We start from the raw sequence: 56,389 nt of genomic DNA on the forward strand, positions 1-56,389 counted from the left end.
CGCCCTACGCGCCCTCGCCAACCGTCTCGTCGGCATCCTCCACGGCTGCCTCAAACACCAAACCCACTACGACGAACACACCGCCTGGGCACACCGCCACGAACTCGCCGCTTGACACCTACGACCCGTGGGATGTCTAGGTCGTCGGTCGGGCGGTGAGCGATCGCCTGCCCTCGCTCGACCGGGCCGGTGATCAGTTGGGGCGGTGCCAGGCGGCGATGACCTGGCCTCGGTCCTGACGCAGCGCGGCGATGATCCGACCGACGTCCAGTCGGAACGCGTCGGTCTGCGAGACGAACTCGAGTCCGAGAATCTGGCTGCCCGCTTCGGCCGACCGCGCGGTGTACGCGACCCGACAGGCCGCGGTGGAGTCGCCGTCGCCGATGGTGACGGTGGCGCCGCAGTGGACCCGCAGCGTGCCCGTCACTGCGAGGCTGATGCCGGTGATCGAGACGTTGACGACATCGGCGGGGACCGGCCGATTCCGGGGGTTGGGGGTACCGCCCGGAAGAATCGGGGTGGCGCCCAGACGAAGATGCACCCGGAGTCGTATCCCGGCGGTGAAGCGGGGCACGAGGCGATCGTTCCGATCGGCACGACCGCGTGCGTCCTGCCGCTCGAGATCGGATGGGTACGGGTAGAAGGACATGGCAGCTCCGGTGCCGGATGGGCACCTGCCAGTCCTATCGGTGGAAAATCCGTCGAGCTGAGCGAACGACGGCGCTCAGCCGGCCACCGGTGGTTGACGTCGAGCCGTCGCCAACGCCTGAGCACGACGAGCTTCGTGCTCGCGCTCGCGAGCGGCGGCGAGCAGCGCGGCGATCCGGGTGGTGCCCGTCGCGGGGTACTGCGGGTCGGTGATCGACGCCGCTCGTTCGGCCTGGCGGCGCTCGCTGCTCATGACGCTGGTGGGGAGGCTGGTGTTGCGGCGTTCGGACATGTGGGGATCGTTCGGTGAGGGTCGAAGGTCGGCGGATCTTGCCGTGTATGGGTACAACGACCCAGGCGGCTCGAAGTCGCGAGATTTGTTCAGAAATCCGTTGCCCCGGTGTCGTCCCCGACTTCGAAGGCGTCCCGCGGTGCGCGCCCGGGCTTGCGCTCGAAGCGAGCGCCGTCGACCTCTGCCCCGATCAGGGCGGCGAGGGCCGAGAGGTAGAGCCACGCCATCAGGGCGGCCACGGCGCCGAGGGACCCGAACGTCGACTCGATCCGGCCGACGTAGCCGTAGACGACGCTGAGGCCGAACGTGCTCGCCACCCAGATGACCGTGGCGATGATGGCGCCCCACGAGATGAAGTGGAACCGGCCGGTGCGATGCCCGACGACGGAGCGGTAGAACAGCGAGAGGGCGGTCATCGACACGACGAGCGTGAGCGGCCAACGGCCGATCGAGACGACCCAGCGGTAGACCCCGCCGATGTTGGCGTCGTCCATCACCGGCGGGAGCACGACGATGAGCCAGATCATCGCCGCCACCGTGATGACGGCGACCACACTCAGGCGGAGCGCGAAGATCCGACCCTGGATCCAGTTGTGCGGGCTCGGCATCTCGTGGGCGATGCGGACGGCCATCACCATGGCGTTGATGGCGTTGGAGATGGCCCAGGCGACGCCGATGAGGGCGATGACGAGGCCGAGCGTGATCTCCCTGCCGTCGACCTGGGTGACGTTCTGGAGCTGTTCGATGAGCAGTTGGCCGGCCTCTTCGGGAAGGACGTCGACCAGCGGCCGCACGTGGGACTCGACGTCGGACGGTGAGGCCACGAGCCCGTAGACGGCGACGACCGCGACCATCGCAGGGATCAGGCCGAACACACAGCTGAAGGCCACGCCGCTGGCCACGAGCATCGTGTGGTGAGCCGTGACGTTGCGCACGATCGTGCGCAGCTCGGGGCGCGCGGCGCGAACGCCCGGCGTCGGGACGCGCTCAGAGATGGTCGCGGCTCCACGTCGGCATGAGAGGAAACGCTAATGGCCAAGGGGGAGGGAACCGATGACCGCCCGTCGAGACGCCGCCCGCCGAGATGAGCGACCATGGAGTCCATGACCGTCGCCGCGTTGCTGGGTGCCTCCGACGCGCTGACCCCGGCGCGCAACCAGATGGCCCTGTCGCTCGGTTGGCACATCATCATCGCCTGCTTCGGCATGGTGCTGCCGGCGATGATCTTCGTGTTGCACCGACGCGGTCTGCGCGGTGACGCCGACGCCCTCGAGATCGCGAAACGCTGGTCGAAGGTGGGCGCCGTCCTGTTCGCCATCGGCGCGGTGAGCGGCACGATCCTGTCGTTCGAACTCGGACTGCTCTGGCCGGGGTTGATGGAGCAGTTCGGCGACGTCGTCGGGCTCGCCTTCGCACTCGAGGGCATCGCGTTCTTCACCGAGGCGATCTTCCTGGGAATCTACGTCTACGGCTGGGGACGCCTTCCCGGTCGGATCCACTCGCTGATGTTGCTGCCGATCATGGCGGCCGGCGTGATCGGCTCCTTCATGGTCGTGTCGGTCAATGCCTGGATGAACGCGCCGACGGGGTTTCGCGTCGACGAGACCGGTGCCGTCGTCGACATCGATCCGGTGGCCGCGATCTTCAACGACCATGTCTGGTACCAGTCCGCCCACATGTACCTGGCCGCGGTGATGGTCGTGGGATTCACCCTCAGTGCGGTCTATGCGTTCCGGATGCTGCAGGGCCACACGGACCGACTGCACCGTCTCGGCGCGGCGGTGCCGTTCGCGTTCGCCGCGTTCGTCACGCCGCTCCAGCCGGTGGTCGGTCATTTCGCCGGTCAGCGGATCGCCGACGACCAACCGATCAAGCTCGCAGCGATAGAGGCGCTCGACGAGACCGAATCGTCGGTCCCGTTGAAGCTCGGGGGTCTCGTGATCGACGGAGAACTCCGGGGCGCGATCGAGATCCCCATCCCGGGCCTGCTGAGCTTCCTCGCCCAGAACGACTTCGACGCCGAGGTGATCGGTCTCGACGCGGTGCCCGAGGACGAGCAGCCCCCGGTCGGCATCGTCCACCTCGCCTACACGATCATGATCGGGATCGGCACCGCGCTCGTCGGGCTCGCGCTGTGGGGTGGCTGGCGCCTGATGCGGGCAAGACGGCGCGGGAGGGAGGGGGCCTGGGCCGAGATGTTCGCCAACCGATGGTTCCTCCGGGCGATCGTGGTGGCGGGGCCGGCGGCGATCATCGCCCTGGAGACGGGGTGGATCACCACCGAGGTCGGTCGCCAGCCCTGGATCGTCCACCGGGTGATGCGCACCGAGGACGCGGTCACGGACGCGGGATACATCTGGGTGACCCTGGCGGTCCTAGTGGTCGTCTACGCGGGAATGACGGTCGGCGCACTGGCCACCATCGCCTCGATGTCGCGGCGTTGGGCGGCCGGGGAGAAGGACCTGGCCACGCCCTACGGGCCCGCGCCCGAGACCGGTATCGCCGACCCCGGGGGCACCGACGGCGGGAGCACCGAGTCGTGAGCCTCGTCGACGTCGTCGCCGCGATCATGTTCCTGGCGGTGGTGCTCTACGCCGTCTTCGCCGGCGCCGACTTCGGCAGCGGGGTGTGGGACCTCGCTGCGGGCGGGGCCGACAAGGGCGGCCGGGCCCGACGTCTCATCGATCACGCGATCGGCCCGGTGTGGGAAGCGAACCACGTGTGGCTCATCTTCGTGCTCGTCTTCCTCTGGACCGGTTTCCCCGACGCGTTCGCCCAGCTGATGCGCACGCTCGCCATCCCGTTCTGGCTGGCCGGTCTCGGCATCGTCCTGCGAGGCGCAGGCTTCGCGTTCCGCAAGTTCTCCGCCTCGTTGCGCTGGGCCCGGGTGGCCGGCGCGATGTTCGCCGGCTCCTCGCTGATCACTCCGTTCTTCCTGGGTGCCATCGCCGGCGGTGTCGCCTCCGGCCGGGTGCCGGCCGCGGGCACCGGCGACCTGTGGACGTCGTGGCTCAACCCCACCTCCATTCTCGGCGGCGTGCTCGCCATGCTGACGTGCACGTTCCTGGCCGGTGTGTTCCTCGCTGCCGACGCCGAGGGACTCGGCGCCGACGACCTCGCCGAGTCGTTCCGTCGCCGTTCGATCGGGGTCGGGCTCGTCACCGGCGCAGTGGCGCTGATGGGCGTGGTTCCCCTGGCGATCGACGCCGAGACGCTCTTCGACCGTCTCATCTCCCGCGGCGCCCCGGTCGTGGCCGTGTCGGCGGTCGGCGGCCTGACCACCTTGGCCCTGCTGCGCGCGCACCGGCTGCGGGCGGCGCGGGCGGCGGCGGTGGTGGCGGTCGGCAGCATCGTGGTCGGGTGGGGGGTCGCCCAGTACCCGTGGGTGCTCGTCGACGAGATGCGCATCGACGACATGGTCACCGAGTCGGCGACGTTGTGGGGTCTCGTGATCGCGTTCGGTCTCGCTGCGGTGCTGGTGGTGCCCCCGCTCGTGTACCTGCTCGTACTCGCCGATCGCAACGAAGTCGGCACCGAGTAGGCAGCACCTACACTCCGAAGCGATGACTGCCACCGAGACCAACGAAGCCGCGACGGGCGCCGAGGGCGTCGCCTGGAACATCGAGACCCTCGTGGCGACGAGCGGCACGACCGGCCCCGAGGGTGCGCTCGCACTCCTCGACCGGGCCGACGAGCTGGCGGCCGCCCTCACCGCCGAGGCCAAGGGCGGGCTCGCCACCGCCGATGCGCCCACGATCGCACGCTGGCTCGCCACCCAGGCCGAGCTGCTCGACGCCGCCCACCGGGCCGCGAACTATGCGTCCCTTCGCTTCTCGACCGACGTGGCCGACCCGGCCAATGGTGCGTTCATGGCCGAGATCCAGGAGCGCACCGCACAGCTCGGTGCCGAGCTCGTGTGGTTCGACCTCGAATGGGTGGCGCTCGACGACGACCGGGCCGCGGCGATGATGGATGCACCGGAGCTGGCCGGGCATCGTCACCATCTCGAGACCGCCCGCCTGCGTCGGCCCCACGTGCTGAGCGAGGCCGAGGAGAAGCTGTTGGCCCACAAGGCGCCCACCGGCCGTTCGGCCTGGGTGCGGCTGTTCACCGAACTCACGTCTGCCATCCGGGTCGAGATCGACGGCACCGAGATGCCGCTCGACGCCGGACTCTCGCGACTGATGCATCCCGACCGCGAGGTGCGCCGGGCCGCGGCCGAGGCCGTCACGGTCGGGCTCGAGCCGGGCCTGCGCAACCGGGCGTTCGTGTTCAACACGCTCCTGGCGGACAAGAGCACCGATGACCGCCTCCGGCAGTACCCCACGTGGATCTCGGCGTGGAACCAGGGCAACGAGGCCAGCGATGCCTCCGTCGACGCACTGATCGAGGCCGTGGTCGGCCGCTACGACCTGCCGCAGCGCTGGTATGCGTTGAAGGCCCGGGTTCTCGGGGTCGATCGGCTCGCCGACTACGACCGCGGCTCGTCGGTGGCCGAGACCAACGTCGAGGTGTCGTGGGACGACGCCACCGCCACGGTGCGCGACGCCTACGCGAGCTTCAGCCCCGAACTGGCGGAGATCGTCGACCGCTTCTACGACGAGGGCTGGATCGACGCGCCGGTGAGGGAGAACAAGCGGGGCGGTGCCTTCTGCGCCTACACGGTGCCCGATCACCATCCCTACGTCTTCCTGAACTACACGGCCACCCCCGGCGACGTGCTGACGCTGGCCCACGAGTTGGGTCATGCCCTCCACGGGTATCTGTCGCGTCCGCAGGGCATCTTCCACCAGTCGACCCCGCTCACCCTGGCCGAGACGGCGTCGGTGTTCGGCGAGACGGTGACGTTCGAGCGCCTGCTCGGCCGGACGGACGACCCCGGCGACCGCTTCGCGCTGCTCGCCCAACAGGTCGAGGGCAACATCGCCACGGTGTTCCGTCAGGTGGCGATGAATCGATTCGAGGACGCGGTCCACACCCACCGCCGGTCGAAGGGCGAGCTGTCCACCGACGATTTCGCCGAGCACTGGGCTCGCACGCAGGGCGAGTTGTTCGGTGACACCGTGGAGGTGACCGAGGGCTATCGCAGCTGGTGGTCCTACATTCCGCACTTCATCGGCACGCCGGGCTACGTCTACGCCTACGCCTACGGGCAACTGCTGGCCCTGTCGGTCTATGCCCAATACGAGGAGCAGGGCGCGGCGTTCGTGCCCAGCTATCTCGAGCTGCTCGGAGCGGGCGGGTCGTGCTGGCCCGAGGAACTCGCATCAATCGTCGGCTGCGATCTGACCGACCCGACGTTCTGGTCCTCGGGACTCGACATCGTCGATGCGCAGATCGCCCGAGCCGAAGCCGCAGCCGAGGCCGCCGGCCGGGTCTGAGCGGGTCTGGTCCGGCCGGGTCAGGCGGAATCGTCGTCGGCAGGCTCGTCCCCGGACCGGGGGTCCGTCGCCGATGTCGTGTGGCCACGACGGCGGACGCCGGTGACGGTGCGCAGCGGGGTGATCGAGATCTCGAACGCGGCGCTCACGAGCTCGATCGGTGCCCGGGCGCCCTCGATCAGGCCTCGGCCCACCAGGGCGCTGGCGTCGCGCCCCGACGGCCGACGGATCCAGCCCAGGGCGACGAACATGCCGAGCGAGAGCGCGGTGAGCACGGCCATGGCGATGGTGACGACGAGCCAGCCGTCGTCGGTCCCGGTGCCCGGGAGGTTCTCGAAGTTCATGCCGAAGTAGCCGACGATCAGGCTCAGCGGCAGCAGGATCGCCGCATAGATCGTGAGCACCTTGCTGACCTCCGTGGCCTGCTTGGCCTCGGCTCCCCGGTAGGCGTCGAGTGTCTCGGTGAGCGCAGTGCGGGCCGCGTCGATCCCCGAGGTGACCCGGGTGGCGACGTCGAACACGTCGGAGAATCGACGCCGGCCGCCGTGGCTCAGCAGTGACGAAGTGGAGACGCGGAGTTCGTCGAGGATCTCGCGTTGTGGGTGGATCGCTCGGCGAAGGGCGGCGAGGTCCTTGCGAACGGTGGTGACCTCGCGGATCAGGGAGCCGTCGGCCGCCAACGCGAGCTCGACGAGGGTTTCGTTGTGATCGTCGAACACGTCGAGCACGGGGATGAGTCGCCGAGTGAGCACGTCGGCGAGACGGGCGAGGAGTTCGTCGGCGTCGCCGCTGGTGAGCTCGACCCGGCGTTGCACGCCCTCCCACAGCGCCTCGACGGCCGGCGACCGTTCGCGGCGCACCGTGATGAGCGTCTGGGCGACCAGGAAGCAGTCGAGTTCGTAGGTGGCGATGCGGTCCTCGGCCAGTCCGTGGAGCACGACGAGGAGGGAATCGCCGAAGTCGTCGAGTTTGGGCAGGTCGTGATCGCCGATGGCATCGCGCACCGCCAGGGAGTCGAGACCGAACGGCGAGGTGAACGACACGAGGGCCGCGGTCTCGGTGGGATCCGTGGCGTCGACCTCGATGTCGACCCATCGCCATCGGGTGGCCGGGGGACGGGGCGTGTCGGCGTCGACGGGGACGGCGGTCGCCGCCGCGGCACAGTCGAGCGCTCGGATCTGCATGCCTGCATGATCCCGCGGGTCGCGTGGGATGCGGGTGACCCCGCTCGTCGTCGTAGGGTCGACCCATGCAGATCGGCATCTTCACCCAGACGGACGACATCGACGACCTGGTGCGCCAGGCCCGCCAGATCGCCGAGGAGGGCTTCGAGACCATGTCGGTGCCCCAGATCTTCGGCGTCGATGCGATCACGGCGCTCGCCGTCGTGGCGAGGGAGGTCCCGACGTTGAAGTTCGCCACCGCGGTGATCCCGACCTATCCGCGCCACCCCGCGATGCTGGCCGCGCAGGCGAAGACGCTCAGCCGCATCAGCGACGGTCGGTTCACCCTCGGGATCGGCCTGTCACACCAGATCGTGATCGAGGGGATGTTCGGGATGTCCTACGAGAAGCCCGTGCGGCACATGCGCGAGTACCTCGACGTGCTCCTCCCGTTGCTGGCCGACGAGCCGGTAACGGCGGCCGGCGACACCTCGACCTTCCGGGGCGGCCTGTCGTTCGACTCACCGCCGACGCCCGTCCTGATCGCCGCGCTCGGCCCGGCGATGCTGCGGCTGTGCGGCTCGAGGGCCGACGGTACGTCGACCTGGATGACCGGGCCCAAGACCATCCGCGACCATGTCGTGCCGACGCTGCACGACGCTGCGGCGGCGGCGGGTCGTCCGGCGCCACAGGTCGTCGCCTCGGTGCCCGTGTGCGTCACGACCGATCCGGCACCGGCGCTCGAACGCGCCGCCGCGCAGTTCGAGATGTACGGCGGGTTGCCGTCGTATCGGGCGATGATGGATCGCGAGGGTGTCGACGGGCCCGCCGGCATCGCCATCGTGGGATCGGCGGACGAGGTGGTCGAGCGGATCCAGTCCTTCTTCGACGCCGGCGCGACCCAGTTCAACGCGGTCACGTTCGGTACCTCCGACGAGCAGGCCACCGCGCGAGAGGTGCTGGCGCTCGCCAATCGCGGCTGACTGTCACAGGCGGCGAGCAGACTGTGGTTCTGCTCGCCGGTGGCATCCGCCGGCCTCCACAGTGCAAGAGGCAAGAGGGAGGCCACGCATGTGCATGCGTTGCGACGGCTACAGCTGGGAAGAAATCGAGCGTCACACCGACCTGGTGATCCGGGTCCACGGATTCACCACCGTCCATGTCGAGGGGCCCTCGCCGTGGACCTACACGATCGGTGCCTACGAGAGTTGGGATCAACCCGAGCTGCTCGTGGTCGACATCGAGGCGTCGATCCAGAAGGCCCTGGTCCACGCCATCGCCGAGGACTACGCCGATTTCGGTGAGGTCGGGCACGACACGCTCGACCTACTCGACGTCGAGCTGGCGCCGGTCGACGAATCGCATTTCGACGACGGCCTCGTGGCGGCCTGGGAGGGGCGCTACTCGTTGTCGGCCGCGGCAGGCGATTTCGTGCAGGTGGTTCCGGGGCGATCGTGGTTCGGCGGTGGCGCCGGCCGGGTCCGACGACTCGATCGACCCCGGAGTCGACCCGGGGCCCGGTGAATGTCACACCCCGTCGTCAGGATGGGTGACATGTTGACCGAACTCGCGGCCACACCCTCGTCGACCGTCGCGGCATCCGTTGCCGCGGCCGAGGAGATCCGTCGACGCCGATGCGATGCAACGGCGATGGTCGAGCGACTGGCCGGGCGCGCCCACACGGCCGGGCTCGACCATCCGGTGGCGGCTGCTCTCGCGCTCGCCGCTCGCATGAGTCGTCTCTGCGGGCCCGAGGAGTTCGCGGCCGCGGCCGGCCTGTCGTCGGCGGAGGTGGTGGCGGCCGAGGCCGGAGCGGTCCCGTTCGGGTCACTGCCGAGGGCCTACGACGCGTTGTTCGCGGCGATGGGCGTCGACCTCCTGAGCCTCGCCGACCTTGCCCGAACCTTGCACTAGCGGCCGACCCATGGCTACCCGCCGGTCACTTCCGGCCACTTTGCGTGGCGTGACACAGGTGTCTCACCGAACTGTGCAAACTTGCGTTACCGGTCCCGGTTGGTGGATCGGTCATCGGAGGCTCGGCAATGTTGAGGATCGAAAGGCCGCTGACAGAAAGCCAGGAACGCGAAGAGACCCGCGACGGCGAGGGCGACGGGCTCCTGCTGCTCGGGCTGCTCGCCGCCTCATGGGTGGTCGCGTTGGGTGTGGGTTGGGTCGTGTGGAGGCTTGCGCCCTTCTGAACCGGTCGTTCAGACGGCGTTCGGGTCGCCCGGCCCGGCGGTTCGTGCGAAGCTCGTCGGCCATGAGACGACGAATGCGATTCCTCCTGGTGAGCGTGGTGGCCGCGAGCCTGATGGCGACATCGTGCGGCAGTGACGGTGACGACGGTACGGATGCGCCCGAGTCCACGAGCACGGTCGCCGATTCGACCGACGGCGATGTCGAGTCCCCGACGGATGGCAATGCCGAGACCTCGGCGGATGGCGAGAGCGCCGCCTTCGAGTTCGCCGGTTCCCTCGACCTCAGCCTCGACCAGGACCCGGGCTGTGAGCTCGTGGGCAACGAGTGTCTCCTCCCATTCCCGAGCGATGCGCTCACCGTCGACGATCCGACGTCAGTCACCGGTCGCCGGGTGGCGCTCCCCGCCGCGCTGATGCCCGAGAACAGCGATGGCGTGCTCGTCGACCCCGTCCGACAGAACCGGGCCGACGGTTTCTCGCCGGGCAGTGCCGGACTGGTCCTCGTTCCCGGGGTCGACCCGACCGGTTCGCGCCTCGCGCCCATCACCGACATCGCCCGGTCGCTGGCCGACGACTCGGGCAGCATCGTGGTCGACGCCACGACCGGCGATCGCTGGCCGCACTGGGCCGAGCTCGACGCCAATGCCACCGACCCGCAACGCCAGGGGCTTTTCGTGCGGCCGGCCGAGAACTACACGGAAGGTCACCGGATCGTCATCGGACTACGCAATCTGGTCGACGAATCCGGTGCGCCGATCGAGCCGACCGACACGTTCCGGGCCTACCGCGACCGGTTGGAGACCGATGTCGCCGAGGTCGAGGCCCGCCGCCCGGCCATGGAACGGGTCTTCGCCGATCTGGCCGCGGCCGGCGTGACCCGCGAGGACCTGACGATCGCCTGGGAGTTCACGGTGATCTCCACCGAGAGCCTCACCGGCCCGCTGGTGCACATGCGTGACGATGCGTTCGGCATTCTCGCTGACACGGCCCCTGCGTTCACCGTCGATGCGGTCACGCGCAACGACGACGACACCCACACGGTCATCGAGGGCACCTACGAGGTGCCGCTCTATCTCACCGACGACGGGTCGACCGGCAACGGCCTGAACCTCTCGGGTGATCCCGACCTGCCGGAGGTCAACGGCACGATCTCGTCGGTCTATCGGTGCATGGTCACCGACACGTCCACTGCGGCCGAGCCCGGCGGCGGCGTGATCTACGGCCATGGCCTGCTCGGCACCCGCAGCCAGGTCACCTCGGCCGGACCACGGTTGTTGGCCGAGAACTTCAACCACGTCGTCTGCGGCACCGACCTCATCGGCATGGCCGCGGAGGACGTGCCCAACGCGGTCGCCGCGCTCGGCGAGCTGTCGACGTTCCCCACCCTCCCCGACCGGCTCCTCCAGGGTCACCTCAACACGCTGTTCCTGGGCCGTCTGATGCGTCACGCCGACGGTTTCGTCGCCCACGAGGCGTTCCACGATGCCGACGGCAACGCGCTCCTCGACACCGCACAGCTCGCCTACTACGGCATCAGCCAGGGCGGCATCATGGGTCCGGTGTCGACCGCCGTCGCCAACGACTGGGACCGCGGTGTGTTCGGCGTGCCCGGCGTGAACTACTCCACGCTGCTGAATCGCAGTATCGATTTCGACACCTACCAGGCGCTGCTCGATCCGGCCTATCCCGACAAGCTCGATCAGGCGTTCCTGCTGCTCGCCATCCAGATGTTGTGGGATCGCGGTGAGGGCAACGGTTACGTCAACCACTACGGCGAGCCGCTCGAGGGACTCGAGCAAAAGGTCGGTCTGCTCCACGGTGCGCTCGGTGATCATCAGGTGGCCAACGTCGCCATGGACGTGATGGCCCGGTCCATGGGGGCCTCGGTGGTGTGGCCTGCAGTGGGCGATGGTCGCTCCAGCGACGTCGAGCCCTTCTGGGGAATCCCCCGGATCGAGGACTACCCGTTCGAGGGGTCGGCGACCGTGATGTGGGACAGCGGCCAGCCCGTGTCGCCGACAGAGAACGTGCCGCCACGCGAGGGCACCGACCCTCACGAGGATCCTCGCCGACACGTCGTGGCCGTCGAGCAGATCGACGCGTTCCTGCGAACCGGCACCGTCATCGACGTCTGCGGCGGCGAGCCCTGCCTCTCGCCGCAACGTGACTGAGCCCGGCTGAACATCGCATCGTTCGGTCGTGCCCCGAGGGGCGTGGTCAGACGTGCGAACATGGCCCGGTGTTTCGTCGCGTCATCGCCGGCCTGATTCTCGGCCCCGCCCTCCTCATCGGTTCGTTCGCGTGGTGGGGGTTCCTCTCCCTGCGCACGGTCTTCGACGAGAGTCGGACGCCGACGATCGCCGAGGAACTGCTCGACAACGAGGCCGTGGTCGAGCAGATCGGCGTGAACATCGGCCGGACGCTCGAGGCGGCCATGCCCCCCTCCGTGCCGCTCACGGACGAACAGGTGGATGCCGGCGTCGAGATCATCCTCACCGATCCTGTTGTGCGTGACCTGATCATCGAGTCGCTGGCCACCACCCATCGCGCCTTCCTCGGCCTCGATGACGCACCGAGCACGATCGACCTCGGCCCCGCCCTCGAATCGGCCCGGGAACGCATCGGCATCTTCGCCCCGACGGTGGCGGCCGAGATCCCCCCGACGTTCGAGGTGAAGCTGCCCACCGAGAACATCCCCAACGCCTCACCGGTGAAGACCTTCCTCGAGCGAGCGGTGCCGGTGCTCGCCGGGGTCTCGCTGGTGATGGTCCTGTTGGCCTTCCTGACCACGAGCGACCGGTCGGCGGTCCTCGGCAAGGCCGCCCGGTGGGCGATCGGCACCTCCGCGTTCTATCTCGTCGTCGGCCTCGGTCTGCCCTACCTGCTGCGCCGGTTCGCGCCCGACCAGGCCGAGGTGCTGGCGGCCCTGCTCACCGCGGTACTGCGGGCCGCGCTGGTGCCCTCGATCGTGCTCGGCGGCATCGGGGCGGTGCTGCTGCTGGCATCGATGTTCTGGCCTGCCGGCGGCCGCCGGCGGACCCGTGAGCCACGCCGGGAGCCGACGCCGGCCGTGGCCGCTCGCCCCGCATCGGCCCCGCCGCCACGCAGGGCCTCTGCGCCCGCGCCTGCCCCCAGGCCGCGACCCCCGGCGCCGGCGCCCCCGGCCGCCGCGCCGCCACCGGCCGCCGACGCAACGACGGCGATCCCGGCGTCGCCCGACGCGCCGCCACTGGCACCACCCCAACCCCAACCCCGACCAGCCCCGCGCCCGGCGGCCCCGCCGCCTTCCGCGGTCGACCCCACGGCCGCGCACCGCCCGACGCTGCCCACCCGGGCCCGGCCACCAGGCTCCGCAGGACCCGCCGTGCCGCCGGCATCGGCCGGCGACGTCGGTCTGCCCGCATGGACGGGCGACGCCGACCCGGTCGCCGCCGAGCGGGGCTCGGACGAGGACGAGAAATGGCGCGCACCGTCGTGGGTCGAGGGTCACGGTTGGGTGATGGACCCGCAGGATCCCCGCCAGCCGCCGAACAACGCCCGCTTCGTCGAGGGTGTCGGCTGGGTCGTTCCCGGGCCGCCACCCGCCTGACCCCGCTCAGTTGATGGCGCGGTCCTCGTTCTCCCAGTAGGGCGCCCGGAGCTTGAACTTCTGGAGCTTGCCGGTGGCCGTGCGGGGGAGTTCGTCGCGGAACTCCACCGTGGTCGGACACTTGTAGTGGGCGATCCTGGCCCGGCAGTGGTCGATGACCTCCTGCTCGCTCACCTCGGAGCCGGGCGTCCGCACGACCAGTGCCTTCACCGTCTCTCCCCATTTCTCGTGGGGCACGCCGATCACCGCCACCTCGGCGATGGCCTCGTGGGAGAACACACAGTCCTCCACCTCGATCGAGGAGACGTTCTCGCCGCCGGAGATGATCACGTCCTTCTTGCGATCGAGGAGGTTGACATAGTGCTCGTCGTCGATGAACCCGCCGTCACCGGTGTGGAACCAGTCGTCGGCCAGCGCCGCGGTGCTGGCCTCGGGATTGTCCCAATAGCTCTTGAGGATCACGTTGCCGCGCGCGAGGACCTCGCCCTCGTCGTCGGTGGACAGGGTGATGCCGATCGCCGGGTTGCCCTGACGTGAGAGCTTGACCGCGCGTTCGGCCGCGCTCAGCTCGTCCCACTCGGCCCGGGATCGATTGATGGTGAGCAGGGGAGCGGTCTCGGTGAGACCGTAGATCTGGATGAACTCCCAGCCGAGCTCCGTCTCGACCCGCTCGATCGTGCGGGTGGGCGGCGGTGCGCCGGCCACGATGATGCGGACCCGGCCTCGACCGGGGATCGGCCCTTCCCAGGCGGCAGCGGCATCGAGCACGGCCGCGACCACGGCGGGTGCCCCGCACATGATCGTCACGTCGTGCGCCTCGACGCGCCGGAGGATCTCGGCGCCGTCGACCTTGCGCAGGACGATGTGCTGGGCGCCCATGCCGGTCATCGCGTAGGGCATGCCCCAGCCGTTGCAGTGGAACATCGGCAGGGTGTGGAGATAGACGTCGCGATCGCTCACCCCCGTGTGCCAACCGAAGGTGGCGGCGTTGATCCACAGGTTGCGGTGCGTCATCTCGACGCCCTTGGGGCGGGCGGTGGTGCCGCTCGTGTAGTTGATGGTGGCCGTTGCCGACTCCGATGGAGCCCACGGCCGGGGCTCGGTGCCGATCCGGTAGAGCGAGTCGGACTCCTCGCCCACGACGAACCGATGGGGCACGTCGATGTCGCCGAGCGTCGCCTCGAGCTCGGGGTCGATGATGAGCACTTCGGCGCCGCAGTGGCGCACGATGTAGTCGACCTCGTCGCGGCTGAGGCGAAAATTGATCGGCACGGCGACCCGGCCGAACGCGCTGGTGCCGAACAGGTGGACGAGCACTCGGGCTGCGTTCTGGGAGACGATCGCCACCCGAGCCCCCAGAGGGATACCGAGACCGTCGAGTCCGGCGGCGAGCCCGGCCGAGAGATCGGCGAAACGCCGGTAGGTGATCTCACCGAGCGACGGCGCCGGTTGATCGGGCTCGTCGATGATCCCGATGCGATCGCCGTAGACGAGCGCCGCCCGGCGCAGATGATCGGCGATGGTCAGCGGTACTTCCATGGACAGCCCCCTCGGCTCGATGTGAACCCGGCGCGAACCTAGCGCGACACCCTCCGGGCGTCAGTTGGCCGACCGTGGGTCCCGGAGCCCTCGATCGAAGTGGGGAAGCATCCACTGCACGGCGGGGCCGATGGTCAGCAACCACCAGAGCGTTCCCCAGCCGAACGTGCCGCCGAGGACCACGCCGGCGGTGAACGCGGCGGCTTCGATCCCGAATCGGGCGGTGCGGATGCTGAGCCCCCGCTCGTTGAGTCCGGTCATCAGACCGTCGCGAGGCCCGGGTCCGAGGTGGACGCCGAGGTACAGGCCCGAGCCGAGGGCGGTGAGGATCGGACCCGACAGCGTGAGCAGCGCACGGGCAACCGCCGAGTCCGGGGTGTCGACCAGCCAGATCGTGGTGTCCGTGGCCGGTCCGATGAGGGCGACATTGAGGATGGTTCCGAGCCCGATCGGCACGCGCATGGCGATCGTGGCACCGAGGACGACGACGCCGGTGACGATCGTGGCCGTGCCGATCGTGAGCGGGGTGTGGTCGGCCAAGCCCTCGTGGAAGACCGTCCATGGCCCCTGCCCGTTGGTGCCCTGCACCATGAGCCCGAGTCCGGCCCCGAAGATCAGCAGACCGAGAACGAGCTGGGGTGATCGGCGAAGAGTCGACCCGACCGACCGGCCGGTCACCCGCCTCCGTCGAGGAGGGCGGCGAACTCGCGTTGCACGAGTTCGGTGACCGGGCGTTGCTGCTCGCGTCGCCACTGCGTCCACGGCAGCCAGTCGTGCCAACGGGCGGCCTGCTCGAAGTCGATGTCCGCCACGATCAGCTCCTCCTCGGCGCCGGCCGTGGCCAGCGCCTTCCCGAAGCCGGGGAAGTCGGGGCCACCGATGACACTGCCGCCGGCCCAGGTGGATCCGCCGTGGGTGTTGCCGACCCGATTGCTCGAGGCAGCGAAGACGAGATTCTCCTGGGCCCGCACCAGCGTGGCGTGGGTCAGGTTCTCGCGAGCATGTGGCAGGTCGGACCGTCCGGTGGGGTTGACCAGCAGGCGGGCGCCCTTGAAGCACAACAGCCGCGACAGCTCGGGGTTGTTGTAGAAGTCGTAGCAGATCGAGATGCCGATCGGTCCGAGCGCGGTGTCGAACACCGGTAGCTCGGCGCCGGGGGTGAAGCGGTCGGTCTCCAGCGGGATCCCCAGGTGGAGCTTCCGGTAGGTGCCGATGCGCCCCTCGGGACCGATCAGGTTGGCGCTGTTGTGGATGATCCCCGGCGAGTCGCCCGCTTCCTCGAAGCCGTAGATCACGTGAACGCCGAGTTCGGCCGCCACCGCGGCGATCCGCTCGCACGACGGACCATCGGCGCCCTCGGCCTCGGTGAGGTGCCAGCCGCAGGGGGCGTGGGCATCGGCGCACTCGGCGCAATGGCCCCACGTGTTGATGGCGAGTTCCGGGAACACCACCAGATCGGCACCGAGCGCGACCGCATCGCGGGTGACCGCGATCAGCTTGTCGACGCTCGCGGCCTTGTCGCGGGGCGGCGTGGAGAAGTTCGCGCACGCGACCGTGATGGTCGTGGGCCAGCGGGGGTCGTTGACGGCGTGCGCACCCGGCGACATGTCGGACATCGGGCCATTCTGCCAGACTCGTGCATGGCCGTTCGCATCGACAAGTGGTTGTGGTCGGTCCGGGCGTTCAAGACCCGCACGCAGGCATCGGCCGCCTGCGACGACGGCCACGTCACGGTCAACGACGCGACCGCGAAGCCGGCCACGCGGATCGACGTGGACGACGTGGTCACCGCCCGCCGGGGCGACCGGACTCTGGTCCTCGTGGTGAAGGAGCTGATCGAGAAGCGTGTCTCCGCCACCCGCGCCGCCGAGTGCTACGAGGACCGTTCGCCGCCGCCGGTTCCGCGAGATCGTCCGGGCGAAGCCGTCTTCGCCCGTCGCGATCGCGGCGCGGGGCGGCCGACCAAGCGGGATCGTCGGCAGATCGACCGGTTGCGAGGTCGTTCGTCCCGACCGGACTGAGCCACCGGCCGGAGTTGTCCAGACCTTGTCGCGGGTATCTGACATCGCTCTGGCCGCCGGGCGCGTCGCAGCTGAACAACAAGTGACGTTCGGATGTGGCGGCCCGCGGTGGCCCGCTGTGATCGGCCGGACTCAGGGGGTGGCGGCGTCGTGGGGCAGGGTGCCCCGGGCGGCGCGGAGGTAGCCGTAGGGCGTCTCGGCCCGGAAGTTGCTGACCCGACTCGTGTAGACGTCGGCGTACTTCTCGACCTGCCGAGCGAAAAGGCTCTTGTCGACCCCGGCACGCATCAGCGGACCCCAGGCCTCGTTGCCCTGCTCGGTCGACGCCCGGGCGAGCGGGGCGATGCGCTCGTCGATCTCGGCCACGGCGGCCGCCGCGGCCTCGACGGCGGCGTCGATCTCGGCATGCGGTTCCTCGGCGACCACCAGGTGACGGCGAGCCATCCGCAGCCGTGAGTGGGACCGCTCGAGGTCGATCTTCTCGGCCATCATGTCGCGCAACTGGTGGTTCTGGGTGCGGAACTCGTCGGCCGCGTCGACCTCGGCCTCGAGTTCGCGGGCGATGAGTGCGGTGCGCCACCGGAGGGTGTCCTTCGTGACGTGCACATCGCCGAAGAGATGGTCGCCGACGTAGAGGAACTGTGATGGATCGTGGCCGAGACTCTCCTCGACCATGTGGGCGTTGCCCCCGTGGTAGACGGTGCCGGATTCGAGCGGTCCGAGGTGGGGTTCGAGCAGGCCCCGCTGCTCGTCGACCACTCGGTAGATCGGGCCGGCCTCGGCGAAGAACCGGGGTTTCGCAGCGGCGACGATCACGATGTCGAACAGATCCCGCCAGGTCTGCCCTTCGGGCATGAAGCGGTCGAACGCCCAGGTCATCATGAACTGGGTGTAGTTCCACTCGGAGTTGGTGACGAGCAGGAGTTGCTTGCCCGCGAGGCGCTGATCCCGCAGTGTCGGAACGAGGCCCGGATCGAGGTCGACGAACCGCTCGGGTTCGGCCACGATCGCGGCCTTGAGCGAGCCGTCGGTGTGCACCGTGCCGAGGGCGAGGTCGATCGCCCGGTAGAGAACGGCGTAGGACGCGATGCCGGGCAGCGGGGAGCGATCGTGCAACTCGACCAGCTGGCACCACAGCGATGCACGGCTGAGCTCGAACAGCGTGTTCATGAACTCGAAGCGATCCTCGCCCAGCTCGACCACGGTGCCGTAGTAGTTGTCGCGCAGCTCCCGGAACGACAGGACGTTGCTGCCGTGCTGGGCCCGCACCGCGTAGCCGAAGCGGGTGGACTTCACCAGGTTGCCGAGGTCGAGATCGAAGGTGAGTCCGAGGGTGTAGGCGGTCGGGTCGAAGGTGAGGTCCTCGACCGGCCAGCCCTGCGCCATGAGCACGCCCCTGGCGTGCTCGAAGGCGGCCCGCTCCCACTCCTCGACGAAGTAGTGGATGAGCGTGTAGTCCATGTCGTAGCCGATGGCCCGCACGCCGCGGAGGTTGAGCGTGCGGTTGCAGAACACGCCCCGCGACGGTGGCAGGGTGGGTGTCGGATCGTCGGCCGGGTCAGCGCTCACAGGGTCAGTGCTCACGGCAGCAGTCTCGCACGGGTGGGCGGTCAGGAGGCACGGCGGCGCGGTTCGATCGCGTCGACGTAGTCGGCCAGTCTCGCCGCGATCTCGATGGGCGCCTCGGGGTCGTCCGGATCGGGCGGGTCCCACACCTCGGAGACGCGTCGCCACGTGGTGTTGCCGAGGAAGGGCCCGGCGTGGGCCTCCTCGCCGAGGGCCGCCCGCCATGCCGAGGGGGCACCGGTCGTGCCGAAGCCGTCGAGGACGGCCTGGCTCTCGGCCTCTGTCCGGTACTCGGCATGGAAACCGATCTCGAGTGCGGCCTCGCCGTCGACCCGGATCAGCTGCGCCTCATAGTGCTCCCGCGGGGCTGCCGGATCGAACCAGACCTTGAGGCCGCGACGGTGCCAGCTGGACAGGGGTTCACCGAGCTCGTCGTCGACGAAGCTCTCGAACGCATCGAGCACGTGCTCGAAGAACGACCGTTCCATCCTCGGTTCCCGACCCGCGATCTCAGTGCAGCTGGCCGGTGACGGATCGGGGTGTGAGCGTGATGACGCAACGGCCTTCCTCGACCATGGCGGCCCGGAACTCGGCCCAGTCGTCGTGTTCGCCGGCCACGATGCGATAGAGCGCCACGAGCTGGTCGGCGACAGGACCGTCGACATCATCGGCGACCGGTGACACGGCGGCGGTGGCGTCGATGGAGAGATAGGACCAGGTCGACGGGTCCGAGAAGTGGAGCACGGCGCGAGGATCACGCAGGAGGTTGCGGGTCTTCGCCCGATCGTGGGTGACCGAGATCCTGATCACGTCCGCGTCGACGGCGTAGACGATGTCGGATGATTGGGCTCGACCGTCGCGGCGCAACGTGATCAGGGTGGCGTTCTTGTGGTCGGCGAGGCGAGCGAGGGCGGTGCTGATCTCCATGAGTGGGGTCTACCACCCGAGCGGGCGAGCCGGTCAAGGGGCGGTCGTGGCGTCGAGGGCCGTGGGCCGGATCAGGGCGGGCACGCCGCCGGCGTGATCGAGCAGCGAGGCGCGGGCCATGGCGGTGGCCCCCCAGCGGCCGCGGATGTCGTCGACCATGCGATCGAGTTCCTCGGTCGCTCGGCCTTCTTCGGGAAAGCGGAGGGCGAGCTGGATGGCGTCGGGGCGACCGAGCCCGGCGTAGGTGATGCCGACGAGTGTGCAGCCCTTCCGGCCGAGGGCGCCGCCCGGCCCGTGGGGTCCGTCGATGAGGTCGAGCAGCAGCTCGTCGGCCGTGGCCGTGAGCACGTCGGTCTGCTGGGTGGGCTCGACCAGGGTGCGTGACCGGCTCTCGTGCTTCATTTCCTGGGTGCGGTAGCGGACGGTGACGGTGCGGGTCACCCGATCGGCCTTGCGGAGCCGGGCCGCGACCTTCTCGGCCAGGCCCAACAGCTCGCGTCGGAGCTCCTCGCGGGTGCGAACGCGCGAGCCCAGCGCGCGTTGCGCACCCATGGACCGGTCGCGGCGGGTGGTGTCGACCGGGCGGGGATCGAGATTGTGGGCGAGGTCGCGCAGATGCCGACCGGTGTGCGTGCCGAGATAGCCCTGGAGCTCGGCCCGGCCACTCGCGGCGAGATCACCGACGGTGTCGACCCCGTGGTCGTGCAGCTTGGCCGCGGTGACCGGCCCGACCCCCCACAGGACCTCGACCGGGAGTGGATGCAGGAAGTCGAGCTCGCGACCCGGCTCGACGTGGAGGAGGCCGTCGGGCTTCGCCTGGGCGCTCGCCACCTTCGCCAGGAACTTGGTGCGAGCGACCCCGACCGACAGTGGGAGTCCGACGTCGACGAGCACCCGCGTGCGCAGCTGTGCCGCGATCTGCAGCGCCGGGCCGAACAGGTGCTCGGCGCCGGCGACGTCGAGGAAGGCCTCGTCGACCGAGATGGGCTCGACGAACGGCGTGACGTCGCGGAACTTCTCGAACACCGCGGCCGACGCGTCGGCATAGGCGTCCATCCGGGGCTCGACGACGATGGCATCCGGGCAGAGCAAGCGGGCCTGACCGCCGTTCATGGCCGACCGCACGCCGCGGCGCTTGGCCTCGTAGCTGCACGCCAGCACCACGCCACCGCCGACGATGACCGGCCGGCCGCGGAGCCGGGGGTCGTCGCGCTGTTCGACCGACGCGTAGAAGGCATCCAGATCGGCGTGGAGAATGGTGGCGCCGGGCGGCCGGCACGCCGACGGGGGAGGGGACATGGCGTCACCCTAGACCGAACAGATGTTCGTATCCAGCGCAGACTGTCACACCGGTCAGGGCACACTGCATCCATGGCAAACCGTCGATACGGCACGATCGTGCGTCACCTCACCGACGACCCCGACACCGCGGTCGAGCTCGCCGCGAAGCTGTCCGACGAGGTGTTGCACCACCTCGCCGAGGCGCTCCACGACGAGGCCCGGCAGCGGGCGATCCGGAGCGGTGACCATGATGCGCTCATCGCCGAGACCTTCGAGACCGGGTTCGGTCGCGACGGCCTCGGTGTCGATCCGTGGATCGAGGGTGACGTCGTCGTCTGCCCCGGGGCGATGGTGGCCAAGAGCAAGTCCAACCACCGGTGCCGGTTCGTGAGCGTCGACGACGTGTGGATCTGGGAATCGGGCGAGCTCCTGCAGGAGGACAAGCGATCCAACCCCGGGGCGGAGGACGGCTTTCGGGCGGTGGCGCTGCTCCCCATCATCAACGGGATGACCCTCGACGTGGTCAGCGGCCGGGCCCGGGGTGGCCAGCACAACGTCGACCGGGTCACCAGCTACGCGGTTCGCCGCGGCAAGCTCGTCGAGGTCAGCCAGCGAAACGTGAGCGCCCGCGGCATGCAGTGACGGGCACGGCGCGTCCGCAGGTGGGAGACTCGCGCATGGCCGATGACGGACTTCGTTTCTCCTTCGACGGCGAGGTCGAGCGCATCACGCTGGCCGAGCCCGAGAACCGCAATGCGCTCGGGCTCGACAAGATGCGGGCCCTCACCGCACATCTGCGCGCCATCGACGATTCGGCGTCGGCGTCGCTCGTCGTGATCGACGCCGAGGGTCCGGCGTTCTCGGCCGGACACGACCTCCGCGAGATGGTCGACCACGACCTCGAGACCGCCCGCGAACTCTTCGATGCGTGCACCGATCTGATGACGACGATCCACGAGATCCGCCAGCCCGTCATCGCCGCGGTCGACGGCATCGCCACCGCCGCCGGCTGCCAGCTGGTGGCGTCGTGCGATCTGGCGATCGCCTCGTCGCCATCGAGCTTCGCCACGCCCGGGGTGCGCATCGGCTTGTTCTGCTCCACGCCGATGGTGGCGCTCACCCGGGCGATCGGTCGGAAGCGGGCCATGCAGATGCTGCTGACCGGCAACCCGGTCACGGCGGCCACCGCCGCTGACTGGGGTCTGGTCAACCTGGTGGTCGAACCGGATCAGCTCGATGCGGCCGTGGCGACGATGGCCGACGACATCATTCGCTGGTCGTCGCAGACGATCGCCCGGGGCAAGGGTGCCTTCTACGAGCAGATCGACCGGTCGGAGGTCGACGCCTACGAGTTCACGTCGAGGGTGATGCGCGAGAACTCCGTCGATGCCGTCGCCCAGGAGGGCATCGCCGCCTTTCTCGACAAGCGTGACCCGGTGTGGCCGGACTGAAGCGGCACTGGTCGACGACGGTCGTTCAGGACTGTCGGGCGAGGCGGCGCAGCGGTGGCTCGGACTTCGGCGGCACCTTGCGGGGTGGCAACGCGGCGATGAGGTCGGTGGTGGCATCGGCGATGATCGCCACCGCACGTTCGAACGCCTCTTCGGTGGCGGCCGACGTCTTCTGGACCCCGCTGACCTTGCGGCAGTACTGACGGGCAGCGGCGATGATCTCTTCCTCTGTGGCGACCGGTTCGAGTCCTCGGAGTGTGGTGATGTTGCGGCACATGATCCGATCGTAGACCCGAACCTCTACTCCTCGGAGAGCGCTGCCTCGATGATGGCGAGGATGTCGGCCCCGTACTTCTCGACCTTCACCGGACCGATACCGGGTACCGAGAGAAGTTCGTCGTCGTCGATCGGCCGGAGTCGGGCGAGGTCGTAGAGGGTGGCGTCGTTGAAGACGACATAGGCGGGCATGCCGGCGGCCTGCGAGGTCTCGGTCCGCCAGGCCTTGAGTCGTTCGCGCAGGCCGGCTTCGGCCAGGCTGCCGACCTCGGGAACCGGCCGGGCGGGCTTCCCACCGCCGGCGGACGACCGCGGGGCGCGGGGCTCGTCGTCGGGATCGGGCGCAGCGTAGGGATCGCGTGGCGTGTGCAGCTGGGCGATGAACGGCGAGGGTGGTGTGCCGGCCGTGATCAGCACCCGCTCACTCCCACGGGTGAGGGCCACGTGGAAGACCCGACGTTCTTCCTCGCGGTCGGCGGCGAGGCGGTGGGGCATGAGGCCGGCGGTGGCGTCGTGCACGATGACGTGGGGCCACTCGCGCCCCTTCACCCGGTGGATCGTCGAGAGTCGCACCCCGGACCAGTCGGGCTGGGACTCGCGAAGGCGAGAGCCGAGCCATTCGGGGAACGCGGCCGGGTCGGGCTGGACCGCAGCGATGGCGAGGAGTGCGGCCAGGTCATCGCCGTGGGCGCTGCGGTCGACGGAGCGGCGGCTGGCATCGAGTCGCTGGTCGAGCGCCTGGCCCAGTCCGACACGATCGCGGATCGCCTCGAGGAGCTGTGCCGTGGTGGCGCCGTCGTCGGCCAGCGAGCGCATGAGTCGGACGTCATCGGTGAAGGCGATGATCTTGTCGGTGTCGCGCTGGTTGTTGAGCCGCCCGGCGAGTTGTTCGAGCTGCCGGGGACTGCGCTGCTCGCCGACCCACTCGGCCAGGCGTCGGCTGATGCCCCTCGGTGGTCGCCGCACGGCCGTCTCGAGCGCGACGGCAGGCAGCATCTGCTCGGGGGCGATGGCGGCCTCGAGCCAGGCGAGCGCGCCGGCCACCCCGGTGCGATCGAGGAAGTGCGCGTCGACCGGGGAACTCGTGGGGATGCCGGCCTCGCCGAGCAGGAGCATCGGGCCGAGCAGGGTGGCGTTGACCCGGGTGAGCACGGCGATGTCGGAGGGGCGCACACCCGATGTCACGAGCTCGGTGACACGGTCGACCGTGGCGGCGAGCGGATCGGCGCCGGTGACCACGTCGAGGTCGCCGTGGACCGCATCGCGGCCCGGGCGGGCGTCGATGGTCTTCGCGATTCGGCGACGGTTGTGGGTGAGCAGGGTGGCGGCAGCATCGACAACGGCGGGTGGGCACCGGTAGTTGACCCGGAGGTCGTGGGCGGCGCTGCCGGGGAAGAGGTCGGCGAAATCGATGAGCCACGCGGGTGATGCGCCGGCGTAGCCGTAGATCGTCTGGTCGTCGTCGCCGACCCCGAACACATCGGCGGTGGGTCCCGCGAGGAGCCGGATGAGCAGGACATGGGCCGGGGTGAGGTCCTGGAATTCGTCGACCAGCAGCACACCGCAGGCTCGTCGGGCAGCGGCCCGGGCGACCGGGTCGGTGCACAGCACCTCGATGGCGCCGAGGATCTGCTCGTCGAAGTCGACCACGCCGGCCCGCCGGAGCCGATCGCGGAACTCGGGTACGACGGTGGCGAACGCCTTGACGTCGCCCCCGAACTCCTTCTCGACCGCCGCCGGCGAGCGCAGTCCGAGCCGGGTGGCCGTGAGGGCTTCGATCCACACCGCCATCGGGTCGGCCATCGCCTGCCGACGGCCACCGACGAGGTCGTCGAGCACCCGCCGGACCTCGCGCTCGTCGATCACGCGAGGCGCCCGCCGTCCGGCCGGGGCGACGAAGGGACCGCGGCCCGACAGGACCGCCAGGGCCAACGAGTTGAGGGTGCGAATCTCGAGGCCGGCCAGATCGGTCGTGCGCTCCTGCATCTCTTCGCGGGCCCGCACGTTGAACGCCACCATGCAGATCGTGGTCGGGTCGATGCCCCGGTCCTTCACGAGATGGCGAGCCCGCTCGGTGAGCACCCGTGTCTTGCCCGACCCGGCCGGCGCGATGATGCGGGCGCCACCACCGCCATGGCTGACCGCGGCGAGCTGGTCGGGGGCGAGGTCGGCGTCGGGAGGTGCGGTCCGGATCGTGTGGAGTGAGCCGATCCGCAGGTGGGCCGCAGGAACGACCGGCGCCGACAGTGTGTGGTCGTCGAACCAGTCGAGCGGCCCGCCGTCGACCCACGCCGCGCCGTCGGGGGTGTCGATGTCGCCCGGACCGGTGGTGCGCACCGTCGCTCCGGCCGCCACAGCCGCGCTCACCTCGGCAATGGAAGGACTTGCCGGGTCTCGGGCATCGACCGCGTGGCCGAGCACGAGGTGGCGCAGCGTCTCCCCGTCGAGGTCGGTCTCGGGGGCGAGATGCCAGTAGTCGACGTCGAGCACCGGGTGAGGCGCCGGGAGCGCGGTCACGAGTTCGATCACGACGCGCTGACGAGCGTGGCGGGCATCGCGAACCTTCTGGAGACCGTCGGGACCGTCGTCGACCACGATCCTGGGGACGTCGGCCCAGGGCGGTGGTGCCTCCTGGCCGGGCCCCACGACCAGATTGCGGGCCAACGGGGCGGGACCGGCCAGGTGGGCCCAGTCGGGCTCGAGGGCGACCTCGGCGACGATGGAGGTCGGGGCGCCGCCCCCGGTGGCCGGCGACGGGGACGGCCGGCGAACCGGGTCGTCGAACATCGGGCGGTCCGGCGCGGCGCCGGGTTCGGTGGCGCAGTCGCGCACCTCGGCGACGGTGGCGTGGCGGCCTCCGCAGTGGCCACAGGAGATCATCGTGTCGTTCCCGGCATTGGCGTGCACCGTACGCCGCCCCGGTGACAGTGCGAACCCCGATCGGGCGACCGGAGGGTCACACGTCCTGGACTCACACCGCCGAGCCACCCCGGGCGTGGAGGCGAGCGGCGAGGGGGGCGCCGAGCAGGCTCAGGGCGATCAGCAGGATCATCACGGAACGAACGCCGTCGATGATCGATGCCTCGCGGGCGAGGAGTGCGATCACGATCGCCGCCGACACCGTCTGGCCGATGTCCTGGGCGATGCGATTCATGGCACTGCCGATGCCGAGTCGCCGTTGTTCGACGTTGGACAGGGCCGCGGCCTGGCACGCGGCGTGGGCGAGTCCGACCCCGAGCCCGTAGATCGCCACGAACGGCAACCACACCTGGACCAGCTGGCGTTCGGCGTCGACCGACCAGTACATGAACACGCCGCCGGCCGCCATGAGCAGCGAACCCGGCAGGATCACGGACTTGTGGCCGTAGCGATCGGCGATGCGTCCCGACACCACCGACATCGGGCCGGCAACCGCCGGGATGAGTCCGACGGCCAGGCCCGACTGGAGCAGCGAGAGGTCCCATCCCTCGTTCATGAGCTGCACGAAGGCGAGAAACGTGCCCGCGAAGGTGCCGGCGACCAGGAACGACAGGCCGCTGCCCAGCGCGAAGTCGTGGTCGCGGAACAGCGGCAGATGCAGGATCGGTTCCGCATGGTTCGCCGATCGCCGGAGGAGCAGTGTGATGAAGACAGCGGCCGCGGCGAGGGCGCCGAGCGTCTTCGGATCGACGTAGCCCCAGTCATCGCTCTGGACGATGCCGAGGGCCAGAGCGGCCACACCCACCATCAACAGGGCGACACCGACGAGATCGGGTCGGCGGCGGCCGGAATCGGGCACGTAGGTCCGGGGCAGGCGGGGCGCCACGAGAATGAACACGAGGATGCCCAGCGGGACGTTGAGGAAGAAGGCCCACCGCCAGGTGAGGTAGTCGATGAGCGCGCCGCCAACGGCCGGACCGACCGCAGTCGCGACGCCGCCCGCGGCGCCGAGCGCACCCACTGCGGTCGAGCGCTTCTCGGCCGGGAACTCGTCGAGGACCAGCGCGAGTGAGGCGGGTGCCTCGATGGCGAGTCCGGCGGCCTGGATCATGCGGGCGAGGATCAGTACCTCGACCGTGGGCGCGGTGGCGACGAGGAAACTGCCCACGATGAACGTGCCCAGCCCGATCAGGAACATGCGGGTGCGGCCGAACCGATCGGCGGCCCAACCGGCGGGTACGAACACCGCGGCGGTGGTGATCGAGTAGGCGGTGAGGGTCCACGAGACGGTGCCCGGGCTCGCGCTGAAGCTCGCCTCGATGTCGCTGAAGGCCACGAAGACGATCGAGAAGTTGAGGGTGCCGAGCGCGATCGCGCCGGCGACCAGGCCATAGACGCGCCACGGTGAGCGCGGCCGTTCCGCCGGTTGGTCGTGTGTGTCCACCAGGGATGGCTACACCCCGGAACGCGCTCCCCCGAAATCGTGCGAGAATCGATGCCATGAGTGAACGAATCGGCGTCATGGGCGCAGGAGTCATGGGATCGGGCATCGCCCAGGTCCTGGCCATCTCGGGTCACGAGGTCATCTGCCGAGATCTGAGCGACGACGTGCTCGCCACCGCCCGGGAAGGGGTCGACACCGGCCGGTTCGGTGTGCGGGGCGCGGTCGAACGCGGCAAGTTGACCGACGACGAGGCCGATGCCGCTCTGGCCCGGCTCACGTTCACGACCGACCTCGACGCCGCGGTCGACGTCGATCTCATCATCGAGGCCGTCCCCGAGAATCTCGGCCTGAAGGTGAAGTTCTGGCGGGACCTCGATGCCATCGCCCCGGCCGACACGATCTTCGCGAGCAACTCCTCGGGCTTCCCGATCGCCGCGATGGCGGCGGGCACCGACCGGCCCGACCGGTTCATCGGATGGCACTGGGCCTCGCCCGCGCCGGTGATGAAGTTGGCCGAGATCGTTCGGGGTCCGGAGACCAGCGATGCGACGGTCGACACGATCGTGCGTTTGGCCGCGGCGGCCGGCAAGAACCCGGTGGTAGTGCAGGACACCGACCAGTCGTGGGGCTACGTCGCCAATCGTGTGTACTTCGCCATGGTTCGTGAGGCGAACCGTGTCGTGTCGGAGGGCATCGCCGATCGGGCGCAGGTCGACCAGTTGATGCGCGACTGTTTCCGCTGGCCGTCCGGCCCCTACGGAATGGTGGCCGGCGCAGGCTCGGGCTGGTCCTGATGGAGCTGCTGTCCTGGATCGTCCCGGGACTCATCGTCGGGCTCGTCGCCCGCGTGTTCGTGCCGACCGGCCGCGACTGGGGATGTCTGGGCACGATTCTCCTCGGCATCGCCGGCTCGTTCGCCGGAGGATTGATCGCTTCGCTCATGGCCGACGGCGACTTCGAGGTGCAGCGAACCGAGAGCTGGATCGGTGCGACCGTCGGCGCCATCGTGATCCTGGTCGTCCTGCGGGTGAGTGACTCGCGCGCCCGCTGACCGGACCCGGGAGAACTCGGCGGGTCGACGGAGTACCGTCAGAGCATGGATTTCGACGAGGTGATGGCGGCGCTGGAGGCCGAGGGCACCGAACAGAACCGGAAGATCTATCCGCGCCACGGCGCCCGCGAGCCGATGTTCGGGGTCAGCCTCGCCGCACTGGGAGAGCTCGAGAAGAGGATCAGGGTCGACCACGAGCTGGGTCTTGCCCTGTGGGATTCGGGCAATCACGACGCGCGGATGCTGGCCGCGAAGGTGGTCGATCCCGGCGAGTTCACGGTGAAGCTGGCCGATCAATGGGCCCGAGAGGCCGTGTGCTACCAGACCGCCGGGGCGGTTGCCGACGTGGTCGCCCGGTCGCCGCTGGCGCGGTCGCGCGCCGATGTCTGGTGTGATCGCAAGGGTGAGTGGGTCGCCAGTGCCGGGTGGGGAATCGTGGCGCGCACCTGCGAGGACGAAGACCTGTGGGACATCGCCGAACTGCGTGCCCTGCTCCGCCAGATCGAGGAGGAGATCCACGACCGCCCCAATCGGGTCCGCCACGAGATGAACATGGCCATGATCTCGATCGCCCTGCGCAACGCCGCGCTGCAACGTCTGGCGGCCAGCGCCGCCAGGCGGGTGGGTCCCGTCGAGGTCGACCACGGCGACACCAACTGCACCACGCCCGACGCGGGTGACTACATCGAGAAGACCGTCGGCTATCGCCAGCGGCGGGCGGTCAGATCCGGCTGATGTCGCTGCGGAACGGGGCGGGCCCGTGGGGGTTGGGTCTCGGGCCGTACGCCTTCACGAGTCGCACCACTCGCTGGCGGTGACCGGCGAACGGCGCCAATGCCTCGAGCATGGTCTCGTCGGTGCCGTTCTGCTCGCCGGTGAGCGCAAAGGTGACGAGGCGGGGAAGGTGGAAGTCGCCGACGGGGACGGCGTCGGGGTCGCCACCGGCCACCGCCGTCGTCAACCCCGTCGTCCACGGGCCGACGCCCGGCAGCCGTTGCAACCACTCCGTGGCATGGGCGGCCGGTTCGCCGTCGAGTCGTTCGAGACGCTCGGCGTATTTTGCCGCCACCCGCAACACGCGGGCCCGGCTGCGTTCGATCCCGACCCGATGGAAGTCGTGGTCGGCGAGCGCGAGCAGACGGTCCGGTGAGGGAAACGCGCCGGTCGGTCCGGCCGCCGCCGGCTCGCCATGGCGGTGACACAGGCGTTCGCGACTCGCCTTGGCGTCGGCGGTGACGACCCGTTGACCGATGGTGTTGGTCGTGAGGGCTTCGTACCAGCGGCCGGTCGCCCCGATCCGCAGCGACCCGGACACCGCGGGGCCGGATCGTTGCAGGAGTGAGGCGAGGGCGGGATGGGCCCGCGGCTCGAAGTCGTCGACGTCGTCGTCGCGAGCGCCGAGCAGTGCCGGTAGCTGGGTGAGCGCCCAGTCGGTGCCGGTGCCCCATGCGTCGGCCCGCACGAGATCGCCGCCGGCCCGAAAGGCCACCGCGGCGACGCCCTCGGGGGTGTCGGTGGTCCACCAGTGGACGCCCTGGCGGCGGCGAACCGTCTTCACACCGCGTACCGCGAAGGCGATGTCGAGCTGGTGGCGCGGACGAATCGTGGTGGACGCCGTCGGCGGTGGCGCGTCGGTCACCTGGCCATCATGGCGCAGGAGTGCGTCAGGACGCGCCGATCAGGGGTGTGTCGGCCGACTGCTCGTCGGCAAAGGTGAGGAACTCGCGGTCACTGGGGTCGGTCAGCCCCCATTCGTCGGCGGCTTCGGCCATCGCCGCACGGGTCTGGGTGCCGATGATGCCGTCCACCTGGGAGGGGTCGTCGAGGAAGCCGGCGACGACCAGGTGGAACTGGAGGCGGGCCCGTTCCTCGTCGTCGAGCGGGGCTTCGACGCTCTCGGCGCCGACGACGAGGTCGACGACATCGCCGGACTCGGCCTGCAGCGCGCCGTCCTCGTCGAGCGCGTCGCTGAGCGCAGGCGAAACCATCTTGGTGAGGCCCCAGAGGGCGACGACCAGAAAGCCGAGAAGGGCGATGCCCTGGAGATGAGTTCGCATGGGAGGAAGGCCTCGAAGGGAAAGGGTGTCACTCTTGGACGTACCGGGTCACGGGGAGGTTCCCGATCGTCACCAAGCTGACATGTGGCAGCCGGCCCCGGACAGGGCCGAACGGACGGTTTCGCCCGATATCGGGTCTACCCGGGGAGCCCGCCGCCAAACACGGGTGTGAGATCGAGGGTGCCCAGTACGCGGTTCTCCGCTGCGATCACCGCGGGGATGGCGTTGACGAGCCGGGCCGCCGCGGTGGCGTTGCCGCCGTCGGCCGGGTTGTCGGAGTCGTCGGTGGCGTGGATCGACATCTCGATGCGGGGGCGTCCCTCGATGATGAGGCGGTGCTCACCGGTCTTGCCCGCAACCGGCGACGGCCATCGGGGCGCGAGTTCGGGCGAGATGCGGGTGATGTGTTCGATGACGAGCCGGGGTTCGCCGGCCACCACGCCGACCACCTCGAAGCGGAATGCTCCCTGGGTGCCGGCGTCGAAGCGGCCCTGGACGGTGTCGACGGATTCGTCGAGCTCGAGCCGCTCGATCGACTCGGTGATCTCGTCGACGGTGACGCCGAGACCATCGGCCATCGTGTGGATCATCGGCCCCCAGATCATCGTGGGCACCGAAGGGATGAGCATCGGTGGGAGCTGGTCCATCGGCCTGCCGAAGCCGATGACGTCGCGCACGATCTCGGGCGCGTCGTAGGTGGAGTAGTCGAAGAGTTCCTGCACCCGGATCTCGTCGATGCGTCCGCTCACCCCGCTGACGAGCAGGGGCAGGATGTCCTGGGCCCATCCCGGGTCGATGCCGGAGACGTAGAGCGACGCGCCGCCCTCGGCACACGCCTCGTCGACCTTGTCACGAAGGCGGGCGTTGGCGGTGGCGGGATGGAGTAGTCCGTAGATCGCAGGGGTGACCACGTCGGCCCCGGCCCGAAGGCAGGCGAGCACGTCGTCGAGGGCATCGTCGGGGCGGGTGTCGCCGCTGGCGGCGTAGACGACGGCGTCGGGCCGGCGAGCCAGCACGGCTGCCGCATCGTCGGTGGCGATCACCCCGGTCGTGTCGACCTCGGCCAGTTCACCGGCGTCGCGGCCGACCTTGGCGGGGTTCGCGACGACGACGTCGACGAGTTCGAGATCTCGATGGCTCAGGACCGTGCGGATCGCCGTGCGACCGACGTTGCCCGTCCCCCAGACGACGACCCGAATCGTCATGCGTCCGCCGTCACGCCGAGGCGTGCTTCTGCCTCGTCGAGGGCGGCGACGACGAATCCGGCGATGCCGGCCGGGAGCTTGTGGCGCTTGAAGACGTTGCCGCCGATCCAGTCGCCACCTCGGAGCTTCACCACGTCGCCCAAGCCGTCGACGACCTTGCCGGCGTGGATCGCGTAGGTGAGAAAGCCTGCGGTCGGCTTACCCCAGATGCCGGGCAGGTCGAGCAGCCGACCGGCGTCGCCGGGGCGATGCCCGCCGATGACGATCCCGTCGGTCCAGGTGCCGACGAACACCATGTCGGCGGCCTTGAGGAAATCGAGATTGGCCTTGCGGGACGGCCACACGCCCACCTCGTGGCCGAGCTCTTGCGCGACCGCGCCGATCATCTCGGCGGCGCGGGCAGTGTTGCCGGTACGGCTCTCGTAGACGACGGCGACTTTCACGTGGAACTCCTGGGATACCGATGGCGCCACGGACGTGGGCTGCCGTGATTCTCGCAGGTCACCGGCGTTCGCGCCTGTTTCGGCGGACGGCGATTCAGGCCTCGGCGTTGATCTCGCGGAGCAGGGCTCGGGTGCGGGCGAAGTCCTCGCTGCTCGTACCGATCTCGGCGGCGGAGAACTCGGTGGCTCCGGCGGCCGAGACCGCTTCGAGCTGCTGGCGCACGGACGTCTCGTCGCCGCAGATCATCGCCTCGCCCGGGCCGGCGTGGCCGTCGAGGTCGAGCATGGCCCGATAAGACGGAAGGTCGCCGTAGTTCGACAGCACCTGGCCGATGAAGTCCCGCATCCCGCCCTCGTCATCGGTCACCGAGATCGGCAGCGAGCACACGATGCGGGGCGCGGGTCGGCCGGCGTCGGCCGCGGCCTCGTTGACGTGGGGGGCGATCTGGGTGGCGATGGCCTTCTCGCCGGTCATCCAGAGAATGGTGCCGTCGGTGCGCTGACCGGCCACCTTCAGCATCTGCGGGCCCATGGCCGCGAGCACGAGACCCGGCGTGCGATCGGTGGGTCGGGCACCCTCGAAACGGGCCGTGTAGTCCTCGCCGGCGTAGTCGGCGGAGCCGGTCTCGAGCAGGGGCTGGAGGCAGGAAAGGTAGTCGCGCACGTGGCGAATCGGCTTCTCGAAGTTCATGCCCCAGGTGTGCTCGACGACGGGTGCGTGGTTGACGCCCAGGCCCAGGGTGAGGGGTCCAGCGACCACGGCCTGCGTGGTGAGGGTCTTCGCGGCGAGGGCGGTGGGGTGGATCGGGAAGGTCGCGTTGACGGCCGTGCCCAGCTCCATCTCGCCGGTTTCGGCGCCGGCGAGGGCCAGCACGGTGAGCGCGTCGACGATGCCGACCTGCGCGAGCCACCATCCGGCCATGCCGTCGGCCGCAGCCTTCTCGGCGTGGGCGAGGAGCCGGGCCACGTCGGAGTGGATCAACTCCGAGCTTCCGTTGATCGAGATCTTCATACTGTCCCCCCGGGTGCCGCCGGAGCGGCTCAGTTGCTCTTGCGGGCGTCGAGCTTGGACTTGATCTCGGCGCAGGTCTTGCAGATCGGGTACTTCGACGGATCGCGGCTGGGCACCCAGACCTTGCCGCAGATGGCCACGACGGGCGTGCCTTCGACGGTCGCCTTCGTGATGTCGGCCTTGCGGGCGTAGTGCGCGAACCGGTCGTGGTTGCCGTCGTCGGTGACGGGGTTGGCGACCGTCTCTTCGGTGATCGTCGTCGTTTCGAGCGGGGCGATATCCGGCATGTTTCCAGTGTGCCTGCTCACTTCGGCGACCGCACGGTGTTCAGCCGAGGGCACGAACCGTCTCGATGGTGTCGGCCTGAGCGGCGGGCTTGTCGTCGCGATAGCGAACCACCCGAGCGAACCGCAGGGCGACGCCGCCCGGGTATCGGGTCGATCGTTGGATGCCGTCGACTGCGACCTCGACCACCTGTTCGGGGCGCAGGGCGACCACCGGTCGGGTGTCGCCATCGGGACCGTCGATGGCCAGCTCCCGGAAGCGCTCTGTCTGCCAGCGCAGCATGTCGTCGGTCATGCCCTTGAAGGTCTTGCCGACCATCACGAACTCGCCGGTGCCGGGATCTCGCGCGGCCATGTGGATGTTGCTCAGCCAACCCCGGCGGCGGCCGCTGCCGGGTTCGACGGCGATCACCACGAGATCGAGGGTGTGGACCGGCTTGACCTTTCGCCACGTCTTTCCGCGACGGCCGGCCTGATAGAGAGAATCGGCGGCCTTCACCATCACGCCTTCGTGGCGGCGGGCCAGCGCGTCCTCGAGAACGGTGGCGGCGACATCCCCGGAGTCCGTGACGACTCCGGGGATCGCGCGCTCGCCGACCACCGCTTCGAGCCGTCGGCGTCGGTCCTCGAGGGACACGTCGAGGAGGTCGTCGCCGTCGTGATGGAGCAGGTCGAAGAAGAACGGCGCGGTCGTCGTCGTGCTGGTCATCGTGTCCTGGAACATGAGGGGGTCGCCCAGCTCGTCGATGCCGAGCACCTCGCCGTCGAGCACGAGGGAGCGCGCCGGCAGCAGTCGCACGATGCGGACGACTTCGGGCACCCCTTGCGTGATCTCGTTGAGGTTTCGGGTCCAGACACGGACGTCGTCGCCCTCCTTGTGGACCTGGATGCGCACCCCGTCGAGCTTCCATTCGACCGAGCTGCGTCCGTTCTCCTCGATGGCCTCGAACACGTCTTTGGCCGTGCTGGCCAACATCGGCTGGATCGGCCGCTGGAGCTCGAGTCCGACCGCCTCCAGGCCCTCACGCCCGTCGCAGACGGCGATCTCGGCTGCCCGGCCGAGATCGCCCGAGAGCATCACGGCTCGGCGGAGCACGGTGGGCGGAACGTCGGTGGCACGGGCGACGGCATCGGTGACGAGTCCCGCGTTGGCGCCCTGGCGGAGCTCGCCGATCAGGAGTCGGCGAACGAAGTCGGTCTCCTCGGCACTCGTCTCGGCGAGGAACTCGGTGAAGAGCCGGATCCGTTCCGCCTTCGACCCCTCGCCGTGGGTCGCGGCGACGCGGTCGAGCAGGCTGTCGAGATCGGCGATCGTGCGAGACGAGCCGGTCGATGTCCCCGACGGCACGTCGCGCACCGTGGCCCACCCCACGCCGATCCGACCCTGGCGGGGCTCGCCCGACAGGAGGCCGACCACGACCCCGATCTCTTCCGCTGTCGCCGCCCGCAGCAGATCGGCGAGAAACATCACCTTCTCCTTGCGGGCCCGCGTCGCCCCGACGGCGATGGTGGTGGCGACGAGATCGGCGAGGAGCACACGGCAGTCTTGCACCTCGCCGACGCGGGTTGACGGCCGGCTACCGCCCGGACAACAGCAGCAGTCCGCCGATGGCGGCAGCGGCCACGACCATGCCCACGGCCAGCCGCGTCGCTCGACGTGCCGCGTCATCGTCGTCGTCAACATCGTCGCCTTGGCCGTCGACGACATCGACCGCGGTGTCGGCATCGGCGACGTCCGCGCCGGTCGAGGTCGGCAGGTCCTCCGTGTCGACGACCTGGGTCGTCGCGGCACCGGCGGGGTCCGGGAGAACCGCCATTCCGAGCAGTACGGCTCCGAGAGTGAGCGCGAGGCTGACATGGACCCGGTGATGTCGCATGAACGTGAGACGCCTGGGTGCCGCGTTTGGTTCCCATCGCCCGGGACGTCGGCGTGTCCGGCCCCCGAGGCCGATGGGTTCATCTGAATTCCGACGGGGTGGGACGGGGTGCGACTGTGCCCAGGGATAGCGTGCCGAGATGATACGGGGCGTGGCGATCGGGACGGTGGCCTACGTCCTCTGGGGACTGTCGCCGGTCTATTGGCGCTCGGTCGGTTCGGTCGCCTCCGGCGACATCGTGATCCATCGCGTGCTCACCAGCGCGCTGCTCCTCGCAGCGTTCCAGTTCGCCGGGCACACCTTCGCACGGGTGCGGGCCCTGCTCATCGACCGACGAGCACGAGGGATGTTCGTGCTCACGGCTGTGTTGCTCGTGTCGAACTGGTTGGTGTTCGTCTGGGCCGTCAACGACGACCGGGTGCTCGAGGCGAGCCTCGGCTACTTCATCAACCCGTTGGTGAGCGTCGTGCTCGGCGTGGTCGTGCTGAAGGAACGCCTCCGGCTCGGTCCGATGCTCGCAGTGGGCATCGCCGCCGGTGGTGTCGTGGTGCTCACGATCGATGTCGGCAGCGTTCCCTGGGTGTCGTTGTTCCTCGCCGGCACATTCGCCCTCTACGGGCTGGTCAGGAAGATCTCGCCGGCCGGTTCTCTCGACGGCCTCAGCCTCGAGATGTTCGTGCTCTTCCCGTTCGCTCTGGTCGTGCTCCTCATCCAGATGGCCTCGGGCGACAGCGTGTTCACCACGTCGTCGGTGGCCATGAACGTCTGGTTGCTCGGCGCAGGAGTGATCACCGCCGCGCCCCTCCTACTGTTCGCCACGGCCGCTCGCCAGATCGAACTCTGGCTCGTCGGCATGCTGCAGTTCATCGCGCCCACCCTCCAGTTCATCCTCGGTGCCATCGTGTGGAACGAGCCGTGGAGCGGAGGCCAGGCGGCCGGGTTCATCATCATCTGGATCGCACTCGTCGTGTTCGCCCTCGAGCCGCTCGTGAAGCCGAACCGCCGGATGCAGCCGATCGGCTGAGCCGGCCCGGCTGAGTCGATTCAGTCGAGCAGGTCGAGCGCGTCGTGGTCGACGATCTGGGCGGCCGACCGCTCGGCCATCGCCATGAACATGTGGTCGCCCCGGTCGGTCTGGCCGACCGCGATCGATCCCAGCATGGTGATGAACGGACCCTGGAACGTGCCGTGCCGGTACATCGAGAGCACGTCGTCGGCGGCCAGATCGATGCCGAGGGCGGCCATCGCCGTGCGATAGCGCTCGAGTGCCTCGGGTTCGTGGCGACGCCGGTCCTCCGGCGGCGCCGAGTTGCCGAGGAGGTAGGCCACATCGCGCAGCCCGCACCCGAGGCCGAGGGTCTGCCAATCGACCGCGCTCACCGCCGCGCCGCCGAACGCGGTCGCGAACATCAGATTGTCGAGTCGGTAGTCGCCGTGGACGAGGGTGTGGGTGGTGGGTTCCCGCTCGATCCACGCCGCTGATCGGGCGCCGTAGGCCTCGTAGACGGTGCGGGCCCGGTCGCTGAGCCGGTCGCGATAGCGCTCGATGAACATGGGAGTCACGAGTTCGACGAAGGCCACCGCATCGCCGCCGCTCGCCTGGAGCCAATCGATGTCGGTCAGGGTGGGGTCGCCCCATCGCGGCGCGTGCAGACCCGCCAGATTCTCGACCGCGAGCATGATCTGCTCGTCGGTGGCGCCGGTGATCTGGTCGCCCTGCTTGGCCGGAGCGAGATCCTCGAGCACGAGGGTGAACGACGTCGAGTCGTCGGTGACCGCGCCGTAGAGACAGTGCGGCACGACGATCGAGAGATCGGCGGCGAGGTCGGTGTAGAAGCGGACCTCGTTGCGGTAGCCGCCGGCGCCTCCCGCGGCGCGGCTCTCCTCGGCCGGAGAGGGGAACTTGACGACCACCGAGCCGGGTGCGTCGCCCTGGTCTCCGGCGAACGTGAACCGGTACCGCTCGTTGTGGGCCATCTGTCCGGTGCCCACCGCCTCGCGGTGAATCGACGCGATGGTGGCGGTGTGTCCGGCCCGGGCCAGCACTCGGCCGAGCCAGTGCGCCGTGACCTCGGCCGGGTCGTCGATGATCGCGGGGCTGAGCGGGTGTTCGGGACCGGTCATGACGTCGACCTCAGGCTCGACGGATGTTGCGGATGATCGCGTCGACGATCTCGGGCCAGCGAGGCACCGGAAGGTCGTGGCCCATGTCGCCGAACATCAGCAGCCGGGACCCGGGAATCGCCTTGGCGGTGGCGATGCCGCCGCTGGGTTTGACCAGCGGATCGGCCAGCCCGTGGATCACGAGCGCCGGCACTCTCACCTGCCGGAGTCGGGCGGTGCGATCGGGACTGGCGCCGATCGCCGCGGTCTGTCGAGCGACGCCGGCAGGGACGAAACCCCGGGCCAGCGACTCGGCAGCCTGCTTGCGATGCTCCTCTTCGTCGAAGTGTTCACCGGAGATGGCCGAGAACGTGAACACCGAGGAGTCGACGAAGTTCTCGATCGTCGGCTCGGGGCGCCGGATGAACTGGCGGATCAACGACATCGCGATGCCGCCGTGCTTGCGGTCGCCCGTGTTCGACATGATCGAGCAGATGCTCTTCACCTTCGACGGATGGTTGATCGCCATCGCCTGGGTGATCATCCCGCCCATCGAGACACCCACGACGTGGGCGGCGTCGATCCCGAGCGCTTCGAGCAGCGCGGCCCCGTCGGCGGCCATGTCCTCGACCGTGTAGCCGGCGCCGCTCAGTGGTCGCCGGGTGATCATCGAGGCGATCGTCCGACGCTGTGAGGGCGGCTCCCAGTCGGTGTGGGTCGAAAGGCCGATGTCGCGATTGTCGAAGCGGATCGCCTGGTAACCCTCGGCCACGAAGAGATCGACGAACTCCTCGCGGAAGTCGATCAGCTGACCGCCGAGGCCCATGACGAACAGGATCGGTTCGCCCTCGCCCCGGATGTCGTACTCGAGGGTCATTCCGGTGGAAACGTCGATGCTCGCCATCCGGGCAGCGTAGAGCGACGGCGACCCGTCGCGCGGCGTGTCCTATCCGCCGGCCGCGACCACCGCCGGGTGGTCGCGGAACTGGTCGAGGGCGTCGGGGTTCGCGAGGGCGTCGGCGTTCTTCACCTCGTTGCCCTCCACGACGGCTCGCACGGCGAGTTCGACGATCTTGCCGCTGCGGGTGCGGGGGATCTCGGTCACCTGACCGATCACGGCGGGTACATGGCGCGGGGTTGCGCCGGCCCGGACCTGGGCCCGGATCCGAGCCTCGAGGGTGTCGTCGAGTGTGACGCCGTCACGCAGCACCACGAAGAGCACGACCCGGGTGTCGCCCTCGACGGGTTGGCCGATGACGATGCTCTCGAGGACCTCAGGGATCTTGTCGACCTGCCGGTAGATCTCCGCGGTCCCGATCCGGACGCCGCCGGGATTGAGCGTGGCGTCGCTGCGGCCGTGGATGACGATCCCACCGGTCTCGGTCCATTCGGCGAAGTCGCCCTGGTGCCACATGCCGGGGAAGCGCTCGAAGTACGCCGCTCGGTAGCGCGCGTCGCCCGGATCGTCGTGGAAACCCAAGGGCATCGACGGGAACGGGTTGCCGCAGACCAGCTCGCCGCGCACACCCACGTGCACCGGATTGCCGAGCTCGTCCACGATGTCGATCGCCAGGCCGAGGGCCGGTCGCTGGATCTCGCCGGCATGGACCGGCGAGGTCGGATCGCCCGCCACCAGGCAACCGCAGAGGTCGGTGCCGCCCGAGATCGAGGCCAGGTGCACATCGGCCTTGATGGCGTCGTGGACGGTCTCGAATCCCTCGGCCACGAGGGTCGACCCGGTTGACGTGATGGTGCGCATCGACTCGAGCGAATGGGTGTCGACCGGGCGGAGCCCGGACTTCGCCACCGCGTCGATGAACTTGGCCGAGGTGCCGAAGAGGGTCACCTCTGCGTCGTCGGCGAGATCGAAGAGCCGGTTGCCGTCGGGATGGAACGGCGAACCGTCGTAGAGCACCAGCGTGGCGCCGGCCGCGAGACCCGAGGCCAACCAGTTCCACATCATCCAACCGGCGGTGGTGAAGTAGAACACCCGGTCCCCGGCGCGCACGTCGCAGTGGAGACGGTGCTCGACGACGTGCTTGAGCAGGACGCCGCCCGTTCGGTGCACGATGCACTTCGGCCGACCGGTGGTTCCCGACGAGAAGAGGATGTACCACGGGTGGTCGAACGGCATCGGAACGAAGTCGGGTTCGCGCGGCGCGATGCCATCGACGAAGTCGGCCAACGGCACGCCGTCGACGACATCGCCGGTGGTGCCGCCACCGAAGAACGGGACGATCACGACCTGCTCGACGGAGGGGAGCGCGGCTCGTATCTCGAGGAGCGGGGCGAGGCAATCGTGGATCTTGCCGGCGTAGAGATAACCGTCGCAGGCGAAGAGCAGCTTCGGTGCCACCTGGCTGAACCGGTCGACCACACCATCGACCCCGAAGTCCGGTGAGGTCGAGGAGAACACCGCGCCGATCGACGCGGCCGCCAGCATGACCGCGTAGGTCTCCGGGATGTTGGGCAGCCATGCGGCGACCCGGTCGCCCTCGGTGACGCCGGCCCGTCGCATCGCCGACTGGAACCGGCCGACCGTGCGCCGAAGCTCGTCGCGGCTGATCTCCCGGACGATCGAATCGTCCTCGCTGTGGAAGACGAGTGCCGGTTCATCGCCTCGATGGGCGAGCAGGTTCTCGGCGACGTTGAGTCGAGCATCGGGGAAGAAGCGGGTGTCGGCCAGGGTCGGGCCGGGCTCGATCACCCGATCCCCGGCGGTGCCGATGACGCCGAGGTCGTCCCACGCCGCGGCCCAGAAGGCGGCCGGCTCGTCGACCGACCAGCGATGCAGCGACTCGTAGTCGTCGTGGCCGCGCGCGACCGCGAAACGAGCCAGGTTCGTGCCGGCCGCTCGCTCGGGCGACGGTCGCCAGATCGGTTCACCCATTGGCGTGGCGCGCGAGCTTCTCGACGAAGTCGCCGAAGATGTCGTTGCGACGGGCCCGGTAGGCCTCGTGCATCCACCCGCCGGTCGGTTCCCAGGTGTGGCGATCGGTGACCCGGGCCCTGGTCGTTTCGTGGGTCGGTGCCCAGTCGGGGTCGAGCAGCCAGGCGATGGCGATGATGTCCCAGATCACCCAGCTGCGGCCCGGCCTGGTGACGTCGGCATCGATCGGGTTGTCGACATAGATCTGATACAGGAGGTCGCCCAGGGGACCGGCGCCCCTCACCCACGTCTCGACATCGGGCAGCGAGAGTCCGAGCACTTCGGCCACGTGGTAGCCGGGCTGGTAGAGCAGCGGCGCGGCCGACTCGAACAGCACGTTCGTGGCGAATCGATCCTGGACCAGGTTGAAGCTGTCGTCCGCGTGGGGCGCGGCCGAGGGGTAGCCGGCCAGGAAGACGAGCACCACCTTCTCGGCGATCGTCGGGTCGATCAGCAACGAGGCCGCGACGTTGGTGGGCGCACCGATGATCGGGACGTAGAGCGGTCCGTCATTCCCATGGGCGAGGGCGATCAGGTTGTGGGCGGCGTCACTCTCGACGATGTCGTCGGGGGCCGTCATGAAGCGGTCGCTCCCCGCGAACACCGGGGGTGGTGCCGGGAGATCCATCACCGCGAGGAGGCGGTGGATCTCGTCGCGAGATGCCCGTTCGCCATCAGCGGGGGATCGCTGCGACCGCATTCGGGCGCGACGTTCGGGACCGACGTGGGAGGCGAGCGCCTCCATCGGGGTCCGGTCGCCGCCGCGTCGCTCGGCCGCCGCGTCGATCGCCTCGAAGTAGTGGCCGTGGCAGAACGGGGCGGCGTGGACAGCCTCGACGTGTAGCTGCTCGGGCGACAGCAGCGCCCACGCCAGCGCGAACTGATCGTCGATCTCGTTCGCCGTGTCAGTGTCGATCACGACCCGAAGAGGGCCCTCGGCGCGGGGCGGCAACGTCATCGATCGCCACGGTAGTCCCCGGCTTTCGTCGACGACACCGCGACGATCGACGCGCGGTCAGCGGTCGCTCAGACGGCAGCCGCGGTTGCCTCGACCATGATCGGGACCGGGTGTTCCGCTTGCGGTCGAGCGGCGTGTCGCCGCTCGACGTCGATCTCGTGGAAGCCGTTCCCGAAGATCGCGCCGCCCAACGGACACATCCAGAAGCCGAACATGGCCCCGACGCCGGCGGCGACGCCCCAGCCGCCCTCGGGATCGGCGACATGCATGAGCACCGACACCGACACGGCGATGATCACCGCCGAGACCAGCGTCGCAACGACGAAACGATGCATTCGAAGTCGATCGTCGTCCTCGAGCAACGGGGTGGAGAAATCATCGGTCATGGGCCCTCCTTCGGTCCACCACCGATCGTGGAGCACAGGCCCGCCCGGGGGTAGGGACCTAGGTCCCGGTTCCCTCGAGCTCCTCGGCCGCCGCCGTCCACGCCTCGACCAGCTCGGCTGCCCGGGTCTGCATCCGCTCGTGCTCCTCGGCGAGACGGTGCACCTCCTCGGGCCTGTCGTAGATGTCGGGATCGGCCAGCTGCGAGTGCAGCTCGGCCACCCGGGCCTCGGTCTTCTCGAGGTCGCGCTCCAGCTTGTTGACCCGCTTGCGAAGCCCGGGATCCTGTCTGGTCCCTGCATTCGGCGTCGGCTCGGTTCGGCGTGCGGGCTGGCTCAGGCCCTTCTTGCCCGCTCCTGTGCCGCTCAGGCCCTTGCCGCTGTTCACCTTGCTGGCGTCGGGCGGGGTGAGGACCTCGTCGGGAACGCCCGGGTGCCAGGTGGCGGTGCCGTCGCGGACCTCGATCAGCGCATCGGCCACGTTGCGAATCAGATGGCGATCGTGGGTCACGAGCAGGACCGTGCCGGGATACGCGGTCAGCGCATCCTCGAGCACGTCGCAGCTGGGAAGGTCGAGATGGTTGGTGGGCTCGTCGAGCACCAGCAGATTGACCGGCTCGATCATCGTGCGGGCCAGGGCCAGCCGGGTGCGTTCCCCGCCGGAGAGATCGCTGATGCGGCGATCGGCAGCGTCGCCGGGGAACCCGAACGAGCCGAGCACGGTGCGCAGGTTGCGCTTGCCGGGATCGATCCCGCCGGAGAACGCCTCGATCACCGTCTTGTCGAGATCGAGCTCGTCGGCCTGGTGCTGATGGAAGGTGGCCACCGACACGTTGTTGCCCAGCTCGGCCGACCCGCCGCTCGCCTCGAGCTCGCCCAGTATGAGCTTGAGCAGGGTGGTCTTGCCGCCCCCGTTGGGGCCGACGAGCGCGACGGTGTCGCCCCGTTCGATGGCCATCGACACGTTCGAGACGATCGGCACGCCGGTCTCGTAGCCGACCGTCGCGTCGTGGAACTCGGCCACCGTGCGGGAGGACCGCGGTGGTTCCGGGAAGGCGAACCGGGCGACGAGCTCCTTGCGGGTCGGCACCTCGATCTTCTCGAGCTTCTCGAGGGTCTTGATACGGCTCTGTACCTGCCGGGCCTTGGTCGCCTTGTAGCGGAACCGGTCGACGAACTGCTCGACCTTGGCGATCTGGCGAGCCTGACGCGCCGCCGCGGCCTCGATGCGTTGCAGCCGCTCCTCGCGCTGCACCACGAACTCGGCGAACCCGCCGACGTATTCGAGCGCAGTGCCTTCGGCGAGCTCGACCACCCGGTCGGCGACGGCATCGATGAAGTCGCGATCGTGACTCACGAAGAGCAGCGCGCCCGACCAGTTGGCGAGCTGCTGCTCGAGCCAGGCGACCGAGTCGACGTCGAGATGGTTGGTCGGCTCGTCGAGGATCAGGACGTCGGGCTTGGCCAGCAGCAGCCGGCCCAGGGCGACGCGCATCCGCCAGCCACCCGACAGCTCGCGCACCGGTCGGTTGACGGCGGCGTCCTTGAATCCGAGGCCGGCGAGCACCTTGTGGGCGTCGGCTTCGAGTGCGTAGCCGCCCATGGCCTCGAAGCGGCCCTGGGTCTCGCCGTATTCCTCCAGGACCTGATCCTGGTCGGCGTCGGGGTCGCCCATCAGGGTCTCGAGTTCGCGCAGGCGGTCCGACAGTGCGGTGAGCTCGCCGGCCCCGGCGAGCACTTCCTCCATCACGGTGCCGGTGGCGGTGTCGACCAGATCCTGTGGGAGGTAGCCGAGCACCATGTCGCGCGGTCGGGTGATGGACCCGGTGTCGGGTTCGGCGTCGCCGACGAGGATCTCGATCAGCGAGGTCTTGCCGGTGCCGTTGCCACCGACGAGGGCGATGCGGCGACCCGCGCTGAGCTGGAGGGTGACATCGTCGAAGAGCGTCCGGGGTCCGTAGGAGCGCGAGATGGCGCTGGCGGTCAACACTTCGGGTCAGCCGAAGAAGGTGTCGAGCGCGCCCTCGGCCGGGCCTGCGATCCCGGCATCGGGTTCGACCGCTTCGAGCATGCCGAGCCAGGAGATCGAGGCGTAGCCCTTCGTGACCGCGCCGGTGTCGGTGTTCTCCGTGGAGGTCGCGTCGAACACGTCGCCCCACGACATCTCGACATGGAATGTGCCCTCGTGGCCGGGCTTGGCGACGAGGTCGGCGGTGGCCAGCGAACGGGGTGGGCCCATGGCGATCGAGGTGCGCCGCCACCCTTCCATCTCGGCGGCGGGACGGTTGGGCACGTTGAGGTTGACGACGACCGGCTGAGTGGGGAGGTTGCCGAGGAGTTGTTCGACCACGACGGCGGCGACGTCGGCCGCGCCCTGCCATTGCTGGTCGGCGAGGATCTCCTCCATCGCCTGACCCTCGATCGAGAAGTCGGCAGCCTGGCTGACGGCGACGGCACTGAGACCGCCGTTGCGAGCGGTGAGGCAGGCGCCGACGGTGCCGGAGTGGTAGACGGCACGTCCGACGTTGGCGCCGGGGTTGATGCCCGAGACGACCAGATCGATGTCGCCGAATGCACCGAGACGAGCGAACATGGCGCACAGCGCCGGGGGCCCGGTGACGGCCCACGCCTCGTCGATGCCCTCGATCTGTGTGCGGTGCACCTCGGGCTTCATCAGCCACACCGAGCCGATCGCTGCGCCGTACCCGGAGTACTCCTCGTCGGGCGCGGCGATCACGACGTCGCCCAAGGGCTTCATCGCCCGGGCCAGTACGTGGAGGCCGACCGAGTCGATGCCATCGTCGTTCGTCACCAGAATTCTCACCCGTTGACCCTATCGGCGGGCCATGGCGGCCCGATGACGAACGGGTGGCCGGGAGGAAAACGGCGCCTGCCCTTTCGGCGCCGGGTGCCCTGCCGGACTCGCGGTCGATCGGTCTCTCACCGTTCTCTCACCTGCATGTGCGACGCTGGTCCGGTGGCCACCATCCTGATCGCCGAAGACGATCGCCGAGTACGCGAGAGCCTCGATCGTGCGCTGCAGTTGGAGGGCTACGAGGTCATGACGGCGAACGACGGCGCCCGGGCGCTCGAACTGCACGCCGACGCCCACGCCGACCTGCTGCTGCTCGATGTCTCGATGCCGAACGTCGACGGTCTCACCGTGTGCCGCACGATCCGCTCGAAGGGCGACGACACCCCCATCCTGATGCTGACCGCGCGACACGAGATCGACGATCGTGTGGCCGGTCTCGACGCCGGTGCCGACGACTATCTCGTGAAGCCGTTCGCCCTCGAGGAGCTGCTCGCCCGTGTCCGTGCCCGCCTGCGGTCGAGTGTGGTGGTCGACGACGGCACGCTCGTGCTCGGTGACCTGGTGATGGACCTCGACGGTCGTAGGGTCGATCGCGACGGCAAGGTGCTCGATCTGAGTCGCACCGAGTTCGATCTGCTCGAGGTGTTGGTGCGCAATGCCGGAGTGGTCCTCGGGCGCGACGTGCTCTACGAGCGGGTGTGGGGTGGGGAGCTCGACATCGAGTCCAAGACCCTCGATGTCTACGTGGGGTATCTGCGCAAGAAGTCGGAGGTCGACGGGGCGGCCCGTCTCGTCCACACCGTCCGCGGCGTGGGTTACGTCGCCCGTGAGGGCGAGCAATGAGCACAGTCGCCCGTGAGGGCGGGCGGTGACGCTGCGGGTCCGGATCGTCGCCGTGGTGACGGTGGTGGTCGCCGCAGTGGTCGTGGTGATCGGTGGGACGTTGTTGCGCAGCACCGAGGCGTCGTTGGTGGGCGAGATCGACTCGGATCTCGTGGGCCGGGCCCGGGCCTTCCACGACGAGCGAGCGTTGCCGTCGGACGCGGCCGCCGCCGATGTCGATCGCCTTCAGGACTTCGAGGGTTTCGGGACGCGGTTGCGGGGCGACCGCACGGATCCGTTCGGGCTGACGGTCGGCTTCGACGCCCTGGCTCGGGTCCTCGACAATTCGGGGACGGTGAGGTTCGTCCTCGACCAGGAGTTCGACGCAGCCACCGACGCCGCCCTCCTCGACCGTGCGGAGTCGGCGCCGGTCCTGTCGAACGGTTCGGATGATCAGGGGCGTGTCCGGGTCGTCACCACTGCGCTTCCTCGACGTGGTTTCGTGCAGCTCGCCCGACCGCTCGACGAGGTCGACTCGGTGCTCGACGCGTTCCGCCGACGAACTGCCGCGATCGGGTTGGCCGCGATCGTCGGTGCGGGGATCGTGGCGTGGTTCCTGGCCGGACGCACGGTCCGGCCGATCCGAGACCTGACCGAGGCGACCGAGTACGTCGCCGCCACCGGCGATCTCGAACGCGGTGTCGCGGTGACGGCCTCGGGCGACGAGGTCGGCCGGCTGTCGGTGAGTTTCACGTCGATGCTCGATGCCCTCTCGGCCTCGCGGCGTCAGCAACGTCAACTGGTGATGGACGCCTCCCACGAGCTGCGGACACCACTGACGAGCCTGCGGACCAACGTGGACGTACTGCGCCGAGGTCACCAGCTGTCGACCGACGATCGCGAGGCCGTGGTCGCCGATCTCGACGCTGAGCTGGGTGAACTGAGCGACATCGTGGCCGAGCTCGTCGATCTGGCGACCGACGTCCGAAGCGGCGAGGATCTCGCGCCGCTCACCTTGGCCGAGGTCGCGGAGCCGGTCGTCGAGCGAGCACGCCGGCGGACCGATCGGACCATCGAGATCGACCTCGTCCGGTCGACGGTGCTCGAAGCCCGCCCCGAGGCGATCTCCCGGGCGATCCGGAACCTCGTCGACAACGCTGCGAAGTTCTCCCCGCCGGGCACGGCCATCCGGGTGGAGATCGACGGTGGACGGGTCGCGGTGCACGACCAGGGTCCCGGTGTCCCCGAAGCGGAACGGGATCGGATCTTCGATCGGTTCCACCGGCTCGATTCGAACCGCTCGCAACCCGGTTCGGGGCTCGGCCTCGCCATCGTCCGCCAAGTCGCCGAGGCGCACGGTGGCACCGTGTTCGCCGGGTCGTCGAGCGACGGTGGCGCAGCGATCGGGTTCGCGGTCCCCACGATCGACGACTGAATTCCGGCGCCGGTTCAACCCCGGGATCGACGCGGCGGCGCCGGGGCCACGAGGGCCCCGGCGCCGCTGGGGGGAGGGTCAAGGATTCCTGGGTATCGGGTCAGGCGTCGGGGTCGGACTGATCGAGCGTGCCGTCCGCGGGGCCGCCGCGATGGCCGCGACGTCCCTGGAACTCGAGTTCGCCGTTGACCAGGTCGGTCGCCTTCTCCTCGGCATCGGCGAGGATCTCGTCGGCCCGCTCCTGCTCGATGCGGCCGTCTTCGAGACCCGTGGCGACGCGGGCCTCGGCGGCATCGACGAGCGCATCGAGCAGGTCCTGGGTGTCCACTCCCTGGGCGGCGGCGACGTCGGCGAGCGTCTGGCCGCTGACGAGCGCTTCGCGGAGCTCTGCCTGCTCGAGGTCGAGGATCTCCGCGATACCGGCGTCGCCCGCGAAGAACCCACGGCGGCCATGACCTCGCTCGCCGCGCTCGGGGGCGGCTGCGACGAGAGTCTCGACGACGGCGTCGAGCTGGGACTGGGTGAGCGTGCCGTCGTCGACGAGGCCCTGGAGGACGTCGGCGATGCGGTCGCCGGGCTCATGGTCGGCCGCCGCAGACGTGGTTTCCTCGGTGGTCGTCTCGTCGGTGCTCGGCTCGGTGTCGTCCTGGGCGCCGGCCAGGCCGGGAGCGAACAGGGTTGCGCCGGCGAGAGCACCGCCGAGTGTCGTTGCCACGGCGGCGGTGGCGAGGGTCTTTTTCTGGAGGGGGTTGTTGGGAACGGTCATTTTCATGGTCCTTCTGGGTTGGGTGGTGTGTCGGTGCCTCTCGGACACCCACCATGAAGGTGCCGGGTAAGAGGATTGTCAGAATCGGAGAATTCGACGGTCTTCGTCGGCTCGCGGCGAGCTTCTACACTCGGGCTGTGACCACACCGGCCCCGTATCTGCACGAACGCCTGCAGGGTTTCGGCACCACGATCTTCACGGCGATGTCGGCCCTGGCGGCCGAGACCGGTGCCGTCAATCTCGGGCAGGGCTTTCCCGACACCGACGGTCCGGGCACCGTGTCGCAGGCGGCGATCGATGCGATCAACGCGGGCCACAACCAGTATCCGCCGCTGCCCGGCATCGAAGAGTTGCGCCGGGCGATCGCCCGTCATCGCCGCCATCATCGCGGTCAGACGTTCGACCCGGACAGCGAGATCCTCGTGACCACCGGGGCCACCGAGGCGCTCGCTGCGGCGCTTCTCGCCCTCACCGGTCCCGGCGACGAGGTGGTCACGTTCGAGCCCTACTACGACAGCTATGCCGCCGGCATCGCGATGAGTGGTGCCACGAGGCGCGTGGTCACGCTGAGGGGCGACGACTACTCGTTCGATCCCGACGAACTGGTCGCTTCGTTCACGTCGTCGACGAAGTTGCTGCTGCTCAACAGTCCCCACAATCCGACCGGCAAGGTGTTCAGCCGGGCGGAGCTGGAGTCGATCGCTCGCGTCTGCATCGAACGCGACGTGCTGGTGGTGACCGACGAGGTCTACGAACACCTCGTCTACGACGACCACGAGCACATCCCCATCGCCACTTTGCCCGGCATGGCCGAGCGCACGCTCACGATTTCGTCGGCGGGGAAGATCTTCTCGTTCACCGGTTGGAAGATCGGTTGGGCGTGTGGCCCCGCGCCGCTCGTCGCCGCGGTGCGAACGGCGAAGCAGTACCTCACGTTCGCGTCGGGCACACCCTGGCAACACGCAGTGGCGGCCGGGCTCGGACTCGGCGACGAGTTCTTCCACGGGTATGTCGCAGAGATGCAGTCGAAGCGGGATCGATTGTGCGGCGGTCTCGAGGCGGCCGGCTTCGAGATCATCCGCCCGCAGGGGACCTACTTCGTCACCGCCGACATCAGGTCCGTCGGCGCTGAGGACGGCATCGACTTCTGTCGGTCGTTGCCGAGGACGGCAGGTGTGGTGGCGGTGCCGAGCCAGGTCTTCTACGACCACGAGAACGAGGGCCGGCACCTCGTGCGCTTCGCGTTCTGCAAGAAGGACACCGTCCTCGACGAGGCCGCTCACCGGCTGCTGGCGGCGGAGGGATTCTGATGCTCCGGGTTGCAGCGATCCAACACGACGTCGTCTGGGAGAAGGTCGACGAGAACATCGCCGCGGTCACGCCGTTGATCGACGCGGCGGTCCATGACGGCGCCCGCATGGTCGTGCTCGCCGAGATGTGGTCGACCGGGTTCTCGATGAATGCGGACGAGGTGGCGGAGAAGCCCGACGGCGCCACGGCCACCTTCATGCGGGAAACGGCGGCTCGCACCGGCGCGTGGATCGTGGGCTCGTTCCCCGAACACACAGAGGGCTACGACCGGCCGACGAATCGACTGCTGATGGCCGGACCCGGCGGCGAGGATCATCGCTACTCGAAGATCCACCCGTTCACGTTCGCTCGCGAGCACGAGCACTACGCCGCGGGTCGTGACCGTCTGACGGTCGAGGTCGAGGGCGTGCGGGTGACCCCGCTGGTCTGCTACGACCTCCGGTTCACCGACCTCTTCTGGGACGCGGCGGCCACCACCGACTGCTTCGTCGTACCGGCCAATTGGCCACGGGCCCGTCGCGAGCACTGGACCACCCTGCTGCGAGCCCGGGCGATCGAGAACCAGGCCTACGTGGTCGGCGTGAATCGTGTCGGTTCGGCCGGGCGGCTCGACTACTCGGGTGACACCTGCATCATCGATCCGCTGGGGGAGGTCCACGCCGCACCGGTCGGCGAGATCGCCACCGTCCTGGCCGACGTCGACCCGGCCGAGGTGACCCGGGTGCGCGCCGAGTTCCCCTTCATGCAGGACCGCTGAACGCGCCGCATCCTCACGTCGACTCGCTCAGCACCCTCACACCGACTCGCTCAGCTCGTCGCGGAGTGCGCGTTTGAGGAACTTGCCGTTGGCGTTCTGCGGCAGCGGTTCGTCGCGGAACCACACGTGCTCGGGGATCTTGAACTTGGCGAGCCGTGGCTCGAGATGGACGCGCAGCTCGTCGGCGGTGAGCGTTGCCCCCTCCGCGAGGTGGACGGCGACACCGACGGCCTCGCCGAGGCGATCGTCGGGCACCCCGAACACGGCGGCCTCGGCGATGGCCGGGTGCTCGTAGATCGCCGCCTCGACCTCGGCGCAGTAGACGTTCTCCCCGCCGCGCAGCACCATGTCCTTGGCCCGGTCGACGATGTGGACGAAGCCGTCGTCGTCGATGTGGACGATGTCGCCGGTGCGGAACCATCCGTCGACGATCGCCTCCGCGGTGGCCTCGGGGCGGTTGAGGTATCCCTTCACGACCACGGGACCCTTCACGCAGAGCTCGCCCCGCGACCCGGGGGGAAGATCATTGCCGTTCTCGTCGATCACCTTCGCCTCGAGGGTCGGCATCACGAGCCCGGCCGACGTCGGCCGGGCACTGAAGAAGATGTCGCTGACCGCGGTGATGATGCCGTGGGTCTCGGTGAGCCCGTAGCCGGTGCTCGGTTTCACGGCGCCCTTGGCATCGGCGATCTTCTCGACGAGGTCGGGCTGCAGCGCCGCGCCACCGCCGCCCATCGAGGCCATGCTCGACGTGTCGCGGGTCTCCCAGTCCGGGTGCATGAGCATCTCGCGGCTCATGGTCGGTACTCCGGTGAAGGTACCGACCTTCTCGCGTTCGATGAGCTCGAGGGCGCGGCCGGCATCCCATTTGTGCATGAACACCAGCTTGGCGCCGGTGAGCGTGCCCGGGTGGAGCACACAGTTGTTGGCGGTCACGTGGAAGAGCGGTGTCGGCACCATGATCGCCGGGTCGGCCGGTGCCGATCGCTCCTCGGTGAGTTCACCTGCTTCGGCCAGCTTGGCTTTGGCCATTCCCGCCGCGGTCGTCGCGAACGCGAGGTGCAGCAGATTGTGCACCGACCCGCGATGGGTGAGCTGGGCGCCCTTGGGGAAGCCCGTCGTGCCCGACGTGTAGAAGATGCACATGTCGTCGTCGGGATCGATGTCGGCCACCGGCAGGGCGTCGGGCGCGGCGGCGGCGTCGACCACTTCGGCCCAGCGGCTGGCGTCGTCGGGAAGCTCGCGCCCGGAGCGAACGGCCATCACGTGCATGGGCGCCTCGGCTCGGAGTGCCGCGAGCACCGGCAGCAGTCGCTCGAGACGTTCGTCGTCGGCGATCACGACCTTGGGGCGTGAGTCGCTGAGTCCGTACTCGAGTTCGCTGCTCGTCCACCACGCGTTGACACCGACCGCGGCAGCGCCGAGAGAGATGGTCGCCCAGTAGGCGATGGCCCACTCGGGATAGTTGCGCATGGCGATCGCCACCCGGTCGCCCTTGCCGACACCATGGGTCTCCGCGAGGACTGTGGCCAGTGAACGGACGAGCGCATGGGCCTCGGTGTAGGTGAGGCGTTCGTCCTCGAAGACGATGTAGGGCTTGTCGCCGAAGCCGGCCGACATCTCCCAGAGAACGCGCATGTTCGGAGGAGCCTGGTCGAACACCCGCATCGTGATGCCGCGCACGTCCTGTTCGGACCAGGCGAACTGGGCACCGGGGGCGGTCAATTCTTCCCACGTGGATTTCAAGACGTCGATCACGGGTTCATTGCTAGCAGGCCTGTGAGTTCAGGCGAGGTGGATGTTCAACAGCTTGGACAGTCGCGCCTGGGCATCGTCCCAGGCCGGGTCCGTCGCGAGGTTCACGAATTCTCCGGGATCGGCGGCCAGGTCGTAGAGCTCGCGCTCACCGGTGTGGAGGATGCCGAGCTTCATCGACGGGACCGTCGGGTGATCGGGTCCGGTCACGACGGAGTCGTGGCCGGGCCAGGGCGTGAAGACGGCGAGAGGCAGCGACTGGAGCAGGACCGATCGGTTCGCCATGATGCCGGAGAACTCCCGGACGAGACGGAGGTCGATGCCGTCGAGATCGTGGCTCGGTTGGGCGCCGGCGACACCGACCACGGTGGTGGTGATGTCGGCCTGGGTGACCGGCACCGAGGTCGAGCCGGCCGGGAAGCCCGGACCGGTGACGAGCAGTGGTGTGCGAACGACGGGCTCGTAGAGCGTCACCTTCTGCACGGCGGCGGGCACCCCGAACGCGTTGCCGAAGCGATGCTCGCCGTAGTGCACGCCCTGGTCCGAGGAGAGGATCACCAGGGTGTTCTCGAGTTGGCCTGACTGCTCGAGGGCGACGAAGAAGCTCTCGATCGCGTCGTCGACCCCGGTGAGCACCTGGGCCTGCTGCATCTGGGCTCGTTCGAAATCGGCGATCTGCGCCTCGCTCAGGGGCGGGAGGGCCTGGATCCACGCCGGCTTGCCGGTGACGTCCTCGTCGACGGGAGCCGGCGACGGGAGATCGGTCCAGAGTCCCGTGTGCTCGGGTCGAGGCTGGAGCTCGCCCGTTTCGGTGATGGTGTGGGGGTGCTGTGGGTTCCACGAGGCGAACCACGGGCCGGTGGAGGTCGTCGCGAAATCGATCAGCGCGTCGGTCATGTAGTCGAGGTTGCGGCCGCCGGGCGCGAAGGGCTCAGGTGGCGTGAGCCCCTCTTCCACCTCGAAGGTGAACTCGTCGTGACCGTTGGCCGTGTAGGTCTTCCACACATCCCAGCCGGGCTGGATCCCTTGGTCCCAGTGGATGGTCGTGATGTACTCGCCGAACAGGCCTGTGCGATAGCCGGCCGCCTGCAACCAGTAGCCCCAGGTCTTCGTGGGGTCGAGCTCCGTTGCCGTCAGGTACCACTTCCACGGATGATTCTTGAGGTTGGTCCCGGTGAAGAGGCCCAGGCGGGTGTCGATACAGGCGCCGCCGTTGGCTCGTGACTGGGTGAACCGATGGTCGAAGCGGGCCATCGTCTTCGGCATGTAGTTCAGGCCGTCTTCTCGCATGTCGTCGAGGTAGAGGACCGCGATGTTCGTGCCGGGGATGGGTGGACCGGTGCAGGCGATGCTCGGAAACGCGGCGAAGGCGAGGGAGCCGACCACGAACTCCCGCCGAGTGATGTGCATCGCGCGCAAGGTACACCTCGTGTCGTCGAATTGGTAGAACAATCTGGCGCCTAGAGTTCCCACGATGACCCCCGCGTTCCGGACCAGCGAAGAGGTGGGTGCCGCCGTCCGCGACGGCGTCCCGGTCGTCGCCCTCGAGTCGACGATCTTCAGTGGGCTGGGCCTGCCGTCGCCGGCCAATCGCGAGTGTTTCGAGCGGTGCGAGCAGGCCATTCGGTCGGGCGGCGCGGTGCCGGCTCTGACCGCGGTGATCGATGGTGTGGCCGTCGTGGGCGTGACGGCAGCGGAGCTCGAGCGGGTGCTCGCCGGGTCCGCCAAGGTCGCCGCCCGGGACCTGCCCCACGCAGTCGCGTCGGACCTCGACATCGGGGTCACGACGGTCTCGGCCACGGTGACGTTGGCCGCCGCCGCGGGCATCGAGGTCTTCGCCACCGGGGGCATCGGCGGGGTCCACCGGGGGTCGGCGCTCACCGGCGACATCAGCCATGACCTCGTCGCACTCTCGCGCCACCCTGTCGTGACGGTGTCCGCAGGGGCGAAGGCCTTTCTCGATCTGGCGGCCACCCTCGAGTACCTCGAGACCCTGGGGGTGCCGGTGGTGGGGTGGAGAACCGACCGGTTCCCGGCCTTCTACACACGAGACAGCGGGGTCGCCGTCCCCGCCATCGTGACGTCCGGCGCCCAGGTCGGGGCGATGCTCCGAGCGTCGGGCGAACTCGGTCATCCGGGCGGGATCCTCGTCGCCAACCCGATCCCGGATTCTGCCGAGCTCGACGTCGAACGCATCGACCGTGCCCTCGATGCGGCGTTGGCCGAGGTCGATGCTCGAGGGCTCCGAGGTCCTGCGGTCACGCCTCTGGTGCTCGCCGCGATCGCCGAGGCCACCGAGGGTGACAGTGTTCCCGCCAACCTCGCCCTGGCCGAGCACAACGCCGTCGTCGCGACCGAGATCGCCGCAGCGATCGCGGCGCACTGAGGCGATCGGGATGGGCGCCGCACGCGACTGGACCCGCAGTCAGCACGAGCGATGCCCCGACTGCGGCACCGATGCATCGAATTTCGCCGATCGCGAGCTCGGTGCCCAGGTCCTGCGGGAGGTCGCCGAGTGGGGAAGGTTGCTCGCGTCGGCCGACCCTGCCGCGGTGCGCCGCCGACCCGCAGCCGAGGTGTGGTCACCGCTCGAGTACGCCTGCCACGTGCGCGACCTACTGCCAGTGATGGCCGGTCGGGTCGAACTGATGCGCACGGAGGACTCGCCCGACCTCGGGTGGTGGGACCACGAGGCCGAGGTCGTCGCGTCGTGCTACAACGAGCAGGTGCCGGTTCTCGTGGTCGAGCAGATGACCACCAACGCCCGTGGCTTCTCCCTCACCCTCGACCGTGTCGTCGGTGACGAGTGGGAGCGGCGCGCCGAACGTCGACCGGGCGAGGTGTTCACCATTCGCGGAACCGCCCGGTTCGTTCTCCACGAGGTCATCCACCATCGTGACGATGCGTCCCGCGCGCTGAAAGGCATCGCTCCATGACGGCCAGCCCCGATGAGATTCTCCTCACGCTGATGATGGATCCGGCGGCGATCCCCGATCCCCATCCGCTGTACCGGCAGCTGCGGGAGACAGCGCCCCTCTTCAAGACGGCGATCGGGGAGACCTGGGTGGTGTCGGGGTTCGAGAACTCCCGAGCGCTGCTCCGCGATCCACGTTGCGGCCAACCACCCCGCGACGCGGCCGAGGGTCGAGTGGCCATCGACGGTTCACCGAGGCGGAACAGGGGCGGCGATGCCCAACCGATGCTCTTCATGAATCCGCCCGATCACACGCGAGTGCGAGGCCTCGTGAGCCGGGCGTTCACCCCCCGCCGGGTCGAGCTCCTGCGGGACGAAGTCGTCGCGATGACCGACCGACTGCTCGATGCACTCGACGGCGAGGGCGACTTCATCGACGGGCTCGCCTTCCCGCTGCCGGCCAACGTCATCAGCGCGCTCGTGGGCGTCCCCGAAGCCGACCGGGATTGGCTGCGCCCGCTGATCGCCGATCTGGTGCCGACCATCGAGCCCACCGCCACGGCGGAGGTGATGGAGAAGGCCGACGTCGCCGGGGCCCGGGTGAGCGAGTACCTCACCGACCTGATCGCCACCCGGCGCGCGGAACCGCGTGACGACATGTTGTCGGCGCTCATCCAGGCGAGCGACGGCGACGATCAACTCAGCGAGGCAGAGGTCATCGTCAACATCTTCCTCATCTACGCCGCCGGATTCGAGACGACCACCCACCTTCTCGCCAACATGGTGCGTCAGCTCGTCGCCCACCCGGGTGAGCTGGATCGCCTGCGCGGCGATCGTTCGCTCATTCCCAACACCGTCGAGGAGACCTTGCGGTTCGATCCGCCGGTGCAGCTCGACGCCCGGTTCGCCTTCGACGACATCGACATCGACGGGGTCACGATCGAGAAGGGCTCGTCGATCATCACGCTGCTGGCCGGCGCCAATCGGGATCCCGCAGTATGCGACAACCCCGACGACTTCGACGTCGGGCGGACCGATGTCCAACTGATGTCGTTCGGCTCGGGCATCCACTACTGCCTCGGCGCAGCCCTGGCCCGCCTCGAAGCGCAGGTGGTGCTCGAACGCCTGCTCGATCGCTACGGCTCGTGGGAGATCACGGCCGAGCCGGTCTGGCAGACCCGGATCACAATCCGCGGTGTCGAGCGCCTCGACGTGAAGTTCGCCTGATCCCGATACAACACCTGTCGTGACCGACTGGCGTGACAGCAAGGCCGAGCCCGACGAGTACCTCGTCGAGGTCGACGGCGACACCATCGAGCCGACCCACCTCTGCGGTGGACCCTGGTCGCCCGACGCGCAGCACGGCAGCGCAGTAGCGGCCACTCTGGCGTGGGCGGTCGAGCAGGTCGAGACACCCGTTCCGATGCGTCCGGTCCGCTTCACCGCGGACCTCCTGAGCCCGGTGCCGCTCACCCCCCTTCGATGGGAGGCCCGCACCGTCAAGGCGGGTAAGCGCATCGCCGTGGTCGATTCGGCGCTCTACGACGGTGATCGTCTCGCCGCTCGCGCCTCCACCCTGTTGATGCGCAGCGAGGTCACGATCGACATCCCCGACGATGTGAACCAGCCGCCTCCCGTCCCGTTGCCGCCACGCGAGCCGCTGCCCGTTGACGACTTCGTGGTGCCGGAGGGAACGGAGTGGACACCACCGGGCTTCGCGTTCGCCATGGACTACGAGCGCACCGCCGGCGCGATGTCGCAGGGCGCCCCCGCGTCGATCTGGATGCGGCTCCGTTGCCGGACCGTTGCCGGTGAGGACGCGACGCCGTTCCAATGGGCCGTCGCCGCGGCCGACATGGGCAGCCAGCTCGGTGGATTCCTCCCGTTCGCCACGTATCGCACGATCAATGCCGACATCACGCTGCACCTGCATCGGTTGCCGACGACGTCATGGATCGGCCTCGACGGCACCCATCGGGTGGCCCCCGACGCGATCGGGCAGACGAACGCCTCGATGTTCGACGAGGAGGGGCTCGTCGCCCAGATGCAGTCGTCGGTGCACATCGACCGCTGGGGGTAGTGACCGACGGACACCTTTGCATCTGCGGGTCGGTGTCGCTTCGTAGAGACCGCAACACACCCCAACGAAAGGTCCCACGATGCGACGCGTTCTCGTCGCCGTCCTGGCGCTCCTGACGGCGGCCGGCCTTTTGGCCGCCTCGCCCGCAGGAGCCGTCGGCGGCACAACCAACACCACGGTGGTCCACGGAATCCCCGGACTCACCGTCGATGTCTACGTCGACGGCGGACTCGCCCTCGACGACTTCGCTCCCGGGACCGTCGCCGGCCCGCTGACGCTGCCGGCCGGCTCCCACTCCGTCGCGATCACCGCCGCTGATGCGACAGACGACTCCAGTCCGGTGCTCGCCGCCGACGTCGTGCTCGTCGCCGGCGCCGACATGTCGATCGTCGCCCATCTGACCGAGTCGGGCGACCCGACCGTGTCGGTCTTCACCAACGACACCTCCGCGCTCGCGTCCGGCGAGGGTCGTCTCACCGTCCGCCACACCGCCGCCGCCCCTGCGGTCGACGTTCTCGCCGGCGGCACCGTGGCGTTCGCCGATCTGAGCAGCGGTAATTCTGCCGCCGCTGATCTCGCGGCCGGCACCTTGCCCGTGTCGCTGAACGCCGCCGGTACGTCCACGCAGGCCTTCCCCGCCTCCGGCACCGTCGACGTCGCGCTGCCCGCCGGCGTGAACCTCGTCGTCTACGCGATCGGCGATCTCGGCGCGTCGACCTTCGACCTCGCCGTTCAGA

General features: G+C 69.2%; 57 protein-coding genes (1 of these 57 cut by a window edge). 25 read left to right on the plus strand and 32 right to left on the minus strand.

The window, feature by feature from the left end; translation table 11 throughout:
- Nucleotides 1-193 precede the first annotated feature (193 nt).
- The 3 genes from RIB98_02520 to RIB98_02530 form a co-directional block, all read right to left on the minus strand.
- A complete protein-coding gene (locus RIB98_02520; GenBank protein ID MEQ8839826.1) occupies nt 194-574 on the minus strand; it encodes a hypothetical protein in 381 nt (126 codons plus the stop codon).
- A gap of 150 nt (nt 575-724) precedes the next feature.
- Nucleotides 725-940: a hypothetical protein gene (locus tag RIB98_02525; protein MEQ8839827.1), complete on the minus strand. Its 216-nt coding sequence runs from the start codon at nt 938-940 to the stop codon at nt 725-727.
- Nucleotides 941-1,029: 89 nt separating this feature from the next.
- Nucleotides 1,030-1,875 carry a YihY/virulence factor BrkB family protein gene (locus RIB98_02530; GenBank protein ID MEQ8839828.1) on the minus strand — a complete coding sequence of 282 codons (846 nt, stop codon included), beginning with the start codon at nt 1,873-1,875 and terminating at the stop codon, nt 1,030-1,032.
- Nucleotides 1,876-2,043: 168 nt separating this feature from the next.
- On the opposite strand from RIB98_02530, the gene RIB98_02535 reads away from it, so the two are divergent.
- The 3 genes from RIB98_02535 to RIB98_02545 are packed head-to-tail and all read left to right on the plus strand — an operon-like array spanning nt 2,044 to nt 6,321.
- Nucleotides 2,044-3,483 (plus strand): cytochrome ubiquinol oxidase subunit I, encoded by a 1,440-nt coding sequence (locus RIB98_02535; protein ID MEQ8839829.1) that lies wholly within the window; start codon nt 2,044-2,046, stop codon nt 3,481-3,483.
- Nucleotides 3,480-4,481, plus strand: coding sequence for a cytochrome d ubiquinol oxidase subunit II (locus RIB98_02540; protein MEQ8839830.1), 1,002 nt, complete (start codon nt 3,480-3,482; stop codon nt 4,479-4,481). The genes RIB98_02535 and RIB98_02540 overlap by 4 nt, the downstream gene beginning before the upstream one ends.
- A gap of 22 nt (nt 4,482-4,503) precedes the next feature.
- Entirely contained in the window at nt 4,504-6,321 is a 1,818-nt protein-coding gene (locus RIB98_02545; protein ID MEQ8839831.1) for a M3 family oligoendopeptidase, read from the plus strand.
- 20 nt (nt 6,322-6,341) lie between these two features.
- Here RIB98_02545 and RIB98_02550 read toward each other — a convergent pair whose 3' ends face one another.
- Nucleotides 6,342-7,505 carry a magnesium transporter CorA family protein gene (locus RIB98_02550; GenBank protein MEQ8839832.1) on the minus strand — a complete coding sequence of 388 codons (1,164 nt, stop codon included), beginning with the start codon at nt 7,503-7,505 and terminating at the stop codon, nt 6,342-6,344.
- 65 nt (nt 7,506-7,570) lie between these two features.
- Between RIB98_02550 and RIB98_02555 the strand changes: the two genes are divergently transcribed.
- From RIB98_02555 to RIB98_02580, 6 genes are all read left to right on the plus strand, one after another.
- On the plus strand, nt 7,571-8,467 hold the full coding sequence (locus RIB98_02555; GenBank protein ID MEQ8839833.1) for a TIGR03564 family F420-dependent LLM class oxidoreductase: 897 nt from the start codon (nt 7,571-7,573) through the stop codon (nt 8,465-8,467).
- An 88-nt stretch (nt 8,468-8,555) separates the two neighbouring features.
- On the plus strand, nt 8,556-9,008 hold the full coding sequence (locus RIB98_02560) for a DUF4262 domain-containing protein (protein MEQ8839834.1): 453 nt from the start codon (nt 8,556-8,558) through the stop codon (nt 9,006-9,008).
- 30 nt (nt 9,009-9,038) lie between these two features.
- Nucleotides 9,039-9,398 carry a hypothetical protein gene (locus RIB98_02565; protein MEQ8839835.1) on the plus strand — a complete coding sequence of 120 codons (360 nt, stop codon included), beginning with the start codon at nt 9,039-9,041 and terminating at the stop codon, nt 9,396-9,398.
- A gap of 128 nt (nt 9,399-9,526) precedes the next feature.
- The gene (locus tag RIB98_02570; protein MEQ8839836.1) at nt 9,527-9,682 is read left to right on the plus strand and encodes a hypothetical protein; all 156 of its coding nucleotides are present in this window, start codon (nt 9,527-9,529) and stop codon (nt 9,680-9,682) included.
- Nucleotides 9,683-9,744: 62 nt separating this feature from the next.
- On the plus strand, nt 9,745-11,853 hold the full coding sequence (locus RIB98_02575) for a hypothetical protein (GenBank protein MEQ8839837.1): 2,109 nt from the start codon (nt 9,745-9,747) through the stop codon (nt 11,851-11,853).
- 68 nt (nt 11,854-11,921) lie between these two features.
- A complete protein-coding gene (locus tag RIB98_02580; GenBank protein ID MEQ8839838.1) occupies nt 11,922-13,271 on the plus strand; it encodes a hypothetical protein in 1,350 nt (449 codons plus the stop codon).
- Between the two features lie 6 nt (nt 13,272-13,277).
- Here the strand turns inward: RIB98_02580 and RIB98_02585 are convergent, their stop codons facing one another.
- Genes RIB98_02585 through RIB98_02595 form a run of 3 tightly spaced genes read right to left on the minus strand, consistent with a single transcriptional unit; the run spans nt 13,278 to nt 16,426 of the window.
- Nucleotides 13,278-14,810, minus strand: a complete 1,533-nt coding sequence (locus tag RIB98_02585) for an AMP-binding protein (GenBank protein ID MEQ8839839.1) — start codon at nt 14,808-14,810, stop codon at nt 13,278-13,280.
- A gap of 60 nt (nt 14,811-14,870) precedes the next feature.
- Nucleotides 14,871-15,488, minus strand: coding sequence for a hypothetical protein (locus RIB98_02590; protein MEQ8839840.1), 618 nt, complete (start codon nt 15,486-15,488; stop codon nt 14,871-14,873).
- Nucleotides 15,485-16,426, minus strand: coding sequence for a carbon-nitrogen hydrolase family protein (locus tag RIB98_02595; protein ID MEQ8839841.1), 942 nt, complete (start codon nt 16,424-16,426; stop codon nt 15,485-15,487). The genes RIB98_02590 and RIB98_02595 overlap by 4 nt, the downstream gene beginning before the upstream one ends.
- A gap of 24 nt (nt 16,427-16,450) precedes the next feature.
- Between RIB98_02595 and RIB98_02600 the strand changes: the two genes are divergently transcribed.
- Nucleotides 16,451-16,831, plus strand: coding sequence for an RNA-binding S4 domain-containing protein (locus RIB98_02600; protein MEQ8839842.1), 381 nt, complete (start codon nt 16,451-16,453; stop codon nt 16,829-16,831).
- A 132-nt stretch (nt 16,832-16,963) separates the two neighbouring features.
- Here the strand turns inward: RIB98_02600 and RIB98_02605 are convergent, their stop codons facing one another.
- From RIB98_02605 to dinB, 4 genes are read right to left on the minus strand one after another with little or no spacing between them, the layout of a single operon-like run.
- Nucleotides 16,964-18,415, minus strand: coding sequence for an HAD-IG family 5'-nucleotidase (locus RIB98_02605; GenBank protein ID MEQ8839843.1), 1,452 nt, complete (start codon nt 18,413-18,415; stop codon nt 16,964-16,966).
- A gap of 26 nt (nt 18,416-18,441) precedes the next feature.
- Nucleotides 18,442-18,885: a hypothetical protein gene (locus RIB98_02610; GenBank protein ID MEQ8839844.1), complete on the minus strand. Its 444-nt coding sequence runs from the start codon at nt 18,883-18,885 to the stop codon at nt 18,442-18,444.
- A 22-nt stretch (nt 18,886-18,907) separates the two neighbouring features.
- Nucleotides 18,908-19,324: a PPOX class F420-dependent oxidoreductase gene (locus tag RIB98_02615; GenBank protein MEQ8839845.1), complete on the minus strand. Its 417-nt coding sequence runs from the start codon at nt 19,322-19,324 to the stop codon at nt 18,908-18,910.
- A gap of 33 nt (nt 19,325-19,357) precedes the next feature.
- Nucleotides 19,358-20,623: a DNA polymerase IV gene (gene dinB / locus RIB98_02620; protein ID MEQ8839846.1), complete on the minus strand. Its 1,266-nt coding sequence runs from the start codon at nt 20,621-20,623 to the stop codon at nt 19,358-19,360.
- A 72-nt stretch (nt 20,624-20,695) separates the two neighbouring features.
- Here dinB and RIB98_02625 point away from each other — a divergent pair, with 72 nt between their 5' ends.
- Both RIB98_02625 and RIB98_02630 read left to right on the plus strand, forming a co-directional pair.
- The gene (locus RIB98_02625; protein MEQ8839847.1) at nt 20,696-21,247 is read left to right on the plus strand and encodes a hypothetical protein; all 552 of its coding nucleotides are present in this window, start codon (nt 20,696-20,698) and stop codon (nt 21,245-21,247) included.
- 35 nt (nt 21,248-21,282) lie between these two features.
- On the plus strand, nt 21,283-22,056 hold the full coding sequence (locus tag RIB98_02630) for an enoyl-CoA hydratase (protein MEQ8839848.1): 774 nt from the start codon (nt 21,283-21,285) through the stop codon (nt 22,054-22,056).
- 25 nt (nt 22,057-22,081) lie between these two features.
- Here the strand turns inward: RIB98_02630 and RIB98_02635 are convergent, their stop codons facing one another.
- From RIB98_02635 to RIB98_02645, 3 genes are all read right to left on the minus strand, one after another.
- A complete protein-coding gene (locus RIB98_02635; GenBank protein MEQ8839849.1) occupies nt 22,082-22,333 on the minus strand; it encodes a DUF2277 domain-containing protein in 252 nt (83 codons plus the stop codon).
- A gap of 23 nt (nt 22,334-22,356) precedes the next feature.
- Complete coding sequence (locus RIB98_02640; protein ID MEQ8839850.1) at nt 22,357-25,239, minus strand: ATP-dependent DNA helicase UvrD2; 2,883 nt, start codon at nt 25,237-25,239, stop codon at nt 22,357-22,359.
- Between the two features lie 64 nt (nt 25,240-25,303).
- Nucleotides 25,304-26,695 (minus strand): MFS transporter, encoded by a 1,392-nt coding sequence (locus tag RIB98_02645; GenBank protein ID MEQ8839851.1) that lies wholly within the window; start codon nt 26,693-26,695, stop codon nt 25,304-25,306.
- Between the two features lie 56 nt (nt 26,696-26,751).
- Here RIB98_02645 and RIB98_02650 point away from each other — a divergent pair, with 56 nt between their 5' ends.
- Genes RIB98_02650 through RIB98_02660 form a run of 3 tightly spaced genes read left to right on the plus strand, consistent with a single transcriptional unit; the run spans nt 26,752 to nt 28,481 of the window.
- The gene (locus tag RIB98_02650) at nt 26,752-27,489 is read left to right on the plus strand and encodes a 3-hydroxyacyl-CoA dehydrogenase family protein (protein MEQ8839852.1); all 738 of its coding nucleotides are present in this window, start codon (nt 26,752-26,754) and stop codon (nt 27,487-27,489) included.
- Complete coding sequence (locus tag RIB98_02655; GenBank protein ID MEQ8839853.1) at nt 27,489-27,746, plus strand: GlsB/YeaQ/YmgE family stress response membrane protein; 258 nt, start codon at nt 27,489-27,491, stop codon at nt 27,744-27,746. The genes RIB98_02650 and RIB98_02655 overlap by 1 nt, the downstream gene beginning before the upstream one ends.
- Nucleotides 27,747-27,791: 45 nt before the next feature.
- Nucleotides 27,792-28,481, plus strand: a complete 690-nt coding sequence (locus RIB98_02660) for a DNA alkylation repair protein (protein ID MEQ8839854.1) — start codon at nt 27,792-27,794, stop codon at nt 28,479-28,481.
- Here the strand turns inward: RIB98_02660 and RIB98_02665 are convergent.
- From RIB98_02665 to RIB98_02700, 8 genes are all read right to left on the minus strand, one after another.
- Complete coding sequence (locus RIB98_02665; GenBank protein MEQ8839855.1) at nt 28,468-29,385, minus strand: hypothetical protein; 918 nt, start codon at nt 29,383-29,385, stop codon at nt 28,468-28,470. The two genes, RIB98_02660 and RIB98_02665, sit on opposite strands and share 14 nt — an antisense overlap.
- Before the next feature lie 25 nt (nt 29,386-29,410).
- On the minus strand, nt 29,411-29,803 hold the full coding sequence (locus tag RIB98_02670; GenBank protein ID MEQ8839856.1) for a hypothetical protein: 393 nt from the start codon (nt 29,801-29,803) through the stop codon (nt 29,411-29,413).
- Nucleotides 29,804-29,940: 137 nt separating this feature from the next.
- Entirely contained in the window at nt 29,941-31,008 is a 1,068-nt protein-coding gene (locus RIB98_02675; GenBank protein ID MEQ8839857.1) for a hypothetical protein, read from the minus strand.
- Entirely contained in the window at nt 31,005-31,451 is a 447-nt protein-coding gene (locus tag RIB98_02680) for a hypothetical protein (protein MEQ8839858.1), read from the minus strand. The genes RIB98_02675 and RIB98_02680 overlap by 4 nt, the downstream gene beginning before the upstream one ends.
- 94 nt (nt 31,452-31,545) lie before the next feature.
- Nucleotides 31,546-32,463, minus strand: coding sequence for a TIGR03564 family F420-dependent LLM class oxidoreductase (locus tag RIB98_02685; protein ID MEQ8839859.1), 918 nt, complete (start codon nt 32,461-32,463; stop codon nt 31,546-31,548).
- Nucleotides 32,464-32,492: 29 nt separating this feature from the next.
- Nucleotides 32,493-32,750 (minus strand): DUF3039 domain-containing protein, encoded by a 258-nt coding sequence (locus tag RIB98_02690; GenBank protein ID MEQ8839860.1) that lies wholly within the window; start codon nt 32,748-32,750, stop codon nt 32,493-32,495.
- A 40-nt stretch (nt 32,751-32,790) separates the two neighbouring features.
- Nucleotides 32,791-34,284, minus strand: a complete 1,494-nt coding sequence (locus RIB98_02695) for an ATP-dependent DNA ligase (GenBank protein ID MEQ8839861.1) — start codon at nt 34,282-34,284, stop codon at nt 32,791-32,793.
- 40 nt (nt 34,285-34,324) lie between these two features.
- A complete protein-coding gene (locus tag RIB98_02700) occupies nt 34,325-34,624 on the minus strand; it encodes a hypothetical protein (protein ID MEQ8839862.1) in 300 nt (99 codons plus the stop codon).
- 139 nt (nt 34,625-34,763) lie between these two features.
- Here RIB98_02700 and rarD point away from each other — a divergent pair, with 139 nt between their 5' ends.
- A complete protein-coding gene (gene rarD / locus RIB98_02705; protein MEQ8839863.1) occupies nt 34,764-35,648 on the plus strand; it encodes an EamA family transporter RarD in 885 nt (294 codons plus the stop codon).
- A gap of 20 nt (nt 35,649-35,668) precedes the next feature.
- Here rarD and RIB98_02710 read toward each other — a convergent pair whose 3' ends face one another.
- The 7 genes from RIB98_02710 to RIB98_02740 all read right to left on the minus strand — a co-directional run bounded on the left by RIB98_02710 (nt 35,669) and on the right by RIB98_02740 (nt 43,821).
- Nucleotides 35,669-36,748: a phosphotransferase gene (locus tag RIB98_02710; GenBank protein MEQ8839864.1), complete on the minus strand. Its 1,080-nt coding sequence runs from the start codon at nt 36,746-36,748 to the stop codon at nt 35,669-35,671.
- A gap of 10 nt (nt 36,749-36,758) precedes the next feature.
- Complete coding sequence (locus RIB98_02715; GenBank protein ID MEQ8839865.1) at nt 36,759-37,631, minus strand: alpha/beta hydrolase; 873 nt, start codon at nt 37,629-37,631, stop codon at nt 36,759-36,761.
- Between the two features lie 42 nt (nt 37,632-37,673).
- Nucleotides 37,674-39,617, minus strand: a complete 1,944-nt coding sequence (locus tag RIB98_02720) for an acetoacetate--CoA ligase (GenBank protein ID MEQ8839866.1) — start codon at nt 39,615-39,617, stop codon at nt 37,674-37,676.
- Nucleotides 39,610-40,614, minus strand: a complete 1,005-nt coding sequence (locus RIB98_02725) for a nucleoside hydrolase (GenBank protein MEQ8839867.1) — start codon at nt 40,612-40,614, stop codon at nt 39,610-39,612. The genes RIB98_02720 and RIB98_02725 overlap by 8 nt, the downstream gene beginning before the upstream one ends.
- A gap of 68 nt (nt 40,615-40,682) precedes the next feature.
- Nucleotides 40,683-41,000, minus strand: a complete 318-nt coding sequence (locus tag RIB98_02730) for a hypothetical protein (protein ID MEQ8839868.1) — start codon at nt 40,998-41,000, stop codon at nt 40,683-40,685.
- Nucleotides 41,001-41,058: 58 nt separating this feature from the next.
- Nucleotides 41,059-42,987: an ABC-F family ATP-binding cassette domain-containing protein gene (locus RIB98_02735; protein ID MEQ8839869.1), complete on the minus strand. Its 1,929-nt coding sequence runs from the start codon at nt 42,985-42,987 to the stop codon at nt 41,059-41,061.
- 6 nt (nt 42,988-42,993) lie between these two features.
- Nucleotides 42,994-43,821 carry a 5'/3'-nucleotidase SurE gene (locus tag RIB98_02740; GenBank protein ID MEQ8839870.1) on the minus strand — a complete coding sequence of 276 codons (828 nt, stop codon included), beginning with the start codon at nt 43,819-43,821 and terminating at the stop codon, nt 42,994-42,996.
- A 153-nt stretch (nt 43,822-43,974) separates the two neighbouring features.
- Between RIB98_02740 and RIB98_02745 the strand changes: the two genes are divergently transcribed.
- Together RIB98_02745 and RIB98_02750 are read left to right on the plus strand one after the other, a co-directional pair.
- Entirely contained in the window at nt 43,975-44,655 is a 681-nt protein-coding gene (locus RIB98_02745) for a response regulator transcription factor (protein MEQ8839871.1), read from the plus strand.
- A gap of 25 nt (nt 44,656-44,680) precedes the next feature.
- Nucleotides 44,681-46,069 (plus strand): ATP-binding protein, encoded by a 1,389-nt coding sequence (locus RIB98_02750; GenBank protein ID MEQ8839872.1) that lies wholly within the window; start codon nt 44,681-44,683, stop codon nt 46,067-46,069.
- 100 nt (nt 46,070-46,169) lie between these two features.
- On the opposite strand, the gene RIB98_02755 is transcribed toward RIB98_02750, so the two are convergent.
- Nucleotides 46,170-46,835: a hypothetical protein gene (locus tag RIB98_02755; GenBank protein ID MEQ8839873.1), complete on the minus strand. Its 666-nt coding sequence runs from the start codon at nt 46,833-46,835 to the stop codon at nt 46,170-46,172.
- Nucleotides 46,836-46,972: 137 nt separating this feature from the next.
- Here RIB98_02755 and RIB98_02760 point away from each other — a divergent pair, with 137 nt between their 5' ends.
- Entirely contained in the window at nt 46,973-48,145 is a 1,173-nt protein-coding gene (locus RIB98_02760; protein ID MEQ8839874.1) for a pyridoxal phosphate-dependent aminotransferase, read from the plus strand.
- The gene (locus tag RIB98_02765; GenBank protein MEQ8839875.1) at nt 48,145-48,903 is read left to right on the plus strand and encodes a nitrilase-related carbon-nitrogen hydrolase; all 759 of its coding nucleotides are present in this window, start codon (nt 48,145-48,147) and stop codon (nt 48,901-48,903) included. Before RIB98_02760 ends, RIB98_02765 begins: the two co-directional genes overlap by 1 nt.
- A 36-nt stretch (nt 48,904-48,939) precedes the next feature.
- Here RIB98_02765 and RIB98_02770 read toward each other — a convergent pair whose 3' ends face one another.
- Both RIB98_02770 and RIB98_02775 read right to left on the minus strand, forming a co-directional pair.
- Nucleotides 48,940-50,661, minus strand: coding sequence for a class I adenylate-forming enzyme family protein (locus RIB98_02770; protein MEQ8839876.1), 1,722 nt, complete (start codon nt 50,659-50,661; stop codon nt 48,940-48,942).
- A gap of 27 nt (nt 50,662-50,688) precedes the next feature.
- Nucleotides 50,689-52,068, minus strand: coding sequence for a sulfatase-like hydrolase/transferase (locus RIB98_02775; GenBank protein MEQ8839877.1), 1,380 nt, complete (start codon nt 52,066-52,068; stop codon nt 50,689-50,691).
- Nucleotides 52,069-52,132: 64 nt separating this feature from the next.
- Between RIB98_02775 and RIB98_02780 the strand changes: the two genes are divergently transcribed.
- From RIB98_02780 to RIB98_02800, 5 genes are all read left to right on the plus strand, one after another.
- On the plus strand, nt 52,133-53,044 hold the full coding sequence (locus RIB98_02780) for a pseudouridine-5'-phosphate glycosidase (protein ID MEQ8839878.1): 912 nt from the start codon (nt 52,133-52,135) through the stop codon (nt 53,042-53,044).
- 10 nt (nt 53,045-53,054) lie between these two features.
- The gene (locus RIB98_02785) at nt 53,055-53,594 is read left to right on the plus strand and encodes a hypothetical protein (protein ID MEQ8839879.1); all 540 of its coding nucleotides are present in this window, start codon (nt 53,055-53,057) and stop codon (nt 53,592-53,594) included.
- A complete protein-coding gene (locus tag RIB98_02790) occupies nt 53,591-54,799 on the plus strand; it encodes a cytochrome P450 (protein MEQ8839880.1) in 1,209 nt (402 codons plus the stop codon). The genes RIB98_02785 and RIB98_02790 overlap by 4 nt, the downstream gene beginning before the upstream one ends.
- A gap of 19 nt (nt 54,800-54,818) precedes the next feature.
- On the plus strand, nt 54,819-55,652 hold the full coding sequence (locus RIB98_02795; GenBank protein ID MEQ8839881.1) for a thioesterase family protein: 834 nt from the start codon (nt 54,819-54,821) through the stop codon (nt 55,650-55,652).
- Between the two features lie 79 nt (nt 55,653-55,731).
- Nucleotides 55,732-56,389 carry the start of a DUF4397 domain-containing protein gene (locus RIB98_02800; GenBank protein MEQ8839882.1) on the plus strand. The gene runs 1,151 nt beyond the window's last position, so 658 of the gene's 1,809 nt are visible here — the first part of the coding sequence; it begins with the start codon at nt 55,732-55,734; its stop codon lies beyond the right edge, outside the window.

This window comes from Acidimicrobiales bacterium, assembly GCA_040219515.1.
In the GTDB taxonomy this organism is placed as follows: Bacteria; Actinomycetota; Acidimicrobiia; order Acidimicrobiales; family Aldehydirespiratoraceae; genus JAJRXC01.

Excerpts from the sequence above, each read along its gene's own strand:
- RIB98_02765 (MEQ8839875.1), top strand. The coding sequence starts at position 48,145 with ATGCTCCGGGTTGCAGCGATCCAACACGACGTCGTCTGGGAGAAGGTC.
- RIB98_02585 (MEQ8839839.1), bottom strand. The coding sequence starts at position 14,810 with ATGGAAGTACCGCTGACCATCGCCGATCATCTGCGCCGGGCGGCGCTC.
- RIB98_02715 (MEQ8839865.1), bottom strand. The coding sequence starts at position 37,631 with ATGGCGAGCATCGACGTTTCCACCGGAATGACCCTCGAGTACGACATC.
- RIB98_02710 (MEQ8839864.1), bottom strand. The coding sequence starts at position 36,748 with ATGACCGGTCCCGAACACCCGCTCAGCCCCGCGATCATCGACGACCCG.
- RIB98_02700 (MEQ8839862.1), bottom strand. The coding sequence starts at position 34,624 with ATGCGACATCACCGGGTCCATGTCAGCCTCGCGCTCACTCTCGGAGCC.
- RIB98_02635 (MEQ8839849.1), bottom strand. The coding sequence starts at position 22,333 with ATGTGCCGCAACATCACCACACTCCGAGGACTCGAACCGGTCGCCACA.
- RIB98_02775 (MEQ8839877.1), bottom strand. The coding sequence starts at position 52,068 with ATGCACATCACTCGGCGGGAGTTCGTGGTCGGCTCCCTCGCCTTCGCC.
- rarD (MEQ8839863.1), top strand. The coding sequence starts at position 34,764 with ATGATACGGGGCGTGGCGATCGGGACGGTGGCCTACGTCCTCTGGGGA.
- RIB98_02545 (MEQ8839831.1), top strand. The coding sequence starts at position 4,504 with ATGACTGCCACCGAGACCAACGAAGCCGCGACGGGCGCCGAGGGCGTC.
- RIB98_02685 (MEQ8839859.1), bottom strand. The coding sequence starts at position 32,463 with ATGAAGATCTCGATCAACGGAAGCTCGGAGTTGATCCACTCCGACGTG.
- RIB98_02755 (MEQ8839873.1), bottom strand. The coding sequence starts at position 46,835 with ATGACCGTTCCCAACAACCCCCTCCAGAAAAAGACCCTCGCCACCGCC.
- RIB98_02785 (MEQ8839879.1), top strand. The coding sequence starts at position 53,055 with ATGGGCGCCGCACGCGACTGGACCCGCAGTCAGCACGAGCGATGCCCC.
- RIB98_02720 (MEQ8839866.1), bottom strand. The coding sequence starts at position 39,617 with ATGGGTGAACCGATCTGGCGACCGTCGCCCGAGCGAGCGGCCGGCACG.
- RIB98_02655 (MEQ8839853.1), top strand. The coding sequence starts at position 27,489 with ATGGAGCTGCTGTCCTGGATCGTCCCGGGACTCATCGTCGGGCTCGTC.
- RIB98_02790 (MEQ8839880.1), top strand. The coding sequence starts at position 53,591 with ATGACGGCCAGCCCCGATGAGATTCTCCTCACGCTGATGATGGATCCG.
- RIB98_02730 (MEQ8839868.1), bottom strand. The coding sequence starts at position 41,000 with ATGACCGATGATTTCTCCACCCCGTTGCTCGAGGACGACGATCGACTT.
- RIB98_02575 (MEQ8839837.1), top strand. The coding sequence starts at position 9,745 with ATGAGACGACGAATGCGATTCCTCCTGGTGAGCGTGGTGGCCGCGAGC.
- RIB98_02690 (MEQ8839860.1), bottom strand. The coding sequence starts at position 32,750 with ATGCCGGATATCGCCCCGCTCGAAACGACGACGATCACCGAAGAGACG.
- RIB98_02600 (MEQ8839842.1), top strand. The coding sequence starts at position 16,451 with ATGGCCGTTCGCATCGACAAGTGGTTGTGGTCGGTCCGGGCGTTCAAG.
- dinB (MEQ8839846.1), bottom strand. The coding sequence starts at position 20,623 with ATGTCCCCTCCCCCGTCGGCGTGCCGGCCGCCCGGCGCCACCATTCTC.
- RIB98_02780 (MEQ8839878.1), top strand. The coding sequence starts at position 52,133 with ATGACCCCCGCGTTCCGGACCAGCGAAGAGGTGGGTGCCGCCGTCCGC.
- RIB98_02550 (MEQ8839832.1), bottom strand. The coding sequence starts at position 7,505 with ATGCAGATCCGAGCGCTCGACTGTGCCGCGGCGGCGACCGCCGTCCCC.
- RIB98_02565 (MEQ8839835.1), top strand. The coding sequence starts at position 9,039 with ATGTTGACCGAACTCGCGGCCACACCCTCGTCGACCGTCGCGGCATCC.
- RIB98_02675 (MEQ8839857.1), bottom strand. The coding sequence starts at position 31,008 with ATGACGATTCGGGTCGTCGTCTGGGGGACGGGCAACGTCGGTCGCACG.
- RIB98_02610 (MEQ8839844.1), bottom strand. The coding sequence starts at position 18,885 with ATGGAACGGTCGTTCTTCGAGCACGTGCTCGATGCGTTCGAGAGCTTC.
- RIB98_02570 (MEQ8839836.1), top strand. The coding sequence starts at position 9,527 with ATGTTGAGGATCGAAAGGCCGCTGACAGAAAGCCAGGAACGCGAAGAG.
- RIB98_02595 (MEQ8839841.1), bottom strand. The coding sequence starts at position 16,426 with ATGTCCGACATGTCGCCGGGTGCGCACGCCGTCAACGACCCCCGCTGG.
- RIB98_02660 (MEQ8839854.1), top strand. The coding sequence starts at position 27,792 with ATGGATTTCGACGAGGTGATGGCGGCGCTGGAGGCCGAGGGCACCGAA.
- RIB98_02555 (MEQ8839833.1), top strand. The coding sequence starts at position 7,571 with ATGCAGATCGGCATCTTCACCCAGACGGACGACATCGACGACCTGGTG.
- RIB98_02615 (MEQ8839845.1), bottom strand. The coding sequence starts at position 19,324 with ATGGAGATCAGCACCGCCCTCGCTCGCCTCGCCGACCACAAGAACGCC.
- RIB98_02725 (MEQ8839867.1), bottom strand. The coding sequence starts at position 40,614 with ATGACGTTGCCGCCCCGCGCCGAGGGCCCTCTTCGGGTCGTGATCGAC.
- RIB98_02560 (MEQ8839834.1), top strand. The coding sequence starts at position 8,556 with ATGTGCATGCGTTGCGACGGCTACAGCTGGGAAGAAATCGAGCGTCAC.
- RIB98_02650 (MEQ8839852.1), top strand. The coding sequence starts at position 26,752 with ATGAGTGAACGAATCGGCGTCATGGGCGCAGGAGTCATGGGATCGGGC.
- RIB98_02670 (MEQ8839856.1), bottom strand. The coding sequence starts at position 29,803 with ATGCGAACTCATCTCCAGGGCATCGCCCTTCTCGGCTTTCTGGTCGTC.
- RIB98_02525 (MEQ8839827.1), bottom strand. The coding sequence starts at position 940 with ATGTCCGAACGCCGCAACACCAGCCTCCCCACCAGCGTCATGAGCAGC.
- RIB98_02630 (MEQ8839848.1), top strand. The coding sequence starts at position 21,283 with ATGGCCGATGACGGACTTCGTTTCTCCTTCGACGGCGAGGTCGAGCGC.
- RIB98_02625 (MEQ8839847.1), top strand. The coding sequence starts at position 20,696 with ATGGCAAACCGTCGATACGGCACGATCGTGCGTCACCTCACCGACGAC.
- RIB98_02535 (MEQ8839829.1), top strand. The coding sequence starts at position 2,044 with ATGACCGTCGCCGCGTTGCTGGGTGCCTCCGACGCGCTGACCCCGGCG.